This window comes from Paenibacillus lacisoli (assembly GCF_030580655.1).
GTDB classification, from domain to species: Bacteria; Bacillota; Bacilli; order Paenibacillales; family Paenibacillaceae; genus Paenibacillus; species Paenibacillus lacisoli.
Genome location: NZ_JAUQTB010000017.1, coordinates 1 through 57,671, shown reverse-complemented (window position 1 = coordinate 57,671; position 57,671 = coordinate 1). Strand labels below are relative to the sequence as shown.

The 57,671-nt window shown below is 49.9% G+C and carries 50 protein-coding genes, 9 tRNA genes and 1 other RNA gene (1 of these 60 running past the window's edge); 7 read left to right on the top strand and 53 right to left on the bottom strand.

Annotated elements, in window-relative coordinates; all coding sequences use genetic code 11:
* From Q5741_RS19385 to Q5741_RS19365, 5 genes are all read right to left on the bottom strand, one after another.
* On the bottom strand, positions 1-17 hold the 5' portion of the coding sequence (locus tag Q5741_RS19385; RefSeq protein WP_305025761.1) for a hypothetical protein. It extends 673 nt beyond the left edge of the window; 17 of the gene's 690 nt are visible here — the first part of the coding sequence; it begins with the start codon at positions 15-17; its stop codon lies off the left edge, out of view.
* A gap of 206 nt (positions 18-223) precedes the next feature.
* Entirely contained in the window at positions 224-1,231 is a 1,008-nt protein-coding gene (locus tag Q5741_RS19380; protein WP_305025760.1) for an SPFH domain-containing protein, read from the bottom strand.
* Between the two features lie 21 nt (positions 1,232-1,252).
* A complete protein-coding gene (locus tag Q5741_RS19375; protein WP_407074387.1) occupies positions 1,253-2,059 on the bottom strand; it encodes a TPM domain-containing protein in 807 nt (268 codons plus the stop codon).
* Complete coding sequence (locus Q5741_RS19370) at positions 2,056-3,087, bottom strand: TFIIB-type zinc ribbon-containing protein (RefSeq protein ID WP_305025759.1); 1,032 nt, start codon at positions 3,085-3,087, stop codon at positions 2,056-2,058. Before Q5741_RS19370 ends, Q5741_RS19375 begins: the two co-directional genes overlap by 4 nt.
* A 40-nt stretch (positions 3,088-3,127) precedes the next feature.
* Entirely contained in the window at positions 3,128-3,796 is a 669-nt protein-coding gene (locus Q5741_RS19365) for a PspA/IM30 family protein (RefSeq protein ID WP_305025758.1), read from the bottom strand.
* A gap of 243 nt (positions 3,797-4,039) precedes the next feature.
* Here Q5741_RS19365 and Q5741_RS19360 point away from each other — a divergent pair, with 243 nt between their 5' ends.
* Positions 4,040-6,607, top strand: a complete 2,568-nt coding sequence (locus tag Q5741_RS19360; protein ID WP_305025757.1) for an S-layer homology domain-containing protein — start codon at positions 4,040-4,042, stop codon at positions 6,605-6,607.
* Between the two features lie 241 nt (positions 6,608-6,848).
* Complete coding sequence (locus Q5741_RS19355; RefSeq protein WP_305025756.1) at positions 6,849-10,523, top strand: endo-1,4-beta-xylanase; 3,675 nt, start codon at positions 6,849-6,851, stop codon at positions 10,521-10,523.
* 121 nt (positions 10,524-10,644) lie between these two features.
* On the opposite strand, the gene Q5741_RS19350 is transcribed toward Q5741_RS19355, so the two are convergent.
* The 4 genes from Q5741_RS19350 to Q5741_RS19330 all read right to left on the bottom strand — a co-directional run bounded on the left by Q5741_RS19350 (position 10,645) and on the right by Q5741_RS19330 (position 14,148).
* Positions 10,645-11,718, bottom strand: a complete 1,074-nt coding sequence (locus Q5741_RS19350) for an SGNH/GDSL hydrolase family protein (protein ID WP_305025755.1) — start codon at positions 11,716-11,718, stop codon at positions 10,645-10,647.
* 585 nt (positions 11,719-12,303) lie between these two features.
* Complete coding sequence (locus tag Q5741_RS19340) at positions 12,304-12,990, bottom strand: hypothetical protein (protein ID WP_455430325.1); 687 nt, start codon at positions 12,988-12,990, stop codon at positions 12,304-12,306.
* Between the two features lie 102 nt (positions 12,991-13,092).
* Positions 13,093-13,215: a hypothetical protein gene (locus Q5741_RS19335; RefSeq protein WP_305025754.1), complete on the bottom strand. Its 123-nt coding sequence runs from the start codon at positions 13,213-13,215 to the stop codon at positions 13,093-13,095.
* A gap of 18 nt (positions 13,216-13,233) precedes the next feature.
* Positions 13,234-14,148 carry a ParB/RepB/Spo0J family partition protein gene (locus Q5741_RS19330; RefSeq protein WP_305025753.1) on the bottom strand — a complete coding sequence of 305 codons (915 nt, stop codon included), beginning with the start codon at positions 14,146-14,148 and terminating at the stop codon, positions 13,234-13,236.
* Positions 14,149-14,684: 536 nt separating this feature from the next.
* Between Q5741_RS19330 and Q5741_RS19325 the strand changes: the two genes are divergently transcribed.
* Entirely contained in the window at positions 14,685-14,948 is a 264-nt protein-coding gene (locus Q5741_RS19325; RefSeq protein ID WP_305025752.1) for an AbrB/MazE/SpoVT family DNA-binding domain-containing protein, read from the top strand.
* Between the two features lies 1 nt (position 14,949).
* Positions 14,950-15,348 carry a type II toxin-antitoxin system death-on-curing family toxin gene (locus Q5741_RS19320; protein WP_305025751.1) on the top strand — a complete coding sequence of 133 codons (399 nt, stop codon included), beginning with the start codon at positions 14,950-14,952 and terminating at the stop codon, positions 15,346-15,348.
* Positions 15,349-16,128: 780 nt separating this feature from the next.
* On the opposite strand, the gene ssrA is transcribed toward Q5741_RS19320, so the two are convergent.
* From ssrA to rnr, 3 genes are all read right to left on the bottom strand, one after another.
* Positions 16,129-16,492: a transfer-messenger RNA gene (gene ssrA / locus Q5741_RS19315) on the bottom strand.
* A gap of 316 nt (positions 16,493-16,808) precedes the next feature.
* Positions 16,809-17,288 (bottom strand): SsrA-binding protein SmpB, encoded by a 480-nt coding sequence (gene smpB, locus Q5741_RS19310; protein WP_305025750.1) that lies wholly within the window; start codon positions 17,286-17,288, stop codon positions 16,809-16,811.
* 320 nt (positions 17,289-17,608) lie between these two features.
* Positions 17,609-20,209: a ribonuclease R gene (rnr, locus tag Q5741_RS19305; protein ID WP_305025749.1), complete on the bottom strand. Its 2,601-nt coding sequence runs from the start codon at positions 20,207-20,209 to the stop codon at positions 17,609-17,611.
* Between the two features lie 340 nt (positions 20,210-20,549).
* On the opposite strand from rnr, the gene Q5741_RS19300 reads away from it, so the two are divergent.
* Positions 20,550-21,884: a hypothetical protein gene (locus Q5741_RS19300; RefSeq protein ID WP_305025748.1), complete on the top strand. Its 1,335-nt coding sequence runs from the start codon at positions 20,550-20,552 to the stop codon at positions 21,882-21,884.
* A gap of 95 nt (positions 21,885-21,979) precedes the next feature.
* On the opposite strand, the gene secG is transcribed toward Q5741_RS19300, so the two are convergent.
* The 7 genes from secG to Q5741_RS19265 form a co-directional block, all read right to left on the bottom strand.
* The gene (secG, locus tag Q5741_RS19295; protein ID WP_305025747.1) at positions 21,980-22,210 is read right to left on the bottom strand and encodes a preprotein translocase subunit SecG; all 231 of its coding nucleotides are present in this window, start codon (positions 22,208-22,210) and stop codon (positions 21,980-21,982) included.
* Between the two features lie 185 nt (positions 22,211-22,395).
* Positions 22,396-23,682, bottom strand: coding sequence for a phosphopyruvate hydratase (gene eno, locus Q5741_RS19290; RefSeq protein WP_305025746.1), 1,287 nt, complete (start codon positions 23,680-23,682; stop codon positions 22,396-22,398).
* Positions 23,683-23,759: 77 nt separating this feature from the next.
* The gene (gene gpmI / locus Q5741_RS19285) at positions 23,760-25,304 is read right to left on the bottom strand and encodes a 2,3-bisphosphoglycerate-independent phosphoglycerate mutase (RefSeq protein ID WP_305025745.1); all 1,545 of its coding nucleotides are present in this window, start codon (positions 25,302-25,304) and stop codon (positions 23,760-23,762) included.
* 1 nt (position 25,305) lies between these two features.
* Positions 25,306-26,058: a triose-phosphate isomerase gene (gene tpiA / locus Q5741_RS19280; RefSeq protein ID WP_305025744.1), complete on the bottom strand. Its 753-nt coding sequence runs from the start codon at positions 26,056-26,058 to the stop codon at positions 25,306-25,308.
* A gap of 20 nt (positions 26,059-26,078) precedes the next feature.
* Positions 26,079-27,260, bottom strand: coding sequence for a phosphoglycerate kinase (locus tag Q5741_RS19275; protein ID WP_305025743.1), 1,182 nt, complete (start codon positions 27,258-27,260; stop codon positions 26,079-26,081).
* A gap of 130 nt (positions 27,261-27,390) precedes the next feature.
* Complete coding sequence (gene gap / locus Q5741_RS19270) at positions 27,391-28,401, bottom strand: type I glyceraldehyde-3-phosphate dehydrogenase (RefSeq protein ID WP_305025742.1); 1,011 nt, start codon at positions 28,399-28,401, stop codon at positions 27,391-27,393.
* A 91-nt stretch (positions 28,402-28,492) separates the two neighbouring features.
* Positions 28,493-29,527 carry a sugar-binding transcriptional regulator gene (locus Q5741_RS19265; protein WP_305025741.1) on the bottom strand — a complete coding sequence of 345 codons (1,035 nt, stop codon included), beginning with the start codon at positions 29,525-29,527 and terminating at the stop codon, positions 28,493-28,495.
* A gap of 306 nt (positions 29,528-29,833) precedes the next feature.
* On the opposite strand from Q5741_RS19265, the gene Q5741_RS19260 reads away from it, so the two are divergent.
* A tRNA-Arg gene (locus tag Q5741_RS19260) sits at positions 29,834-29,908 on the top strand.
* A 231-nt stretch (positions 29,909-30,139) separates the two neighbouring features.
* Entirely contained in the window at positions 30,140-30,736 is a 597-nt protein-coding gene (clpP, locus tag Q5741_RS19255; RefSeq protein WP_305025739.1) for an ATP-dependent Clp endopeptidase proteolytic subunit ClpP, read from the top strand.
* Between the two features lie 53 nt (positions 30,737-30,789).
* On the opposite strand, the gene Q5741_RS19250 is transcribed toward clpP, so the two are convergent.
* The 34 genes from Q5741_RS19250 to Q5741_RS19085 form a co-directional block, all read right to left on the bottom strand.
* Positions 30,790-31,878: a PdaC/SigV domain-containing protein gene (locus Q5741_RS19250; protein WP_305025738.1), complete on the bottom strand. Its 1,089-nt coding sequence runs from the start codon at positions 31,876-31,878 to the stop codon at positions 30,790-30,792.
* A gap of 268 nt (positions 31,879-32,146) precedes the next feature.
* On the bottom strand, positions 32,147-32,911 hold the full coding sequence (locus Q5741_RS19245) for an SIMPL domain-containing protein (RefSeq protein ID WP_305025737.1): 765 nt from the start codon (positions 32,909-32,911) through the stop codon (positions 32,147-32,149).
* A 156-nt stretch (positions 32,912-33,067) separates the two neighbouring features.
* Positions 33,068-33,337 carry an HPr family phosphocarrier protein gene (locus Q5741_RS19240; RefSeq protein WP_305025736.1) on the bottom strand — a complete coding sequence of 90 codons (270 nt, stop codon included), beginning with the start codon at positions 33,335-33,337 and terminating at the stop codon, positions 33,068-33,070.
* 136 nt (positions 33,338-33,473) lie between these two features.
* Positions 33,474-34,418 (bottom strand): DNA-binding protein WhiA, encoded by a 945-nt coding sequence (gene whiA / locus Q5741_RS19235; RefSeq protein WP_305025735.1) that lies wholly within the window; start codon positions 34,416-34,418, stop codon positions 33,474-33,476.
* A gap of 5 nt (positions 34,419-34,423) precedes the next feature.
* Positions 34,424-35,365, bottom strand: a complete 942-nt coding sequence (locus tag Q5741_RS19230; RefSeq protein ID WP_305025764.1) for a gluconeogenesis factor YvcK family protein — start codon at positions 35,363-35,365, stop codon at positions 34,424-34,426.
* Between the two features lie 60 nt (positions 35,366-35,425).
* Positions 35,426-36,325 carry an RNase adapter RapZ gene (rapZ, locus tag Q5741_RS19225; protein WP_305025734.1) on the bottom strand — a complete coding sequence of 300 codons (900 nt, stop codon included), beginning with the start codon at positions 36,323-36,325 and terminating at the stop codon, positions 35,426-35,428.
* Positions 36,326-36,376: 51 nt separating this feature from the next.
* The gene (locus tag Q5741_RS19220; protein ID WP_305025733.1) at positions 36,377-37,330 is read right to left on the bottom strand and encodes an ROK family glucokinase; all 954 of its coding nucleotides are present in this window, start codon (positions 37,328-37,330) and stop codon (positions 36,377-36,379) included.
* 245 nt (positions 37,331-37,575) lie between these two features.
* On the bottom strand, positions 37,576-38,529 hold the full coding sequence (gene trxB / locus Q5741_RS19215) for a thioredoxin-disulfide reductase (protein ID WP_305025732.1): 954 nt from the start codon (positions 38,527-38,529) through the stop codon (positions 37,576-37,578).
* A gap of 31 nt (positions 38,530-38,560) precedes the next feature.
* Positions 38,561-40,306, bottom strand: coding sequence for a tetratricopeptide repeat protein (locus Q5741_RS19210; protein WP_305025763.1), 1,746 nt, complete (start codon positions 40,304-40,306; stop codon positions 38,561-38,563).
* Between the two features lie 131 nt (positions 40,307-40,437).
* Positions 40,438-41,385 carry a ribose-phosphate diphosphokinase gene (locus Q5741_RS19205; RefSeq protein WP_305025731.1) on the bottom strand — a complete coding sequence of 316 codons (948 nt, stop codon included), beginning with the start codon at positions 41,383-41,385 and terminating at the stop codon, positions 40,438-40,440.
* Positions 41,386-41,535: 150 nt separating this feature from the next.
* Positions 41,536-42,372, bottom strand: coding sequence for a histidinol-phosphatase HisJ (hisJ, locus tag Q5741_RS19200; RefSeq protein WP_305025730.1), 837 nt, complete (start codon positions 42,370-42,372; stop codon positions 41,536-41,538).
* 12 nt (positions 42,373-42,384) lie between these two features.
* The gene (hisIE, locus tag Q5741_RS19195) at positions 42,385-43,071 is read right to left on the bottom strand and encodes a bifunctional phosphoribosyl-AMP cyclohydrolase/phosphoribosyl-ATP diphosphatase HisIE (RefSeq protein WP_305025729.1); all 687 of its coding nucleotides are present in this window, start codon (positions 43,069-43,071) and stop codon (positions 42,385-42,387) included.
* Positions 43,068-43,826, bottom strand: a complete 759-nt coding sequence (hisF, locus tag Q5741_RS19190) for an imidazole glycerol phosphate synthase subunit HisF (RefSeq protein ID WP_305025728.1) — start codon at positions 43,824-43,826, stop codon at positions 43,068-43,070. The genes hisIE and hisF overlap by 4 nt, the downstream gene beginning before the upstream one ends.
* A 59-nt stretch (positions 43,827-43,885) precedes the next feature.
* Positions 43,886-44,617 (bottom strand): 1-(5-phosphoribosyl)-5-[(5-phosphoribosylamino)methylideneamino]imidazole-4-carboxamide isomerase, encoded by a 732-nt coding sequence (hisA, locus tag Q5741_RS19185; RefSeq protein WP_305025727.1) that lies wholly within the window; start codon positions 44,615-44,617, stop codon positions 43,886-43,888.
* Between the two features lie 103 nt (positions 44,618-44,720).
* Positions 44,721-45,344: an imidazole glycerol phosphate synthase subunit HisH gene (gene hisH / locus Q5741_RS19180; RefSeq protein ID WP_305025726.1), complete on the bottom strand. Its 624-nt coding sequence runs from the start codon at positions 45,342-45,344 to the stop codon at positions 44,721-44,723.
* Between the two features lie 3 nt (positions 45,345-45,347).
* The gene (gene hisB / locus Q5741_RS19175) at positions 45,348-45,953 is read right to left on the bottom strand and encodes an imidazoleglycerol-phosphate dehydratase HisB (RefSeq protein ID WP_305025725.1); all 606 of its coding nucleotides are present in this window, start codon (positions 45,951-45,953) and stop codon (positions 45,348-45,350) included.
* Entirely contained in the window at positions 45,950-47,254 is a 1,305-nt protein-coding gene (gene hisD, locus Q5741_RS19170) for a histidinol dehydrogenase (protein WP_305025724.1), read from the bottom strand. The genes hisB and hisD overlap by 4 nt, the downstream gene beginning before the upstream one ends.
* Positions 47,255-47,300: 46 nt before the next feature.
* Positions 47,301-47,939, bottom strand: coding sequence for an ATP phosphoribosyltransferase (hisG, locus tag Q5741_RS19165; RefSeq protein ID WP_305025723.1), 639 nt, complete (start codon positions 47,937-47,939; stop codon positions 47,301-47,303).
* A 3-nt stretch (positions 47,940-47,942) separates the two neighbouring features.
* A complete protein-coding gene (locus Q5741_RS19160; protein WP_305025722.1) occupies positions 47,943-49,121 on the bottom strand; it encodes an ATP phosphoribosyltransferase regulatory subunit in 1,179 nt (392 codons plus the stop codon).
* Positions 49,122-49,409: 288 nt separating this feature from the next.
* A complete protein-coding gene (locus tag Q5741_RS19155; protein WP_305025721.1) occupies positions 49,410-50,591 on the bottom strand; it encodes an acyltransferase in 1,182 nt (393 codons plus the stop codon).
* 145 nt (positions 50,592-50,736) lie between these two features.
* Positions 50,737-51,282 carry an acyltransferase gene (locus Q5741_RS19150; protein WP_305025720.1) on the bottom strand — a complete coding sequence of 182 codons (546 nt, stop codon included), beginning with the start codon at positions 51,280-51,282 and terminating at the stop codon, positions 50,737-50,739.
* A 2-nt stretch (positions 51,283-51,284) separates the two neighbouring features.
* On the bottom strand, positions 51,285-51,935 hold the full coding sequence (ppaX, locus tag Q5741_RS19145) for a pyrophosphatase PpaX (RefSeq protein WP_305025719.1): 651 nt from the start codon (positions 51,933-51,935) through the stop codon (positions 51,285-51,287).
* 7 nt (positions 51,936-51,942) lie between these two features.
* Positions 51,943-52,965 carry a prolipoprotein diacylglyceryl transferase gene (gene lgt, locus Q5741_RS19140; protein ID WP_305025718.1) on the bottom strand — a complete coding sequence of 341 codons (1,023 nt, stop codon included), beginning with the start codon at positions 52,963-52,965 and terminating at the stop codon, positions 51,943-51,945.
* A 117-nt stretch (positions 52,966-53,082) separates the two neighbouring features.
* Positions 53,083-54,021: an HPr(Ser) kinase/phosphatase gene (hprK, locus tag Q5741_RS19135; RefSeq protein WP_305025717.1), complete on the bottom strand. Its 939-nt coding sequence runs from the start codon at positions 54,019-54,021 to the stop codon at positions 53,083-53,085.
* Between the two features lie 211 nt (positions 54,022-54,232).
* Positions 54,233-55,354, bottom strand: coding sequence for an ABC transporter ATP-binding protein (locus Q5741_RS19130; protein WP_305025716.1), 1,122 nt, complete (start codon positions 55,352-55,354; stop codon positions 54,233-54,235).
* A 104-nt stretch (positions 55,355-55,458) separates the two neighbouring features.
* Positions 55,459-56,586, bottom strand: coding sequence for a PucR family transcriptional regulator (locus tag Q5741_RS19125; protein ID WP_305025715.1), 1,128 nt, complete (start codon positions 56,584-56,586; stop codon positions 55,459-55,461).
* Between the two features lie 125 nt (positions 56,587-56,711).
* Positions 56,712-56,784 (bottom strand) — tRNA-Lys (locus tag Q5741_RS19120).
* A 7-nt stretch (positions 56,785-56,791) separates the two neighbouring features.
* Positions 56,792-56,877: transfer RNA gene (locus Q5741_RS19115), tRNA-Tyr, on the bottom strand.
* Between the two features lie 11 nt (positions 56,878-56,888).
* A tRNA-Phe gene (locus Q5741_RS19110) sits at positions 56,889-56,961 on the bottom strand.
* A 66-nt stretch (positions 56,962-57,027) separates the two neighbouring features.
* Positions 57,028-57,104: transfer RNA gene (locus tag Q5741_RS19105), tRNA-Asp, on the bottom strand.
* A gap of 10 nt (positions 57,105-57,114) precedes the next feature.
* Positions 57,115-57,190 (bottom strand) — tRNA-Thr (locus Q5741_RS19100).
* Positions 57,191-57,200: 10 nt separating this feature from the next.
* Positions 57,201-57,273: transfer RNA gene (locus tag Q5741_RS19095), tRNA-Val, on the bottom strand.
* Between the two features lie 10 nt (positions 57,274-57,283).
* Positions 57,284-57,357: transfer RNA gene (locus tag Q5741_RS19090), tRNA-Met, on the bottom strand.
* Positions 57,358-57,384: 27 nt separating this feature from the next.
* A tRNA-Ser gene (locus Q5741_RS19085) sits at positions 57,385-57,476 on the bottom strand.
* Positions 57,477-57,671 lie beyond the last annotated feature (195 nt).

Sequence of the window (57,671 nt, the reverse complement as noted above, 5' to 3'; positions counted from 1 at the left end):
TGCCATAAATGAATCATCACAATACCCCTCCCGTTTGCTCAATGGGCTTATCTAGCGGTTTTATGTTGATTATGCTGGTGACTTCCTGCTTCTAAACATCACCGCAAAAGGATATGATCCTTATGCTAAATAAATTTCACAGTAAATAGACAGTTACATATTCTCATGTAGTCAAATCAAAAAAAGGGCCGCCCCGGGCGGCCTTTTTGATCTCTGCATAATTCTATCCAAGCTTCTGACCGCAGTTTGGACAGAAATTAGCCCCATTCACTTTCGCTCCACAGTTGGGGCAGAAGTTGGGCTTGGTATGATCGCCTGCGGGTGCTCCACTTGCCTGACCAGCATTACCACCCGCGTTTGCATTCTGGCCTTGATTTGACGCTGTACCGCTATTCATATTCTTCAGCATCTCATTCGCCATGTTCATTCCCATCATCATCCCGGCCATGTCTGATGCCGCACCGCCGCCCTGTACCTTGCCGGAAGCGATTCCGTCGGTCATGCTCACCTGCTGATACTTCTGCATATTGCCGATCATTTCATGGGAAGCTGTCTTCGTAATCATATCCTGAATTTCCTGCGGGTAGTTGAAGCTCATCACCTGAAAGCCTGTGATCGTCATCCCGATGTCCATCACCTGCATATCGAGGTCTTCCCGAATCCCTGCAGCAATATCCGAAGCATTGGCCTGCAGATTAAACATATCTTTCCCTTCGCGGCTGATCCACTTCATGAGCAGCTGGTCCAGTACAGAGACGATGCGGATTTTGACATCCTCGACAAGATAGCTTTGCTTGATGCCCGCTACCTTGTCGATCAGCGCAACATAATCACTCACCTTGAACGTGAACGTACCATTGGCACGAATCGGCATCCCGCCTGGAAGCTGGGGTGTCGGGATGAGGATCGGGCTTTGGGTACCCCATCTCACGGTAAACTCTTTGGTGTTCACGAACAGCACCTCAACCCGCATCCCGCTGTTGAAGCCAAATTTGAAGCCTTTGAGCGTCGACAGGAACGGAATAATATCCGAATCGATATTGAATACCCCTTCATCCTCGAAGATACCCTCAATCTTGCCGTTATTCAGAAAAATCGCATCCTGTCCGGAGCGGATAATCAGCTTACTGCCCTTCTTGATCTCCCGATTGCTCCATTTCCAGAAAATCATATCATCCCGGAATTCTTCCCACTCCACTACATTCGAGAACTGATTCTTGAAGAAACCCATTACTCTTCCCCATCCTTTCGGTTAAAATGAACCCCGGCTGCCGCTGTGAGAGTGCCCTCCCTTGGTCGTTCCACCGCCTCCGCCGCCAAAGCCGGAGCCGCCTCCTTGATTCCGTTCAATCTTCCGCTTCGTCACCGTTGTGCGGATATACTGGTCCTGCCGGTCCAATACACCGGATTTCTCGGCATCTTCATACGTCCCCCGATGGATGGTCACCCGTCCGCCGGAGCGGTAAGCCATCGTCCCCACAACACCGCCGCCAATAACGAGAGCTGCAAGTACCTGAAACCATAATTTGAACACAATGTTATCCGGGTTCACGCCCGGCTTATAACCCATATAGCGGTAAGCTGTCATAATATATGTGCTGAATGCCTGCTTGTAATTCCCCTCGGACAAATACGGCGAGATTTTACTGGTTATTTTGTCCAGCCTGCCATCGTCAAGCATCTCTTCCGCCTTATAAAAGCCCGCCAAATAAGTATCCCGGTTGCTGATATCGACAGTCAGAATAACGGCGTTGCCATGTGCCTTATCATACCCGGGGCCATGTTCGTCATAGAAATCCTCGGTGATCTCCTTGGTATCCTTGCTCTCCGGATTGTTGGTCGTATAGACGATGATGTCCGTCTCCCGCTCTGCTCCATACTTACTGGCCATCGCATTCAGTTCGGCGGCATCCGTCTCGCTCAATAAGTGAGCATCATCGTAGATGAGGGTTTTCTCCCCTGCCGCAGCCGCTGCGGTGTTCAACGTCGGTAGAGCCGGCAGCACAAGGGCTAAGACCAGGAAGAGCAGAGCCGTCGGTACGAATTTATTTAATTTCACAGAAAACCGCCCCCCATCATCCAGGCCAGCAGCTTCAACGACAGGAACGAGATGGCAGATACACCTGTAAACCACGCAGCTACCTTTCCTTTGCTGATCGGCGGTCTGCCCACCACCTTACCCGTCTGACCGTTCATCGCGAACGTATATTCTGACTGATTGAAATCATAGTAGACCATCCATACTGGCAGAAGGACGTAATCGGATTGCTTGACCGAGGTGTCGATATGCTTGTTCGTATAGCTGACACTGTTGTACCCGGATACGGTAGATGCAATGTAGGCATCAATGAACGGTCTGGTTTTGTCCTCGGCACGGGGCAGGAGTTCCTCGTCGGTATAGTTATACTTTTCGGCAATGTATCCGGCAAGATAAGGCGTCTTGAATTCCTTGAGCTGGTTATATGGAAAAGGTTCCAGCCGGTCCATCAGCTGGTCGTTCATTTTGGCCGAGGCATCGACCGGCAGCCTGACATAGTCGAGATGAATTCTGCGGTAAATCTCAAAATGCTGTGTCTCCGTATACTGATAGTCTCCCTGTGTGTAGATACGCACCTTGGTGGCATGCCCCTGCACTTCAATACGGTTATGTAGATGGTATAACCAGAACGGCACGTACATACCGGTAATATCCTTGACGCGGTCCGCCTTCATGAATCCGCTGGGGGTCAGCAGGCCTTTGCCGCACCATTTCTTGAAAGCTTTCATCGCTTCTTCCTTGCTGATTGCAAAAGGGATCACCTGCACCGGCGCCAGATCCCCGCTCAGCCGGTCACTAAGCACCACGGCCGAGCCGCAAAAGCTGCAGGTTGTCGCACTCGTCTCCGGTTCAGTCACGATGACCGCTCCGCAGCTGGTACAGTGGTACTCCTTGACCTCCCCGTCCGTGAATACCTGCTTCTTCAGCGGATCCGGAATCTGATCGATATTGTCCTTTCTTCCGCAGCTGGGGCAGGACAGCATCCCTGTCGTACTGTCGAACACCATACCGCTGCCGCAGTTCGGACATTTGTATTCAATAACCGGCATTTGCTCACCTCACTAATATGAAGAAATGTATACAAACGGGTTAGCCTTTACTAGTTGAATCCGGACCTGTTGTATCCCCTGTCTTGGCTGCCTGCTCCTTCTCCAGCCGGTCCATCAGCTCATCCAGATCCTCTTCCTGCCGCTCTCCCCGAAGCTCGGCCAGAGCTTCCGCTTCGTTCAGTGCCAGATCCGCCTTCTCTTTCATGGTATCCAAAGCTGCACCTACTCCGTCCCGAGACGAATCGCGATCAAGCTGCTGCCGGATGCTGCGGGCTTGCTCCATCTTGCCATTCAGCTCCGCACGGCGCGCTTCAAGCTGCTCCAGATCGGAGCTTAGTTTATTTTGCATTTGCTTCATATTAGATGCATTGGTCGAGGCCTGGTCATAAGCACGCTTCAACTCGACCTTCTTTTCCTCCTGCTGTGCCTTGCGATCGAGAAACTTCAGGGACTCCTCTGCCCTGCCGGCTTCCACCGTCTTCTCGGCATAACGCTGCAGGCGGATGATTTCAGCCTGACATTCATCCAGAGCCCGCTTCGTCCGTCTTTCCTCCGCAAGCACTGCCGCTGTCTCTGCTTTGACCTGACCCAGATCGCTGCGCATACTGCGCATATATTCGTCAACTGTCTTCTCTGGATGATCTGAACGATCTAGCAGCTCGTTTACGTTCGCCTTCATAACGTCCTTAAACCTCGCCAAGATTCCCATTCCCATGTTCCTCCTTTGACGTGCGTTCTTTTACATCATCATACACCAAAAACATGCGATGGGTTTCATTACCCGTAAGTCAGTAGAATGACAAAAAGGCCAGGTAACAGTTTATGTTTAGAATCGGTTCAGAGCCTTAGTCTACAATTTCCCTAAGCTGTCTAACACGTACCGCACGGATTTAAGGGGGGACCGGCAGAAATCGGTACGAAATAAATTTGTTCAAGATTTTGGGAGGATATAATGATTATTAAATACCAACGTTTGGTTAGCTTATTGCTTGTGTTTGTGCTTGCAATGCCTTTATTTTCATCTAAAGCACGGGCTGACATGATTAACCCGCCAGTTCCGGGTAATCAAGGAGAGATCACGGCCAGTTACATCGACAATGCCACGCTGCAGCTGAATTGGAATTCTGCCGTAGATGGTGAATTTGACAGCAGCACGCTCGAATATCAGGTATATCAATCAGATAACGACAAAATTGCTGCCTTGGAGGATTCTTACTTAGTAACACCTCTCAACAACTGGCAGCAAGAACTTTATTCCATCAATGTCTCAGACCTGGAAGCCGGACAAACTTATTATTTCAACGTAGTTGTTAAAAACAATCCCGGTCAGGCAGCCATTTATCACATGCTGAAAGTAACTTTCGATCCTTCCCTTGGTTTGTTCAACCAAGCCATCAAATCATTTAGAGGACAACACGATTCCTCTCTGTCAGAAGTGCTTGGTGCGTTGAATGATCTCCAGCTGAATACACCTTATTTTACAGATTTAAGCGAAGATCAGAAACTTTCCATCGCTGAGCTTGTTGCTAGATTTGCACCGAATAACTCTATGTATAAAACAAGAGCTCAGGTGCAGTTCATTACGGATACAGCGTTGCAAGGGATACTGGTTTTTAAAAGCAGCAATAAGCTTCAAGCTCTCCTTCCTTTCTACCAGCAGCTGAGTCGTGTTGGAGAATATTTTGACGAAGACGACGAGGATACCCTTGAAATTGAAGCAGCAGCACAAAAATTTATTAACGGAACTCCAGCGGATCAAGCTCTGATAGCTTATCTAGCCGATTATTTTGAAGCCATGATGGATAACCGGCTCACTGACAAAATTGGCATGATTATTGAAGTTCCTGCGCTGCTCCCTTCCATTAACTCCGCAGCGGATTCTGAAGAAATGGCGCAATCCCTGTTAATGCTAGCTATGTTCCAAATGGAGATTAATGGAGATCCCAACCCGGGAAGTACAGTACTGGATCCTTTTCCGCTCGATTTCAGCAAAATGACCGATATTGCAAATAATACGGAAAAGTTAGAGCAGCTGGCCCAGTGGATGCTGGATAAAAAACCTTCAGCAGGATATATCACTATTCAAAGTATCCAAAACGCATTTGACGGTTTCTTCAATCGTGACAAGGACTCGGCACCTGCGCCAAACCCAACACCTGCACCTTCAACGGGCAGCGGCTCAGGTCCTTCTGCTCCTTCAGGAACTGTGCCGGCACCAACAACCAAGCAGGAGCAGATCTCAGTGGAGGTGAATGGAAAGAACGGCCTAAGTCTTGCACATACATCCATTACACGCACTACCGAGAGCAACGGTGTAGTAAAAGACCTTGTGACCATGCCTGAGAGCATTGCCAAGGAGTCTGTCGAGAAGGCAAAGCAGTCCGGGCTGGATACCGTTCAGATCGTCATTCCTGATACAAACGATAACGTAGCTGAGACAAAGATCGAGCTGCCACAGGCAGCCGTAAAGCAGCTGAATGATAGTACAATGAGACTTGAAATTGCTACAGCAAACGCTGTGATCACGATTCCAACAAAATCAATTGCAGGCTTTGATCAGGATTTATATTTCCGTGTGGTGCCCATAAAGGCGGAATCAGATCGCAAAGCCGTTGAGGATCGCGCCAAAAAGGAAAAAGTAATACAGCAGGTCTCCACGAACAGCAATGTTCAGGTACTTTCACGCCCTGTTGAAATCGAGACCAATATGCAAAATCACGAGGTAACCCTTGCTCTTCCACTGCGCGACAGCCTGCCGACCGATGCAGCAGCCCGTCAGCAGACTCTGGATAATTTAGCTGTATACATTGAACACAGCGACGGTACAAAGGAGCTGATTCCAGGCCAGCTGACCAAGCTGCCTAATGGAAGTGAGGCTCTTGAGTTTACGGTAAATAAATTTAGTACGTTTACCCTTGTAACTGTGGATGGTCTCAAGGAATTCAATAATAAAGCCGCCTCCAAGCCATATATTCAAGGGTTTGGAACCCGCTTCCTCCCGGATTCACCGATTACTCGTGCGCAGATGGCTGCCATGCTGTCTCGCAACCTGGGTGATCAAACCACTGCGGTCGGCAGCCACAATTTTGCAGATGTTGCAGCCGCACACTGGGCTTACGGCGATATTATGAAGACACAGACTGCAGGGATCATGACCGGCGTCAACATCAACCAATTTGTTCCGGAGGGCGCTATCACCCGTTCCCAAATGGCGATGATCGCTTACCGCTGGATGAGGCAGCCTGCAGCACATACATCCGGCAGTAATCCTGTTACTTTCATCGATGTTCCATCTGATTCCTGGGCAGCAGAAGCAATCTCTTATGTAAAGTCTATAGGTTTGATGCAGGGATACAATGATAACACCTTTAGACCAGAAGAAAAGCTTACCCGAGCTGAAGCGGTAAAAGTATTAAACCTTCTTTTCAAGCGTCCCATGAAGGATGCAACAAAGGCTACTTTCTCTGATGTGCCCGCCTCTCACTGGGCCTATGCCGATATTGAGGCAGCTGCCAGATAGATGACTGTACTTCAGTCTGAGAACCCCGATAGTCATGACGACTATCGGGGTTTTTAGATTCTTGAGGATAATCTAAATTTTATATATACAATCCAAGGGTTTTTCTTTAATTTATCGGGGGACTGCGCCTTCACAGGAATGGTACCATCTAGGTTAAGAAAGGAGGAGCCGTCTCATAAAATGTAAACGCTCAAAAAATTGAACGATGGAGTAACCAATCTATTGTAGGGGAGTGCAACAAATGAGCAGAAAGATCCAATCTGTCTTCTACGTCATACTGGCAGCAGCCCTGCTGATCCCTTCAACCTGGCTGGCACCCGCTGCACATGCTCGGGCCATGACAACATCGGGAATTCGCATCTTATCGGATACTATGTCTGATCACACCAGCTCCACTCCAAGCGATACATATACAGACACGAATACTGTACTGGCACAACCGGAGGAAACGGCGACAGACAATCATGAGACCTTTGCTAATGATGATCAAGGTGCCGCATCCGGCGGTGCCGGTCTGTCCGCAGTCACCGGAAAGCCTTTTATACCAGTCTCTTTTGAAGACCAATCCTCGAATGGCTTTACAGGCAGAGCGGGTACGGAGACACTGACGATGACGAAAGAAGCCAATCATACGCAGGGCGGCTTGTATGCACTTAAAGTTGAAGGCAGAACCTCAACCTGGCATGGGCCGACGCTCCATGTTGAGTCCTATATAGAGCAAGGTGCCGAGTATAACTTGTCCGCTTGGGTTAAGCTGATTTCACCCGATAATGCCCAACTGCAGCTGTCCACTCAAGTCGGTAATGACAGCGGAGCCAGTTATGTAACCTTAGCCTCCAAAACGGTTAGCACCAACGACGGCTGGGTTCAGCTCAAGGGATCCTACAGATATAACAATATCAGCAGCGGGTATGTTACCCTCTATGTGGAGAGCAGCAGTGCCACCGCCTCTTTCTACATCGACGATGTTGAACTGGAGCGCACCGTCTCCGAGCCTATTGAGATACAAAAGGATTTACTACCCATAAAGGATATATATAAGAATGATTTCTTAATCGGCAGTGCGATTAGCGGAGAGGATCTGGAAGGTGTCCGTCTGGATCTGCTGAAGATGCACCACAATGTCATAACAACCGGCAATGCCATGAAACCCGATGCCTTACAGGCAACAAAAGACATTTTCACATTCAATGCAGCTGATGCCATGGTCAATAAAGTTTTGGCCGAAGGCATGAAGATGCACGGCCACGTGCTGGTCTGGCATCAGCAGTCACCAGAATGGATGAACACGAAGAAAGATGCGCAAAACAACACCGTTCCATTGGAACGTGCAGAAGCTTTGGAGAATCTGCGTACTCATATCCGCACAGTCATGGAGCACTTCGGCGATCGCGTTATCTCCTGGGATGTCGTCAACGAAGCCATGAACGATAACCCTTCCAATCCTGATGATTGGCAGGCCTCACTGCGTCAGTCTCCATGGTACCAAGCTATAGGCCCGGATTACGTGGAGCAGGCTTTCCTGGCTGCCCGAGAGGTACTGGATGAACACCCAACATGGAATATCATGCTGTACTACAACGACTACAACGAAGACAATCAGCGCAAAGCCCAGGCGATCTACAGCATGGTCCGGGATATGAACAGCAAATATGCAGAGGCTCATCCCGGTAAACGTCTTGTCGACGGCATCGGCATGCAGGCACATTACGGCATTAATACTAATCCGGAGAATGTGAAGCTGTCGCTGGAGAAATTTATATCTCTGGGCGTGGAAGTGAGCATCACCGAGCTGGATGTTCAGGCTGGACGTGACTATCAGCTGCCCGAGAAGCTGGCCAATGCTCAAGGATATTTATATGCGCAGCTGTTCCAGATTTTCAAAGCACATGCAGATCATATCGCACGTGTGACTCTGTGGGGACTGGATGATAATACGAGCTGGAGAGCCTCCTCCAATCCGCTGCTGTTTGATAAAAATTTGCAGGCCAAACCGTCCTACTACGGTGTAATCGATCCGTCCAAGTTCATCGCCGAACACCCGCCCGAGATTTCGAATGCCAATCAATCTACCGCTCATTACGGCACCCCTTCCATTGATGGAACGGTGGATGCCGTATGGAACCAGGCGCCCGAACTGCCGGTGAACCGGTATCAGCTGGCGTGGCAGGGTGCCTCGGGTGTAGCCAGAACACTTTGGGACGACAAAAATCTGTATGTACTGGTCCAGGTGAACGACGCACAGCTCGATCAGAGCAGCGTGAATCCCTGGGAACAGGATTCCGTAGAGGTTTTCCTGGATGAGAATAACGGGAGAACGACCTTCTATCAAGAGGATGATGGTCAGTACCGGGTTAGCTTCGATAATAAAACCTCATTTAGCCCAGATCACATCAAGGAAGGCTTCGGATCTGCGGCTCGTGTATCCGGGACTAATTATTCCGTGGAAATGAAAATCCCTTTCAAAACTGTGAAACCGGCCAGCGGCAGAAAAATCGGCTTCGACATTCAAATTAACGACGCGAAGAACGGAGCCCGCCAAAGCGTGGCTGCCTGGAGCGATACGACCGGCAATGGATACAAAGATCCTTCCGTCTTCGGCGTACTGACACTCTCCGGCCAGCCTGCCGGATCAGATGGCAGTGGGAACAGCGGCGGCGGTACGGGCGGCAGTGCCGGCAATAGCAGTAGTGGAGGAAACGGCAGCGCTGGTGAAATGGCACCTGCTCCCCAAACAGGGATAACCCAAAGCAAAGATGGCGTAGTCATGCTAAAACCTGAAATCAAAATAAATAACGGTCGTGCTGCCGCTGACGTATCCTTAGAAATGCTGCAAAAAGCGCTGCAGCAGGCACCAGCCGCGGCCAATGGCAAGAAGCAGCTGATCATTGACATACCGAAGCAGCCATCAGATGTCCTTTCGTTTGAAGTGTCATTGCCGGTCCAGAGCTTGAAACATCAGGATGCATTTGAACTGCTCCTGGTAACAGATGCAGCCCGCCTTCGGGTGCCGAGCCACACGCTCTCTAAAGTGAATATGGATGCAGGACAGGTCAAGATTCGGGTAGCTACAGAATCTGCTCAAGGTCTTGCCTTGGCTGAACATGATAAAGTCGGCCCCCGCCCTGTTCTTGAGCTGAGTATACTGGCCGGTGATCAGATCATGGAATGGAGCGATCCAGCTGCACCTGTTACGGTGTCCATTCCATATACTCCATCTGCCGAGGAGCTTCGTAACCCGGATTCGCTCGTGGTCTGGTATGTGGATGGCAAAGGTGCCGCCGTACCGATGCTGAACAGCCGTTATGACAAGGCTGCCGGAGCCGTTGTTTTCCAGACCACTCACTTCAGCACTTATGCCGTGGCATATGTGCCGATGACCTTCGGAGATCTGCAGAATGTACCATGGGCACAGCAAGCGATTCACACCATGGCCGCCCGTGATGTTATTCGGGGCGTATCGGAGGACCACTTCTCTCCTGCAGCTGCGATCAAGCGGGCCGACTTTACTGCCCTGCTGGTCAGAGCGCTGGAACTGAAAGGTTCGGGCACAAAAACAGGTGCTTTCAGTGATATTAAGGACACCGACTATTATTATGAAGAGTTGTCCGCAGCCAAGGAATTGGGGATCGTTACAGGTTTTAAAGACAACACCTTCCGGCCGGATAACAGCATATCCCGTCAGGAAATGATGGTGATAACAGCCCGTGCAATAGCATCCTCTCTGAAAAAAGTCGATACCGGCGTTCTGGACAGCTATCCGGATGCAGCGGGCGTTGCCGGTTATGCGAGAGACAGCGCGGCTGCGCTGTTAAAGAGCGGCATCATTAACGGCAAGGACGGCCGGATTGCACCGAACGATCTGCTTACCCGTGCGGAAGCTGCCGTTATTTTGTACCGGATCTGGAAGAACTAATAACTGCTTCTTTACTAAAAAGGCCCGGCGAAAGCCGGGCCCTTTTTAAACTTATTACTACCTTATTATTACCTTGTTAGCACCTTATTACTTCCTTAATTAGCGCCTTATTACTATCTTATTACCACTTCATAAGCTCCTTAATGTGAGCAGTCAGCCTGTCGGCTGCTTTTCGATGCGTGATCTGGGAGGGATGCCAGTCGGCCCCATATCCGTCTTCAGGCAGCTGTACGTCAAACTTTATAACAGCGATATGCGTATCGCCGGTCTGCTGCGTATAGGCATTAACTGCCCGTTCTACATAAGGATAGAGACGGTCGCCCATGATCCCCAGCGTACATAGGATTTGTGCCTCTGGATTATGAGTTCTAACGGTTTTCAGGAATTCCATATACTGTTCTGCGTATTCTGCTTGTCTTACGGCATCGTCTTTAGCATAAGAATCATCATTGGTGCCCAGATTAATAACGATCAGGTCCGGCTTAAATGCAGCGAAATCCCAGCTGACCGTTTGCGGAGACACCTTACCGTCAAATTTCCCTTCAGACTTGCCGACTTTATCGTAATAATCCGGCACCAGATGTGTAGTCAGCTTCTGGTCATTATCCGTATAACCTGAAATAATACCGTAGCCGCTGAACGAGACCATGCTGTAATCTGCCTGCAGCTGCTGCGTCGTCAGATAGGCGTACGCCTTGGTCACATCCTCTGTGCTGGTCGAGAAAGATTGCAGCTCGTTCTCCGTATCTACCCCGTAACCACAGGTGATGGAGTCGCCGATCACTTCGATTTTATGTATACGGTCCGGCGTAGGCTTGATTCCACTCTGGGCATCCACCCGGATTTCCTCAATTCCCACCGTCGACATCGGCGCCTCGGACAGCTTGATGATCTGTACGGTGACATCCTGATCCGCTACGCTCTCGAACACGGTATAGATTTTCACCGCTTCATTCACCAGGTCATCTATCACCCTTTCTCCGTTTACTTCAATGGCGATTCTGGCATGATTATGATCACCAAGCGCAATCTGATCTCCTTTTAGAGTGATTTCTGCTCGCTTGCCGTGGAATGAAAACTCCACCCCGCTTCCGGACAGGGCCAGCCACAGCACATCGTTGTAGTAATGGGTCCGGCCGATAATTTTAACATTTGCCTTTGTGGCTTTGAAGCTTTGTACTGCTTGTATGGACATAGAAAAGTTCCTCCTTGAACATTCACCTAGTAACGCAATATTTCTGCATGACATCTAAATTAAAATGATAGACTCGTTGAGAAACCGTTTTCGATTCTCTTATTATTATAGTTATGATGGATTCTGTCTAGTCAAAGCAGCCAATCGCTTCAAATATAAGGCGATTGGCTGCTTCATTCCTACGAGATCTTCAGCTTTATTAAATCGGGCCTGACTTCTGCAACAGACGTTGTATCATTACTGCCACCTCAGCGCGTGTAACATACGATTTAGGGGCTAGTGTCGAACTTCTTTGAAAGGAGAAAGCAAAAACGGACACCGAATGGTGTCCGTCTTTCATTTCAAGTATGGAGGCGAGGGGAGTCGAACCCCTGTCCGAAGATAACGACACATAAGCTTCTACGGGTGTAGTCACAGTTTTGATGTCACCCTATCAGGCCCCCCGTCACCGGATCCCGATAGGGCCAGCCTGTATAGGTGTTTAAAATAATATATTACAGAGGACTATATCAATTCGCCTAAATACTTCGACTATAAAACCTGTAAGCTGAGCAATATACACGAAAATTCAAACTTGACCGATGCTTAAAGAAACTCATTTAAATATTCAAGTTTTATAGCAACCTCTGCCTTGAGATTATTTAAATGGTTTAACAATTCATCGGCATCCTGTATATTTTTAGCATCAATTTGATTTATGTTGATTAATGCATTTTTTATTTTAACTTGATGGGTCTTTAATTTGCTGCTGCCTACTACCTTATCCACTATATTCTCTTCTGTAACATCTGAAAATCTTAAGTTAATGTTTACTAAAAACGTTTTAATCTGTTCATCGCTTAACGTACGAATTAACATTTCATTTTTTAGATCATTAACTGTTACTAGTCCTAATTCAATTTTTCTTAACATAGTCACTCTAATTAAGTCCATATTAAACCTTTGAACTAAGTCATTTTTAAATTTATCAAGCTTTTCTAACCAAATTATTAAATAGTATAAAGCAAATAAAGTATATACACCATTTGCTAATTTATCTTCTATTTCAGAATGCTGGTAGTATTGAAAAACTTTCACTCTAACTGCAATCTGTTTATTGTCAACACCCATTTTCTTAGCTAATTCATGAAACGAGCATTTGTCCCACATGATCCACATTTCATAGGTATATTTAGCCCATTCATACATGCTCCAATCAACTTTACCACCCTGGACAGAGCCAAGACGTTCAAGTTCCTCTTCCTCCGATTTTGGTTCTCTAACAAGAATCACAGGTATTTTCTGTACCCCTAATTTCCTTGCGGCATACCATCTTCTATGCCCAGATAAAATAACATGTTTTGTCTCCTTTAAATAACATGTTATTCCAGACTCTCATCCCTTTTCTTTAATAATTCTCTGCATATCTTCTGTTCTAGTTGAATAGTCTTGTCTCGGATTTAAAGGGTTGGGTATGACATCTCCAAGTTTAGCCCATACTAAATTAATTTTATCCATAAAAATCCATCCTAAGTATCAATTTTCAACCATATCAAATAGTTGATTTTCTTTAAGTTCTATTTCCTTTAATAATTTATTGAGCTCTTCTTTCAAATTACCTGCTTCGTTTTTGGTTCGGCATTCTATAAGACGAATTTCATCTATTATCATTTTGACATTTAACTTATTCTGAGTTACATCAACTTCATTATCTACTTTCAATAATTCCAGTTCAAATTGGCAATCTTGCAACTTTTTATTAATATCAGTAAGAAACTCAAGAATATCCTTAGAACAAGCTGATGTTACAAAAATATTATCGATAGCTATCTTACTATTGAAACATCTATTCTCATATTTTTTTAACATTTGTTTTCTGATAAGCTCTTCACCCATCGATTGGTAAAGTTCAAAATGATGCTTCTCCACCCTCTTGATCCATTTAAGAATATAATCCAACATAGAAAGAGAGTACATACCGTTTGAGAGCTTATCCTCTATTTCAATTCTGGGATAAAATTTATATACACGTATACGAGATCCCACCAAGCTTTGACTAATACCCAACTTATTCGCTAATTGTGAATATGAAGCCTTACCTGAATTCTTCCAAATATCGTAAGTATATTTGGCCCACTCATAAGGTGTCCAATCTACTTGACCTCCCTGTATTGATCCAAGGCGATCTAATTCTTCTGCATTATTCTCTGGGGCTTGGACAATATAAACAGGCACCTCTTTTTCATTCATTTTTTTAGCCGCATGCCATCTTCGATGGCCGGATAATATTATATAATATTGTCCTTTTCTATAGCACGTTATAGCTTCAGCCCAACCTTTTGATCTTAATATTTCCTGCATCTGCTCGGATTCGATAGAGTGATCTCTTCTTGGATTCATTGGATTAGGAATTACTAGATCTATAGCAACCCAAGCCAGATATGCTTCCATTAATTTTGCCTCCGATAACTTATTATTTTCCACCTCGATATTTTAGCAGGTTACATCGCATCCATATATGTAAAAAATAAAACAATAAATCCTCTAATTTACAAAAAGCGCTTTTTACTTTAATTTTATATTTTGAGTTTGTAGTAAATTATTTCATTTCAATGATTCTTGACGAAGTTAATGAAAAAATAACCGTATCAAGATCATGTTTTCTAAAAAATAGTGACAAGAAAAATTGAAGACAATATTTGTTTTTCTTCTCCTGTCAGCAAGAGCTTAAAAATAATCTTTTAAATTATTTATGTTTCATCCTATCTACTAACGCAAAAAGTTCACCTCTAAAGGTGATGTCTTTGCTGGCATGTATGGAGGCGAGAGAAGTTGAAACTCTGTCCGAAGACAAACGCCACATAAGCTTCTACGGCTTTTTAGTTCTTACCTGAAAGGGAGGTCTGCATCTTTTCCTAGTTTTATTAGTGTTCCAATGAATGTATAATTGTAATAACGGTTGAATAGTATAATAAGGAGAGATATGAATGGGAAAGGTGATTGAAATGGAACGAAAGGTAACAAAATTCGGTAATAGCCTCGGTATTACAATGACCGAAGCGTTGAAGCAAATTGGTCTTGGCCTTGGAGATACAGTGCATATCGATGTGAAAGAATCTGATGGAGAAATTATTATTCGCAAAACCAATAAAATTGTTTTACCTGCTGGGATAAGTTCTGATTTCCTCGATACATTGTCACAAGTCATGGACCAGTATGATGAGACATTAAAGGGTCTAAAGGATCGTTGAGATGGAAATCCGTTATTTAACCGTCCAAGAGGTCGTCGCAATCAATGTCGCTATGATACAAAAATACAGTCCTGGAGAACATATCGGAGTCAAAGATAGCGGTCTATTAGAATCTGCTGTAACTCGTCCGCAATCGTCGGCTTTTGGTGAGGAGGCTTACCCTTCCTTATTCGAAAAGTCGGCTGCTTTATTTCAATCATTAGGGCAGAATCACCCCTTTCATAATGCAAACAAAAGAACCGCCTTTACGGCTCTTGTTATCTTTTTGAAAATTAACGGTTACCATTTCATTATGGATCACAAAAAGGCTGAGGATTTTGTTGTGGATATGGTAAACCATAAATATGAATTTCACGAGCTTAAAGCTCTGATTCAGCATCATAGCAGAAAGGTGCGATAAGAAAACGTCTATCGTCTTAATCTCAAAAAAGACAGACAGCATTTTATAATTTCTGATTATCTTAAGCAAAAACCCCGCTCAGTGAGCGGGGTTTTATGTATAGGCAACGCCACATAGGTTTCTGTGTAGTCACACAGTTCTGTTGTCACCCTAAAGCATTGCAAGCAATGCTGGCATCGTAAGCGATACCCTATCGCCCCGTAACCGGCTTTACGTTGGGTCAGCCTGATTGTCTTCTTCAGCTAGCCACAGGCGGAGACTAGACATCGTATCCCAGTGGTTTAAAAACTTAAGCCCCATAGTTTAAATTACAACCTTATTGACTGTATTATTGTTATAACGGTTGAATAAGATGATATGGCGGAAATTTAATGAACGGGATGGTTCGGATGGAGCGGAAAGTGAGCAAATTCGGCAACAGCCTTTAAAAAATTTAACGCAGTAAATAGCAATGTGATATGTGAAGAGATTGTGACATAATCAAAAAAATAAAAAAGAGTGTGGAATATGAAAAAAATATTATTGGTTTGTATGATGATAATGTTGATGCTAGCATCGGCTTGTGGAAATGTTGAAATGACATATCCATATAGCCTAAACAAAAGGCTATCTTGTTATCAGAGGCAACTATTTTTGAGCTAAAAAATACTAATTAAACCGTCACCTTTTGGTTTATGGTTGGGTAGTCCTCCATTTTACCAGAAGAGTGGTTTCTTTTGACGAAATGAAAAGAGGGTGTCCCTCAGTCATCTATCATGACTTTTGGGACACCCTCCTTACGTATGGAGGCGAGGGGAGTCGAACCCCTGTCCGAAGATAACGACACATAAGCTTCTACGGGTGTAGTCACAGTTTTGATGTCACCCGAGTAGCGCCCCGTAACCGGCTCTACGTTGGGTCAGCCTGATTGTCTTCTTCAGCTAGCCCCAGGCGGAGACTAGACAGCATATCCCACTAAAGTTGAGCCCTCATCCCGGTACATGGGCGATACAGAGCGAGAGCACGCTCACAGGTTATTAAGCTGCGAAAGCGTAGTTGTTTTGTTGTTTGCCATTTAATAGGCTTTAGCGTTGATGAAGTGGACGCGTCCCCACTACCCGCTACTCATGCTCGAACTACCCCCGTCGAATCCATAAACGCCCCCTTAATATAAAAGGGCCTCCCGGATTAGTACGGATCTGAGGAGCATAAGCGCAACAGAACCTATTTCCGCATCCTTCCTCCATGAAAGGATGTTAAGAAGCAATATCTGAACAGCGATCCAACTCAGCAGCTGAATCGTTGTTACATTCATAGTATAGCATATCATGCAGCAGAATGATATATACGCACAGTATATATCGCAGCCAGATCAGGCAGGAATCTCCTTGCCAGCCGCTGTCTTCCTTTGCAGGATAAAAAGCAGCCACTATCCCACTACGTACATCCTTTATACCCGCTGCCCTCTAACCTGAAACGGATTATCTGGCGATCTTCTGCTTCTCGCGCAGTGCACGCTGGATATCACGCTGTGCATCCCGCTTCGCAGCGGATTCACGCTTGTCGTACTGTTTCTTACCCCGGCCGAGACCGAGCAGCAGCTTGGCATAACCATTGCGCACATACACTTTCAGCGGCACAATTGTATAGCCTTCCTGTTTGGCCAGGCCGTACAGCTTGCGGATCTGCTCCTTATGAAGCAGCAGCTTGCGCGTACGCGTCGGGTCTTCCGGATTGCTCCGGTTGCCCTGTTCGAACGGGCTGATGTGCATATTATGGACAAAGACCTCACCATTACGGATCGTGGAGAACGCATCCCCAATATTCGCACGCCCGTTGCGCAGTGATTTGATCTCCGTACCGGTCAGCACCATCCCTGCCTCGTAGGTGTCCTCGATAAAATAATCATGGGAAGCCTTCTTATTCTGGGCGAGAACTTTCCCGTCTGCTTTTTTCCCCATGAACCTCACCCCAATCTCATACGAACTAGAAGTTAATTGTAACAAATCAGCATCGGCAAAAGCAAGGAATCCAACGGTGTCTAAGGGGCAATCGCGCGGAAAAAACAGCTTAAGCCGCTCCTTCCACGTCAATAGCTTACCCGTTCATGGTAAGAATCAAACAACAGGGCCCGCCGCAGCAGACTATACACCACACCCTAAACTGTACTATCATGCCCATTAAAAATGGCGGCCCGCTCCAACAGGGAGCGATACCGCCATGATCTCAAGCTGGCATCCTGGTCTGTTCGTCTATGCGTCAGCCAACTTCTCCAGGCAGCTTATTTCTTCTTCTTGCGCACGAACGCTGCTGTGCCATTGCCTGCGCTGCCTTTGCCCTTGCTCTTCCGCTTGCGGGCCGGACGACCGCCGGTCACATCATTGCCCGGCGTTGCCGCTTCGCCAATGAAGATGCCGCTCGCGGACGTGTTCTTGCGGCGCTTGCCTGGCGCGCCGCCTTTGGAGCTCTCGACCGGCGAGCTGTAGCCGCCCTTGCCGGAGCCAAACCCGAAACCGCCGCCACCGCTGCCCGCGGCGGTTCTTCCAACTGCTGGCGCCTCGCTGCCGCCAGCAGAACCACCCGGCCGGCCGCCACGGCCGCCGCCGTTCTTGCCGCCGCGTGCCTCGCCGCTGCGGCTGCCTTTACCGCGGCCGCCCTGCTCCCGGCCGCCGCCGCCCTTGCCGCGGGCTCCGCCTTCGCGGCTTGCACCCGCGCTGCGCGGACGGCCGCCACCCTCACGGCGCGGCTTCGCATCCAGCAGCTCGAAATCGATCGTGTGGTCATCCATGTTGACCCGGGCCACACGAATCTTGATCTCATCGCCGATGCGGTATACTCTCGACGTCCGCTCCCCGATCAGTGCCATATGGCGCTCATCGAAGTGATAGTAGTCGTCATTCAGAGCGCTTAGACGAATCAGGCCCTCCACCGTGTTCTCCAGTTCGATGAACATCCCGAACCCGGTCACGCTGCTGATGATGCCGTCGAATTCTTCGCCGACCTTGTCCAGCATGAACTCAGCTTTCTTCATCTGCTCAGTATCCCGCTCTGCATCCACCGCTACACGTTCACGCTCGGAGGACTGCTGGGCGATATCCTGCATCCGTGAAGTCAGGTACTCTTGGCGCTCCGGCTTCAGGGCGCCGCCGTTCTCGATAACTTCCCGGATCACACGGTGAATGACGAGGTCCGGGTAACGGCGAATCGGAGAAGTAAAGTGGGAGTAATACTCAGCCGCCAGGCCAAAGTGGCCTGTGGACTCGGAGTCATACTTCGCCTGCTTCATGGAACGCAGCATCATCGTACTGATGACCGTCTGCTCCTTGGTTCCCTGAATCTCTTCCAGCAGAGTCTGCAGTGCACGCGGATGCACTGAATTGCCGCGGCCTTTGATATGATGGCCGAAGTTAGCTGCGAACGCCATAAAGTTCTGCAGCTTCTCCTGATCCGGGTCCTCATGGATCCGGTAGATGAACGGAACCTTCAGCCAGTGGAAATGCTCGGCCACGGTCTCGTTCGCCGCCAGCATGAATTCCTCAATAATCTGCTCAGCAATCGTACGCTGTCTCTTGACAATATCCGTTGGCTTGCCATTCTCATCCACAATGACCTTGGCTTCGTCAAAATCAAAGTCCACCGCTCCCCGGCGCATCCGGTTATTCCGCAGCTTCAGCGCCAGCTCCTTCATCAGCTGGAAGTCATCGACCAGATCCTTGTAGCGCTCCAGCAGCTCCGGCTCTTCGCCTTCAAGGATTTTGCGAACATTATTATATGTCATCCGCTCCTTGGTCTTGATCACACTGGTGAAGATATCGTGCTTCACAACCTTCATCTGCTCATTGAATTCCATCTCACAGGACAGCGTTAAACGATCCACCTGCGGGTTCAGGGAACAAATGCCATTGGACAGGCGGTGCGGCAGCATCGGAATAACCCGGTCGACCAGGTAAACACTGCATCCCCGATTATATGCTTCCTGATCCAGCTTGGAATTCTCCCGCACATAGTAACCAACGTCGGCGATATGAACACCCAGGCGATAATGCCCGTTCGGCAGACGCTCTACGTTAACGGCATCATCAAGGTCTTTGGCATCTTCACCATCGATCGTCACGATATTTTTACCGCGCAGATCCCGGCGGCCCTGCTGTACAATTTCCTCTTCTGTAATGGAATCCGGTGCCTGCTCCGCTTCTTCCATAACATCTTCGGGGAAATGCTCCGGCAGCTGATGTTTACGGATCACGGATAAAATATCAATACCCGGATCATCCTTATGACCAAGAATCTCGATCACTTCACCTTCAGCCGCGGCGCGCCCTTCCGGGTAGCTGACGATGCGTACAACGACCTTCTCCCCGTTCACGGCGCCATTGAAGCCTGTACGCGGGATAAAAATATCGCGGTTGATCCGCTTGTCATCCGGCAGCACGAAACCATAGACCTCATGGCTCTGGAACACCCCTACTACCTGCAGCACCGCCCGCTTGGCAATCCGCACAACCTCACCTTCCAGACGGCCGCCGGAAGGACCTTGAGAGGTCACCTTCACGAGCACCGTATCCCCGTTCATGGCCCCCTTTAGGTCATTGGCATTAATGTAGACGTCGGGATGCTCCCGGTCTTCCGGAATCAGAAAAGCGAATCCCTTCGCATGACTCTGCAGCCGGCCGCGAACCAGATCCATACGCTCTGGAACCCCGTAACGGTTCGTACGCGTCAGGATGATACTGCCTTCCTCCTCCATGCTGTTCAGCAATTTCAGAAATTCCTTGAACTCTGCCGCATCATCGATCCCGAAATGCTGCTCCAGTTCCTGATATGTCATCGGTTTATAAGCAGTTTCCCGCATAAACTCCAATAATTCTTGTTTGGTTGTCATCTTCATTTCACCTCGGGCGACTGAAAATAATCTTCAGCTCTATTATAGATGTGTATACCCACACCGTTTTTATTTTGTAAAAAAAGGATCGAATCCTCCCATTTCCTAGTATACTCATACCCTAGTATACACGAATTTAATCCCGGACATCCTTCGCTTCCTAAATAATCATTTTCCATGAAAATGAATAGTTATACAGGTCTGTTTTTCCAGACTCAGAATTTGTCTTATTTATGCTAACTTCGTTACCTCAGCACCATTTTAATTAAAATGTTCGGAAATTGCTCAAAACAGCAGGAAAAACAGCGGCTTAGCCAGAATTGTTAGACCTGCTATCCTTATGACAGAGAAAGGTGGAAATATGGAAAGTGCTCAATCGTTCACAGACCATCGCAACAAACTTTTGATTAAACTTGCATGGGGCGTTACCCTCTTAGCCGTTCTGGCTAATCTGATGCAAAGCACAGTTACCTCGTACACCCTTATTTTAGCTTCAATTTTTGCAATAGGATGCTCTGTGGTCACCTTCCTGACCTACCAGAGAAAGGGCCGTCCCTGTGTCAGCTACCTGACCGCCGTGGTCTTGACCCTCGTCCTGTTCTTGTCGATCTCCTGCCAGAACCAGCATGCCCTTCTTCTGTATCTGCTCACCTTTGTGAACACCGCTGTTCTCACACTCTCTATGAACTACAAGCCGATTCTGCTCACAGGGGCTCTTAACATGATGGTCACCTACAGCCTGGCATGGCTGCCCAATCTACACGACAACATTCTTGGGGAGATTTCCCCCAACTACTTCGGTCTGATTCATCTCTGTCTCTCCCTGGTGCTCGGTACATCGGCATACGAACATGCAAGAGTTCAGCAGCGGATCTGGAACAAGCAGAAGGAAAATCTAAATCTGCATTTGACCAGCGAAGCACTGGTGGAGAATCTCAAAGTTTCTGTGGAAAACCTGTATCATCTCAGCCGGAATCTTCAGGAGCGTGTCCTCCTGGCAGGCAGGGCTTCCGATCAAATCTTCTCCTCCTTCAACAGCTTGACTTCTGCTATCTCCGAACAGGCGAGCGCAGTGGATATGGACGATGCCATCCGCGGCACAGGACATCACTTCTATGAGTTGATTGACCACTACACCCGCCTGCGGGACTCGTACAAGCTTGCTTCCGAGCTCGGACATGAGAGTCAGCGGAATCTGCATTTAATTGAGGAGCGTGTACAGCAGACACTTTACCTGCTCAGCCGCTCCCGCCAGACATTAATCGGATGGACAAGGAACTCTAACCGATGGGCTGCCGAATTTGGCGGAAAGGAGGGGCCATCTTCCTTGTATGAAAGCGACCTGTACCTGCATCGAGGAAATGACGTACTGCAAACTGCGTTTGACGAGGTGCTCCGCATGAAGGAACAGCTTCAGCAGCTGGCCAGTCACCATGCACAAGCTGAATGCCAGGCTGTCCAGATGGAAAATTCTTTTCACAAGGTTCATGCCCATTACATGCGGGTCTCCGTGGAGCTTAGCAATATCTCGAACGCCGCCGTCTTAAGCACAAGTAATCTGGAAGCGATCAAACAAGACATGGAGTTTAACAACCAGGAAATCAATAAGATCATCCATCATTACCGCGAGATGAGTGAGCTGGTCCAATGCGTCAAGGCCCGTACTTTGTCCTGATGCCCTAGTTGGATAAGACTACCAATCCAAGTTATTAAAAAAGAGCCTCCGTTTCCAGGAAACGAAGGCTCTTTTCATGGGTATACCCAAACGTATTAAGCAAAAACAGCAACAAGAATCGCAGTAATCATAAAGAGTGCAGCTATAACAACCGTAGTACGCTGCAGGACAAGGTCCATACCGCGTGCCTTCGTCTTACCGAAGAGATGTTCCGCTCCACCGGAGATGGCACCGGAGAGACCCGCACTTTTCCCCTTCTGCAGAAGGACAACAACGATCAAAGCGACCGAGAAGATCACGAGCAGTATTTTCAAAAACATATCCAAGAATTCCACCTCCCAAGCGAAATCATCACTTCGTTTATATACACATTCACTGCAGAAAAATCAATCCGCTCGTACATAAACAGTATTTTTATTGTAACACACGCCTATGGCGAACACAATCATTACTGTATGAAGCACAAAAAAAGGCAGGCCATCGAACGGCCTGCCCGGATGCCAGAGGCATCTTATTTTTTGAGGTTGTAGAAGGATTGAAGACCTTTGTATTGAGCCAGTTCACCCAGTTGATCTTCGATACGAAGCAATTGGTTATACTTCGCAATACGGTCTGTACGGGAAGGTGCACCTGTCTTGATCTGACCTGCGTTCGTAGCAACCGCGATGTCAGCAATGGTGCTGTCTTCGGATTCACCGGAACGGTGGGAGATGACTGCAGTGTAGCCTGCACGTTTCGCCATTTCGATCGCGTCGAATGTTTCTGTCAGCGTACCGATTTGGTTCACTTTGATCAAGATGGAGTTACCGATACCTTCATCGATACCTTTGGACAGACGCTCAGTGTTCGTTACGAACAGGTCGTCACCAACCAGCTGGATTTTGTCACCCAGTTTCTCAGTGAGCAGTTTCCAACCTTCCCAGTCGTCTTCGGAGCAGCCGTCTTCGATCGTAACGATTGGGTACTTATCAACCCAAGAAGCCAGCAGATCAACAAACTCAGCGGAAGTGAAGGATTTGCCTTCGCCTGCCAGAGTGTATTTACCATCTTTGTAGAATTCAGTGGAAGCTACGTCCATACCCAGCAGGACATCTTCGCCTGGCTTGTAGCCGGCTTTCTCGATAGCTTCCATGATGGAAGACAAAGCATCCTCATTGGAAGTGAAGTTTGGTGCAAAACCGCCTTCGTCGCCAACAGCTGTGCTCAGGCCTTTGCTGCTCAGTACAGATTTCAGGTTGTGGAAGATTTCCGCACCCATACGCAGACCTTCTTTGAAGGATGGAGCGCCAACTGGCAGGATCATGAACTCTTGTACGTCCACGTTGTTGTCCGCATGCTCGCCGCCGTTTACGATGTTCATCATAGGAACTGGCAGCTGCTTCGCGTTGAATCCGCCAAGATATACGTACAATGGCAGGTCCAGAGCGTCCGCAGCAGCGCGTGCTACTGCCATGGAAACTGCCAGGATCGCATTCGCACCCAGCTTGCCTTTGTTAGGTGTTCCGTCCAGAGCGATCATCAGTTTGTCGATACCAAGCTGGTCCAGCGCGTCCATTCCGATCACTTCTGGAGCGATCGTTTCGTTCACATTCTTCACTGCGTTCAGAACGCCTTTACCCAGGTAACGGGATTTGTCACCATCGCGAAGCTCAACCGCTTCGTGGGCACCTGTGGAGGCACCGGATGGTACAATAGCGCGGCCGATTGCGCCGGACTCCAGATATACTTCAACTTCGATAGTAGGGTTGCCGCGGGAGTCGAGGACTTCGCGAGCGTACACGTCAGAAATAATAGTCATTGTACAAATCTCCTTTAAATGTATGTTTGAGCACGACAGTCTGTTGTACATGCTGTTTAGTTCCAGTTTACAGCGAATCACTTGCGGGATGCAATCATGGACTGACCCGTCATTTCCGCAGGCTGCGGAAGCTGCATCAGGTCAAGCAGTGTTGGAGCCACGTCAGCCAGAATACCGCCATCACGCAGCACCACATTCTCATCTGTGAGGATGAATGGCACCGGATTGGTTGTATGCGCTGTGAATGGACGTCCCTGCTCATCAAATTCCATATCTGCGTTACCGTGGTCGGCGATAATGATGGCTACGCCGCCTTTGGCGACAACGGCATCCACTACGCGTCCGACACATTCATCCGTCACTTCTACCGCCTTGATGGTTGGCTCCAGCATGCCGGAGTGCCCTACCATGTCCGGGTTGGCGAAGTTCAGAATGATCGCATCGTGATTCTCTGCTTCAATTTCTTTGACACAGGCATCAGCCACTTCGTAAGCACTCATCTCAGGCTGCAGATCGTAAGTAGCAACTTTTGGCGAATTGATCAGAATACGAGTTTCACCAGGAAGCTCAACATCACGGCCACCGCTAAAGAAGAACGTTACGTGCGGGTATTTCTCCGTCTCGGCAATACGCAGCTGCTTCTTGTTGTTCTGAACCAGCACTTCACCAAAGGTGTTGTCGAGGTTCTTCGGCTTGTAGGCTACATAACCTTCCACCGTCTCACTGAAGAGCGTCAGACAGACAAAATGCAGGCCTGTCGGGAACTTCGGTCCACGTTCAAAGCCGCGGAAGTCGCTGTTCGTGAATACCTGGGACAGCTGGATCGCACGGTCAGGGCGGAAGTTCAGGAAGACTACAGAGTCTCCGCTCTCCACCAGACCTACTGGCGTACCATCTGCTTTCACAATCACTGTAGGCTCTACGAACTCATCAAATACCGACTTCTCGTAAGACTCGGTCAGAGCCGTAATTGGATCCGTATACTGCGGTCCGTCACCATATACGATAGCGCGGTAAGATTTCTCTACACGCTCCCAGCGCTTGTCACGGTCCATCGCGTAGTAACGGCCTTGAACCGTAGCTACTTTACCGATACCGACTTCGTCGATCTTCGCAAGCAGCTTCTCCATGAAGGCTTTTCCAGTATCCGGAAGCACGTCGCGTCCATCCATGAAGGCATGAATGTAAACTTCGTCCAGGCCTTCGGTTTTAGCCATGTCCAGCATCGCAAACAAGTGGTCGATATGGCTATGTACGCCGCCGTCAGACAGAAGGCCGTACAAGTGAAGCTTCTTGCCCGTGTTCTTCGCGGAACGAACGGCTTCAAGCAGGGTCTCGTTCTGGAAGAACTCCCCGTCACGAATGGATTTCGAAATCCGGGTCAGATCCTGATACACAATCCGGCCTGCGCCGATATTCAAATGGCCTACTTCAGAGTTGCCCATCTGTCCATCCGGCAAGCCTACCGCTTCTCCGCTCGCTGTCAGCGTGGAGTGCGGGTATTTGCTCATATAGCGGTCATAGTTGGGCTTCTTGGCCTGTGCAACCGCATTGCCTTCCACTTCTTCACGAAGCCCGAAACCGTCCATAATAATCAGGGCTACAGGTCTTGGTGCAGTCATCTTACTTCGCCCCCTCAACAAGCGCAATGTAAGAAGCTGGCTGCAGGCTTGCACCGCCAACCAGTGCGCCGTCGATGTCACTTTGACCCATGTATTCAGCAACATTCTCTGGCTTCACACTGCCGCCATACTGAATGCGTACTGCATTACTGACATTCTCGTCATACAGACCTTTTACAACACTGCGGATATAAGAGATCACTTCGTTCGCATCTGCGGATGTAGATGATTTGCCTGTTCCGATCGCCCAGATTGGCTCATAGGCAATGACTACACGGGCAGCCTGATCGGCAGCAAGACCTGCGAATGCCGCTTCGGTCTGAACCTTAACCACATCTTTGGTTTGGTCCGCTTCACGCTCTTCCAGCTTCTCGCCTACGCATACGATCGGCACCAGATTGTGTCTGAAGGAAGCATGAACCTTCTTGTTCACAGTCTCGTCGCTCTCGGCAAAATATTCGCGGCGCTCGGAATGTCCGATGATTACATAATTCACACCGAGGTCTTCCAGCATACGTCCGCTGATTTCGCCGGTAAAAGCGCCGTCTTCAGCAAAGTGCAGATTTTGTGCACCAATTTTGATGCTTGTTCCTTTAACAGCTTCAACCAGAGCAGGCAGGTTCGTAAATGGTGCACAAATGACACTCTCCACGCCTTCTACTTCAGCTTTGCCTTTGATATCTTCGATAAATGCCTTGGCTTCCGGAACCGTCTTAAACATTTTCCAGTTGCCCGCAATAATTGGTGTTCTCATACGGTTCAACTCCTTCGATCTTACTTATCGTTCAGTGCTACAACGCCTGGCAGTTCTTTACCTTCCATGAACTCCAGGGAAGCGCCGCCGCCAGTGGAGATATGATCCATTTTGTCAGCCAGGTGGAACTTCTCAGCTGCTGCCGCGGAGTCACCGCCACCGATAATGGTGTAAGCTTCTGTTGTTGCACAAGCTTCAGCCACTTGGCGTGTACCGTTGGAGAAGGGCTCGATTTCGAATACGCCCATAGGTCCGTTCCATACCACAAGTTTGGAATTTTTGATGACCTCAGCGTAGATTTCACGAGTTTTTGGACCGATATCCACGCCTTCCCAATCCGAAGGAATGCCGTCGATGCCCACGATTTGAGTGTTTGCAGTAGCACTGAAATCATCAGATACTACGATATCAACTGGCAGGTAGAAGTTTTTGCCCAGCTTCTTCGCTTTTTCAATGAAACCGAGTGCCACGTCCAGCTTGGACTCATCCAGCAGGGATTGGCCTACTTCATGACCTTGAGCCTTCAAGAAAGTGTAGGACAGACCGCCGCCGATGATCACGTTGTCTGCCAGGTTCAGCAGGTTATCGATTACATCGATTTTGTCCTTAACCTTGGATCCGCCGATAATGGCTGTGAAAGGACGGTCAGGGTTAGACAGCGCTTTGCCCAAAACAGCCAATTCCTTCTCCATGAGCAGACCGGATACAGCTGGCAGATAATGAGCGATACCTTCTGTGGAAGCATGTGCACGGTGTGCAGCGCCGAAGGCGTCGTTCACGAATACGTCAGCCAGTTCAGCGAAAGCTTTTGCCAGTTCAGGATCGTTTTTCTCTTCGCCTGGGTAGAAGCGAACGTTCTCAAGCAGCAATACGTCGCCGCTTTGCAGCTTTTCTACCTGGGCTTTAACCGCATCACCGATCGCTTCGTCTGCCTTCGCAACAGGTTTGCCCAGCAATTGGGACAGACGCTCTGCAGCAGGTGTCAGACGCAGGGAATCAACGAATTCACCCTTCGGACGGCCCATATGGCTTGCAAGAATGACTTTCGCGCCTTTCTCGATCAGGTAGTTAATCGTTGGCAGCGTTTCACGAATCCGCGTATCATCCGTAATTTTACCGTCTTCGAGCGGCACGTTAAAATCTACACGCACGAATACCTTTTTACCGTTTAATTCGATGTCACGTACACTTTTTTTGTTCATCTCCATGTTCCTCCATACCCAAATAAAGTGATGAAGCTGTGTGGCCGGAAGGGCCGATAGCACGATCATAGATAAAGAGCGGAAACAAATTTGGCTGTTTCCGCTCTATGATACTGCTGTCAGGGTGCTATTACTTCGCGAGTTTAGCGAAGTGCTCCAAAGTACGAACCAATTGAGCAGTGTAGGACATTTCGTTGTCGTACCAAGCTACAGTTTTAACCAGCTGCTTGTCGCCGACAGTCAGAACTTTAGTTTGTGTAGCATCGAACAGGGAACCGAAAGTGATTCCTTTGATGTCGGAAGATACGATTTCGTCTTCAGTGTAGCCATAAGTATCTGGATCGGAAGCTTCTTTCATCGCTGCGTTGATTTCTTCAGCAGTTACTTTCCTGTCCAGAACAGTTACCAGCTCAGTCAGGGAACCTGTAGGAACTGGAACACGCTGTGCAGCGCCATCCAATTTGCCTTGCAGTTCAGGGATAACCAGACCGATCGCTTTAGCAGCACCAGTTGTGTTAGGGATGATATTCTCAGCAGCTGCACGGGCACGACGGAAGTCGCCTTTAGCATGCGGAGCATCCAGTGTGTTCTGGTCGCCAGTGTAAGCGTGGATTGTAGTCATCAAGCCTTCTACGATCCCGAACTTGTCGTTCAGTGTTTTTGCCATAGGAGCCAGGCAGTTTGTTGTGCAAGATGCACCGGAGATTACTGTTTCAGTACCGTCCAGTGTGTCATGGTTTACGTTGTAAACGATGGTTTTCATATCGCCTGTAGCTGGAGCGGAGATAACCACTTTCTTAGCTCCACCTTTCAGGTGCTTCTCGGCAGCTTCCTTCGTTGTGAAGAAGCCTGTGCACTCCAGAACGATGTCTACGCCAAGCTCGCCCCAAGGAAGCTCTTCAGGGTTGCGGTTAGCCAGAACTTTAACTTCTTTGCCGTTAACTTTGAAGAAGCCGTCATGAACTTCTACTTCGCCTTCGAATTTACCTTGAGTTGTATCATATTTGAGCAAATGAGCCAGCATTTTGGCGTCTGTCAAGTCGTTGATTGCTACTACTTCAATACCTTCAACCGCTTGAATACGGCGGAAAGCCAGGCGACCAATACGTCCAAAACCGTTAATACCTACTTTAACACTCATTCGTAATTCCTCCTAAAGGTGTAATCATATTTGTTATTTATTCAAAACAAGTCAATAAGACTTGTCATGACAACCAGATTAGTGCTTGGGTTCAGGCCAGGTTCTTCACAATTTCGTTAGCTGCCGCTTCGTCTGTGACGAGGATGTCTTCATGACCAAAACGCAAAACAGAATGAATGGAAGCCGCTTTGCTCCGGCCGCCGGCAATACCGATGACCACTTCAGTGCGCATAATATCCTCCAGCCGTAAGCCGAGAGTCAGCATTTTGTGAACTACAATACCCTGGTCGTTAAAATAGTATCCGAATGACTCGGCAACCGCGCCATCCCTGGAGATCTGCTTCACCGCTTCAGGATCGAGCCGTCTGCGTCTTGCCATCTCCATGGCGTCCCCGATGCCGTGAACGATAATCCGGCATTCCCGGATAATCCGGACAATCTCCTGTATGGTCTGGTCCTGGACGAGCGATTCATACGCATGCTCGCTCAACAGATCAGGTACATGAAGCAGCCGATACTGGGCGCCTACCTTCCTTGCCATGGTGGATGCAATAGTGTTCGCCTGTGTTTCCAGGCTCTCTCCCAATCCGCCCCGTGCTGGAACGAACCAGCCGCCCTTCATCGGACTGCTTGCTGCCGGGAGGGTTAATTGATCCGCAACCTCCGCAATGGTAGTGCCTCCGGTTACAGCAACGATATCATCATTACTCATGACGCTCAGCAGAGCCTTCGCACCCGCACGACCAAGCTCCCGCTTGGTAAGAGGATTACTGTCGCAATCACCAGGAACAACCACTACTCTGCGCAGACCGTAAGCCTTGCTAATCTGCTCTTCCAGATCGGATAATCCGAACAGCTCGCCGGCAATAGGATCGAGGTGATCCAGCAATTCCCGTCCTGCCTCGCTGATCCTCATACCCACACTCTCAATCTCGATCAGGCCCTGGGCCTTCAACAAGTCCGTCTCCGCTCGGAGTACCCTCTCGGTCATATCGAGCGAAGCAGCCAGTGTTCTGCGCCCGATCACATCGGAAAGCAGGATCTGGTGCAGTATGGTGTACCTTTTTTTCAAAACATCCACGAGATCAGGCAGAAGCTGCTTCTGTATTTCCAATATATTTCGCATGCTTTCCACTCCTGCAGGCTTCTAATTCCTAGTCTCTCTTGTTTAATGTTCATTAATGGTGGCCTCAAAATGTCCCGGGCTAACTTTTTAAGTCCCACAGTTATTTTAACTAATAATGGCTTCTTATGCAAGTGTTCCGACCCTATATTTCTCAATGAACTTTAAGAATATGCATGATCCCTCTAAATAAGGAAAAAGTCAGCTGGCTTATGTACCGATGAGACCCAATTTAACGTTGATTAGAAGGATGCTTGCTTTTTATGTAGGGATGTTCTATAATCATCGTTGTGTCCAATATTTGAATACGCGCCCGTGGTCCAATGGATATGACGTAGGCCTCCGGAGCCTGAGATCGAGGTTCGATTCCTCGCGGGCGCGCCATTAATAACATCTTCTATAATGTTTTAACCAATGAGACCCGTTTGGGCTCTTTTTTTTCACTAAAAGTTTGACTTTCTTTGACTTTTTGTTTGAAATTGTTTATGATGTGGGTAATACGGTAACAGTTTTAATGCAGGGTGTTTTCAACTGTTCTGTGTAAGCTGCACCTGACGGCTGAAGAACGCCTTTAAATTGAAGTACATCGAACTATTTTAAGGGAGGTTTTTTAAAGTGAGCTATATTCCTATGGTCGTCGAACAAAGTAACCGTGGAGAACGCGCTTATGACATCTACTCCAGACTGCTGAAAGACCGCATCATCTTCCTCGGAAGTGACGTGAATGACGTGGTGGCCAATTCCATCATCGCTCAGATGCTCTTCCTGGCAGCAGAAGATCCAGAAAAAGACATTCATTTGTATATTAACAGCCCTGGCGGTTCCATTACAGCCGGTATGGCGATTTTTGATACCATGCAGTTCATCAAACCTGATGTATCTACCATCTGTGTAGGTATGGCAGCATCGATGGGTGCATTCCTGTTGAATGCAGGTGCCAAAGGCAAACGTTTTGCCCTGCCTAACAGTGAGATCATGATTCATCAGCCGCTGGGCGGCGCTCAAGGTCAAGCGACGGACATCGAAATTCGTGCCCGCCGTATCCTCAAAATGCGTGACAAGCTGAACCATATCTTGGCTGAACGTACAGGCCAGCCATTGGAACGCATCGAGAAAGATACGGACCGCGACTACTTCATGACAGCTGAAGAAGCTAAAGCTTATGGTCTCGTAGACCAAGTGCTGGAGAAAACGCCGCCTCAAGGCGTATAATTGCTGAAAGACAAAAAGCCGAATCGCTTAGCGATTCGGCTTTTTATTTTGTTTTACTGCAGCCCAGGGAATGGCTTCGTGCCCTTTGGCAGCACACTGCTGAATTGGAACGGGAACTCAGGGAAACCCGCTGCGTATGGCGTGTATTCGTACAGCTGGAAGAACAGCACGATTCCGTTGTTGTTAACATAGAAATCCGGGTCCGCATCGAGCTTCGTGAACTCTCCGAAGTTTAGATCGGCATACTCCCCTTTTTTGAATTGCAGGGTAATTTCTTTGTTCAGCAGAGCCATTGTGGCTGGTGAAGAACCGATCACATCGGTCAGTTTCATTTGGGAACCGTCTTTAAGGTTAAATGTATAACCCTGACGGTAGGTCATCCCATGAGCTCCGCCAGTAAAACCATAGTCCTCCATCAGCAGGCTCAGCACACCATTCTTATTGTAGGTCACCAGATACATGCTCTCAAAATCATAAGTCATGCCGTCCCGGGGTGCTCCTGCTTCCGCAAGCTGCTTGCGGGCATCGGCGGCCACGTTCTCTGCATGCTTCTTTAATGCATCATTGATTTTTTTCTCCGCCTCCGGAGAGGTCAATCCGCTCACCTGCGGGTAATTAAGCTCGATCGTACCATTCTTGGCATTTTGTTTGATCTGAGCCGGCTTGATTTGAATGTCATTCTGTACGGACGGAGACATCGCCAGCGATTTTTGGGCCGCATTCCAGCTTCCCTGCACCCCCAGGTAATCTCTCAATGCACCGAATGGAACGTAAAGTCTGCCGTTAACATTCTTGCTCTCGTACTCTTTGAGATAAAATTGGTTAATAAACAATCCACCGTAATCCAAGCTCAACTGCTGATTGCCTGCATCCAAATTGTAGGATTTCTCTGCAGCATTATAAGTCAGTCTCCATCCGAGTCCGTCACGCAGTGCAGTAACCGGAATGTAGGTTGTCCCGTTAATCAGCAGCCCCTGACCCTGCAGCTTCTTGCCGTTCCATGATAGGGATACTGGTGTCTGCTTCACACTCTGTTGTACAGCCGCTGCGAAAGCAGGTGTACTTTCTAAAAATCCGAATCCTGTAGTTAAAACGCTGGCTGCGAGGACGGCCGTGCTGATCTTTTTCATTGATGTTCTCATGAATTCAACTCTCCTTTGGGCTGGAAGCATTATATTAAATGATAATTTCGCTTAGTACTCACATGTTCTAATTATACAGACTCTTATCCGGTCATGATTAACAAACCGCTGACAATATTGATACCCTCTTCAGGGATCCTATGACAATTCTTAAACCATTTTCTCTCTGCTGATTGCTTGGTGGATTGCCGGCTTGCTGAGTTTTTTTGCTATATCAAGGGATACAAAAAAGCGCTCCGGCCCTCCGGAACACTTCTCTTCATCCAGCTTATTTCATTTCATATTGAACATTAAGCAAGGTGCTGATGATGACCTGACCGGGCTGAGCCTGTGTCGCACTGCCTGCGGAGCTGGCCGTATCATAACTCATTTTCATGTTAGCCTCACTCATAGTAATAGGCACTGCTGCGCTGCCCATATCCACATTCAGCACAATGCCTAACTGGCGTTTCGCCGCCTTAGCGATTGCGCCCGCTTTCATATCCGCATTCGCCATCGCTTTGGCAATGACCTGCTCTTCGTACTGGTCCGGGTTCTCTACAGAGAATTTTACGTTACCAATACTGTTGGCACCCGCAGCAGAGACGGCATCCAGCAGCTGGCCCACTTTGGTTAGATCCCGGTAATTCACGCTCAGAGAGTGGTAGGCCGTGTAGCTCTTCAGCTTTTGTCCTTCTTTCTCATTGTAAGTGTAGTTGGGCTGTACGTAGAATTGATCCGTCCGAATGTCATCACCAGAAATTTTCCATGTATTTTTCAGTGCGTCATTAATTTTGGCCATCTTCGCCGCTACCGCTTTTTGTGCTGATGCTGCGGTTTCCGCCTGTGCCTGCACGCCGATCGACAGATATGCAATATCCGGCTTCACCTTCAGCTCACCCTTGCCTGAAACGCTGATTACATTACGTTGTACATCCTGCAGCTCTGCAGCGTAAGCCGGTGTTCCGCCCAGCAGTGCAGATACTCCCGTTCCTCCCACAAGCAGTGTTCCTGCGACCAGTATTGTTCCTGCCATTCTGCTCATTCTGTTCATACCCTTGGCCTCCCTAGACTTGATTGTTATCAGTTTGTACTTACTAGACGGGAGGTTATCCAAAAGGTTGCAGAGCGAATGCCTAATGATCTAAATTTTCGGCAAACCAAAAAAAGCCCCCGAAGGGACTTTTCTGTATTGCTGCAGACCAGCTGTTTATTGGTTTTCGAGTTCCTCTTTGCTAACCAGGCTCACTAAAGCGTTTACAGCCTGTTCGGCATCCGCGCCTTCAGCACTGATCTGGATTTCCGTACCGGAACTGATAGCAAGGCTCATAATGCCCATGATGCTTTTCGCATTTACTTTCTTGTCGTCCTTCTCTACAAATACTTCAGAAGAGTACTTATTGGCTTCCTGAACGAACAAGGCTGCAGGTCTGGCATGCAGGCCCGTCTTCAAACGGACAACTACCGGGTGCTTTGTCATGAAATAGATTACCCCCTCTTCAGAAATCTGGACATTCTTTACACATTTTATTTATCACATTATACCATTATACCATGACGGAAACTAGAAGAAAAAAGTAAACATCCCGTCCCGTTCGGTATCAGGCCCCCGATGATCAGGAAATAACCCCATTCTCGGAGCGGATCTTATCAGCCAGCTCATCGATCTTGCGCAGCCGGTGATTCACACCGGACTTGCTGACCGTTCCCTTGAGCAGCTCGCCAACTTCCTTAAGATTCATGTCCGGATGTGCAAGACGTACCTCGGCAACCTCCCGAAGCTTGTCAGGCAGAGTCTCCAGGCCTACTTCCCGCTGAAGCAGCTTAATATTCTCGATCTGTCTTACTGCTGCACCAATCGTTTTGTTCAGGTTCGCCGTTTCACAGTTGACGATCCGGTTCACCGAATTCCGCATATCCCGCATAATCCGCACATCCTCAAACTTGAACAAAGCCTGATGTGCACCGATAATACTGAGCAGCTCGATGATCTTCTCGCCTTCCTTCATATACAGAATAAAACCCTTTTTGCGCTCGATACAGCGTGCATTCAGATTGAACTCGTTAGCGAGCTCAACCAAGGCCTGGCAGTGCTCTTCATACATCGAAGCAATCTCGAGATGATAAGATGAGCCTTCCGGGTTATTCACCGAACCACCAGCCATAAATGCCCCACGCAGATAAGCCCGCTTGCAACAGTTTTTCCTTACAATCTCTTGATTAATCCCGTCATTAAACAAAAAACCTTCCGATACAATGTACAGGTCTTTGAGAATTTCCTGCACCCGGGTTGGAATCCGTACGATATAGACATTGTTTTTTTTCAGACGCATCTTTTTTCGTACGAGCAGCTCGGTATGCACCTGGAAGTGTTTCTTAATCAAGGTGTAGATCCTTCTTGCAATCGCGGCATTCTCTGTGGATATGTCCAAAATAACCTTCTTGTTCGACAGCTGAACCGAACCGAGCATACGGATCAGAGCAGACAGCTCCGCCTTCTCGCAGCAGGGCTCGCTCTCGATCATCGTCAGTTCTTTTTTAGTCTGTGCCGCAAACGACAAGGGACTCACCTCTTTCTTAAAATCCAGTTCTGCACCAGCTGATAAATATGCTGGCTGAGCTTATCAGCATCATGCCGCAGGTAGGTCCGGAACAGCACCAGTGTGTCGGCAATGACCTTATAACCCTGCTCGGTTAGTTCATCCATATCCAGTCTTACCGGCTTCGCGCCCTTCTCCGCATATTTGCGGATAACCTGATTCGGAATTTCACCGTTATTCACGATGACATAATCAAACAGGGAGTGGCCGACGTGCTCGGTAATGGCCTGAAGGTGATCGCCCACAGAATAATGGTCGGTCTCGCCCGGCTGTGTCATAACGTTGCACACGAACATCTTAATAGCATCCGATGCAAGGACGGCCTCTGCCAACTGCGGAACCAGCAGGTTCGGCAAAATGCTTGTATACAAGCTTCCCGGGCCGATCAGAATGGCATCTGCCTGCTGAATAGCCTCAACAGCCTCAGGCAACGGCTCCACGTGAGCCGGTTCAAGGAACACGCGTTTGATGCGCCCGCGAACGGCGGTAATCTTGGACTCGCCGCTTACGATCGTTCCATCGCTCATCTCTGCATGCAGGGTGACTCCTTCACCAGCAGCCGGAAGCACCTGTCCCCGTACGGCGAAGACCCGGCTCAGCTCCCGTACCGCGGTGACGAAATCCCCAGAAATATCCGTCATTGCAGCCAAAATCAAGTTACCCAGACTGTGTCCGGCCAGGCCGGAGCCTGTGCTGAAACGGTACTTCAGCATATCGGACAGCAGCGGCTCGACATCCGCCAGTGCGGTCAGCACGTTGCGGATATCGCCTGGCGGCGGCATCTGCAGTTCATTGCGCAGAATGCCGGAACTGCCTCCATCGTCAGCTACCGTAACAATGGCCGTGATATCCAGCGGTTTCTGCTTCAAGCCCCGCAGCATGACGGACAGCCCCGTGCCTCCGCCCATTACTACAATACGCGGACGTTCTCTTTGTTGCACCGCCACGTTTCATCACTTCACTTTCTCTTAATGCCGGTCGCGGTCCGCATCCCGGTGGCTCACGGTTACCGATTCCGTCTCACTGGCCCCCAGCATTTTGCCCAGATACTCGGCAATCGCTACCGAACGGTGCTTGCCGCCCGTGCAGCCGATCCCGATAATAACCTGGCTCTTCCCTTCATTCCGGTACTGCGGAATCAGAAAATGCAGCATATCCAGCAGCTTGGTCAGGAAGGTCTGGGTCTCCGGCCACTTCATAACATAATCATATACATCACTATCTTGACCGGTGTTTGGACGAAGATGATCCACATAATGCGGATTTGGCAGGAAACGTACGTCAAAGATCAAATCTCCATCAATCGGGATTCCGTACTTGAAGCCGAAGGAGGTAATATTGACAGACAGAAGGCTGCTTTCCAGATGGGAGAAGCGGGAAATGATCCGCTCCTTCAGTACAGCCGGCTTCAGCATGCTTGTATCAATCACCTGGGTCGCTGAATTCTTCAGCTCCTCCAGCATTTTGCGTTCCAGACGGATACCGTCCAGCGGCATGCCCTCCGGTGCAAGCGGATGACGCCGGCGGCTCTCCTTATAGCGCTGGACGAGCACGCTGTCGGTCGCATCCAGGAATAAAATTTCGGAATGAATGGTAAAATGATGTTTGATATAGCTTAATGATTCAGATAAGGCCGTAAAAAATTCGCGTCCGCGCAGGTCAATGACCAGCGCCACCTTTGCAATTTTACCCTTCGACTGCTCAATCAGCTCCGCAAACTTGGGAATGAGCACCGGCGGCAGGTTATCGACACAAAAAAAGCCAAGATCCTCGAGACTTTGCACAGCAAGTGTTTTGCCTGCCCCGGACATCCCCGTAATAATGATGAGCGTTGCGCCCGGCGTCTGCGATATATTGCTTTCAAGCATGGACTTTCCCTCCCCAGTCATAAGTTCGATGCTTGATCTGATACCGAATCCCTAGGACCGAAGCAGCAGACCGGCTGCACCGACAATGCCGGCATCGTTGCCCAGCTCCGCAGGTATAATCTGTACACCCGCCTGCAGCGGTTCAGGTGTAAGCTTTGCAAATACTTGACGCACTTCCTCGAAAAGGATATCTCCAGCCTTGGATACACCGCCGCCGACGATAAAACGCTCCGGATTCAGCACAGCCGCTACCGCAGCCATGGATTTACCCAGATAGTAGGAAGCTCTGTTAACAATTCGAAGCGCCACTTCGTCGCCACTCTTCGCCGCGTCAAATACATCCTTGGCCATAATTTTACCTTCAACTAATGCCAATGAAGTCCGATCTCCGCGTTCTACTGCATCGTTCGCCATCCGGATGATTCCGGTTGCCGATGATACGGTCTCCAGACAGCCCATTTTACCGCATCCGCATTGAATCGCTTCAAGATCCGGTACTACACTTATATGTCCAAGCTCACCGGCCATGCCGGAGAAGCCCTGATAGATTTTACCGTTGATGATGATGCCTCCGCCTACACCGGTTCCCAGTGTATAGCACACACAGTTGTCGATGCCCTTGCCTGCTCCGGACCACGCTTCACCCAGAGCCGCCACATTGGCGTCGTTATCAATTTTGACAGGCTTGCCGAGGCGTTCTTCCAGCAGGGCACGCATCGGGACATTGCGAAAGCCTATGTTAGGGGCGAGGATAATGATACCCTCTTTCACATTCGTAAACCCGGCCAGACCCGCGCCAACGCCAGCCAGCTGATCCCAGCTGTATGAGGACTGCTCGACGATATGACGAACGTACTTCTCAATATTTGCAATGACCGTATCGACACCTTTTTCGACCTCGGTCGCTCCTTCATATTTCTCGAGAAGCTGCCCTTTCTCGTTGCATATCCCGACCTTGATCGTGGTACCACCCAAATCCACACCAACGTAGATGCTTTCAGACATGTTACAAGCCACCTTTTTTTATCGAAAATGTTTGCTCTACGTACCCACTATAATTGAACCATACGTCATGGTCAAGGAAAAGGGACCCGCTTACATCCCCCTATGCCAGAAGCTCTCACTGACTTCTTACGGTGCAGTTATCCGCTATTACAAGCATTGGCCGCCGCCCTATTCCCGACCCTCTTACCAGCAAAAAAGAAGCCCGCAGGCTTCTTCTATGCCTCAATGATCTTCGGTTGCGATCATCACTTATCCAGGGATTCGCTCCAGTCGTGGACCGCGCTGCCCTCAAGGAACTTCTCGCAGTCCATAGCTGCCATACAGCCGGAGCCGGCTGCCGTAATCGCTTGGCGATAACGGGTATCTTGTACATCACCGCAGGCAAATACACCCGGAATATTCGTCTCCGACGTGCCTGGCTTCACCATAATGTAGCCATTGGCATCCGTCGTAATCTGGCCGTTCAGGAAACCGGTGTTCGGCGTATGCCCGATTGCGATAAACACGCCGTCCGCCTCAATTATCTCTTCCTGGCCACTTTCATTATTAAGAACCTTCAAGCCTTTAACGCCGTTCTCGCTCGGCACTACTTCCAGCGGTGTGCGGTTTAGTGCCCATAGCACTTTTTCATTGCTCCGTGCACGGTCCTGCATGATTTTGGATGCGCGCAGCTCCTCGCGACGGTGAACCAGTGTCACACTGGAGCCGAAGCGGGTCAGGAAGCTCGCTTCCTCCATCGCGGAGTCACCGCCACCAACCACCACAATCTTCTTGCCGCGGAAAAAGAATCCGTCACAAGTGGCGCAGGTACTGACCCCGCGGCCCACATTATCCTGTTCACCCGGAATGCCGAGATAACGGGCAGATGCTCCCGTGGAAATAATGACGGTCTCTGCCTCCAATTCACCCATTCCCTCTACTTTCACCTTGAAGGGACGCTTGCTGAAATCCACGCTCTCTACCCAGCCGCTCTTGAATTCGGCTCCGAAGCGTTCTGCCTGCTTTCGCATGTTGTCCATCAGTTCCGGTCCCATAATGCCCTGTGGGAAGCCTGGGAAGTTCTCAACCTCTGTTGTTGTCGTCAGCTGGCCGCCCGGCTCCATCCCTTCAATAATGAGCGGATTCATGTTGGCGCGCGCCAGATAAATCGCTGCGGTCAATCCTGCAGGTCCTGTGCCGATAATAATGGATTTGTGCATAGTATAACCTCCTCGGGAATTGGGGTGGTAATTACAGGTGTTCGTTAAAGGACGGGAGCATCTGCTGTGATCTCTGTTTGATATTGCAGACGGCATCCATCTGCCGTGCATAGCGGCTGACCGTGGATACCGAAATACCGTAGGCGGCAGCCACATCCTGATAAGTTACTCCGATGCCGTGCATTTTGGCTGTCAGATACTCCAGAGCGGCGGCCCAGCCCTCCACATGGTGAATCATCGGCTGATCGTCCTCTGTTGACCGGAGATATTCCAGCCAGATGGATTCAAGATCCTGACGCTGGGCTGGTTCAAGCCGCTTCGCCTTGCCGTTCTGTGCCAGATCAAGCACCGCCTTCGCTTTGGCGTTCATAGCCGCAGCCGGGCTGTCTGAGGGAACAAGCGGCTTGGCCGGCGGCAGCATGCTGCTCTGGGAAGAGGGCAACTGCCACTCTATGCCCAGCTCCTCCAGCACGGCAGCGGCCTGGTTCTTCAGATCCTGCTCCTGCAGCGGATCGGCTATGAAGGACTGCAGGGCTTCCTGCACTTCGTAGTCCGCAATAATGGCGAGAGCCTTAATGACTTGAACCTTCGTGGAGTAGTCACCGTGACGCAGCGCCCAGAAGAACGAGGACCGCACCAGCGGATCATTCTTCAGGCTGTCCGGCATATCGCTGCCGAATTTCTCCCACAGCTTGAACTGTTCCTCGAACGGCAGATGGTAGTGATAGCTAATCATATCTATTCCGCTGCCGTCCTGCTCGAGCTGCTCCATCCGGGACAGATAGAAGCGCGGTATTTCAGAAGCCGGATCCAGCTTCTCGACCATCTTCCACAGCCGCGCTGCTTCATCCAAGCGGCCGGTATTGTTGGCAGCGGCTGCCGTATAATGATACAGCGAAGGGTCAGAAGAATGAGCTTCATTCTTCAGCAGACGGCGGAAATGTCGGTAAGCCTCTTCATGTCGGCCCAGAATACCCATGGTCGTAGCCAGCTTAAAGACATGCTCCTGATGAAACGGAACCATAACGGCGAGTCCTTCCACCAGCTCATGCAGCTGCTCCGTGTTTCCCTCGTTCTGGTAGAAGATGGCGAGGTTGCACAGGGCATGCAGATTGCCCGGATCATCCTCCAGCAGGCGGTTAATCGTTTCCTTCGCCTTATAAAAGAGGCCCATGTAGTAGTAGGCCAGCGCCAGGTTGTTACGAGCTGCATACATCTCGGGACTGCCTTCCGCAATGCTCTCCAGCAGCTTTGCAGCCTGAGCAAACTTGCCTTCTTCCAGCAGCAGTCTGGCCTGGTCATGCTCAACGACACCCTGTCTGGACTTGATGCGGCTCAGCTTGGCCGGACGGTCCAGCTCATAGAAGAGCAGATCCATCATTTCTTCGGCCTCCTCCAGAAACTGCCCGTTCGCATCCTCTTCCAGATACGTGACAAGCGCTTCCTCGGCGGCTTCGAACTGCTCCATGTTGGCATAGTTATTAGCCATGTAAAAATAACATTCCGTCATGGAAGGGTCCACCTTCTCAAGAACGGACGACAAGACGGCGTTGGAGGCTTCATAATCCCCCATCTCTGATAATATACCCGCCATATTACAATGATTCACCGGATTATCCGGTTCATATTCCACAGCTTTGCGAAAATATTTCAATGCCTTGTCATAATGATTGCGATCCAGCGAGCGGACAGCTCTTTCAAAAAAGAAGGATGCATCTAAACGAATGGGAACGACATTGGTACTCGGGTCTGCCGCCCGCGGGTCTTTGCCTTTCATAATAACCAAGGCACCTCCTTTAACATACGATTCATACAGTCCAGTATATCACATTTGTACCCTGCTTCTAAACCCGGCGACTGCTTCCAGTCCTGACATTCTCCTCGCCAAACACAAAAAAAGACACCGCATTAAATGCCGGCGTCTTTGAACAAGGTGGCGATGGAACCGCCCTCGACGATGATCTGGACTGCGCGTGCCAGCATCGCCGATACTGGCAGTACCGTAAACCGGTCTGAATGCTGCTCCGGCAGGGCAATTGAGTCCGTTACGACCACTTCCTGAATGCCCGGATGCTCCAGCTTTTGCAGTGCATTTCCCGAGAACAGGCCATGGGTGGCGCAGACGATCACATCCTCCGCTCCGCGCTCCTTCAGGCTCTCAACCACGTTCACAATGGTCGTCCCTGTATCGATCAGATCCTCAATGATGATTGGTGTCCGTCCTTCTACATCTCCGATCAGATGCGTGATCACCGATTGGTTATGCGCAGGGCGCTTCTTGATCATGATAGCAAATGGAGAATCGAGCCTGCTCGCCAGCTTCTCAGCCATCGAAGCACGGCCTGCATCCGGTGACACGACAACAGGATTGCGGATCTTCTTGTCACGCAAATAACCGCTGATCAGATCAAGGGTTGTCAGATGGTCTACGGGTATGTTGAAGAATCCCTGAATAGCAGGAGCATGCAAATCCATGGTTACCACCCGGCTTGCTCCCACGGTGGTCAGAACGTCGGCTACCATTTTGGCAGAAATCGGCTCCCTCGGCGCTGACTTACGCTCCTGCCGGGCGTAGCCGTAGTAAGGCACAATAATATTAATAGTGCGGGCGGAAGCGCGTTTGGCCGCATCGATCATAATCAGCAGTTCCACGAACAGCTCGTTAATAGGATGTGACAGCGACTGGACGATAAAAACATCGCAGTTGCGGATGCTCTCCTCATAGTGTACATAGATCTCACCGCTCTCAAAGCGTGACAGCTTAATCGGGCCCAGCTGCACCCCCAGCTTCTCAGCGATTTGCGCGGCAAGTTGCGGATTGGATGATCCCGAAAAAATGCGCAGCGTTGATTGCATAACGTCCTCCCCCAGGCTTCTGTATAGTAAGCTGCTGTTGCGCAGCGGCATAAGCTGTTCGGTCAAGCCTTTGCTTTCCTTATTATACAACGTCTTGCCTGAAGTGAACATGTGAACTTGACCGGACAGGCTCAAGCCCCGGGCCCCGCGTTAGAGGGTTGCTCCCGGCTCCAGGGCAGTCGAGCTGCGCTGACGCTGGTCAAACACCGCAAGCTCCCGGTAACCTACATCATAAAGCAGGGCGCGCGCATCGTTCAGATGGTCACCCAGCTTCTGCGGATCATGCGAGTCGGAGCCTAGTGTCACCGGAATACCCAGCTGAAATGCCCGTTCTACCATCCGCCGGCCGGGGAACATTTCTGCACATGGCTTGGACAGCCCCGAGGCATTCAGCTCCATGGCACGCCCGCTTCTGGCTACGGTATCCAGGACATAATTCTCCAGCTGCAGCAGCTCCTCGGCCTCCTCAGGCTCCGGCTTATAGCCAAAACGTTTGATAACATCCAGGTGCCCCATAATATCGTAGAAGCCGGTAGCGGCTGCCTTACGGACTGCATCATAATAGCTCTGGTACACGCTTAATACATGCTTGCCCTTCCACTGGTCCACCTGACGGAAGTCGGTAATGTCCCACTCGCCCAGAAAATGAACCGAACCGATAATATAATCCCACGGATAGGCCTTAACGATTTCTTCGATCTCGCGTTCATAACCTTCGATATAATCGCCCTCAAGACCTACCTTGATATCAATAAGATCCCGGTACTTCTCCTTGAGCTGCAGGCATTCCTCCACATAACGGGGGAGCTCTTCCATCGGCATAGCCATTTCCGGATAATAACGCTCCGGATCGACGTGAAGCAGCGGCATATGATCAGACAGCCCCAGCTGATCCAGACCCAGCTCGATGCCGCGCTGTACATACTGCTCCAGGGTGCCTACAGCATGCCCGCAGCGTTCATGGTGAGTGTGATAATCGATACGCATGATATGAACCTCCTAATCACGACGCGGACGTTCATGACGGCGGTTTAGCTCGGACATGATATCATCCAGCGGCAGCTTGCGCTCCTGCAGCAGAACGAGCAGGTGATAGAGCAGGTCACTGACTTCAAGACGCAGCTCGTCATTATCCTTGTTCTTTGCCGCTATAATGGTCTCGGCCGTCTCCTCGCCGACCTTTTTCAGAATTTTGTCCACACCCTTCTCGAACAGATAGGTCGTGTAGGCTCCTTCCGGTCGGCTGACCTCACGCTCAGCAATGACCGCTTCAAGCTCGGCCAGCACGTCAAAACGGCCTGCCGCTGTCACCGGCGGCTGTGCTGCCTTAGGCAGATCAACCGCACTTGTGAAGCAGGAGACCTCTCCCGTATGGCACGCCGGACCGGCTGGCTCTACAAGCACGACAAGGGCATCCCCATCACAATCATACTTCAGGCTCACAATCTTCTGAACGTTACCGGATGTCGCTCCTTTATGCCACAGCTCCTGACGGGACCTCGACCAGAACCATGTCTCCCCGCTCTCAATTGAACGCTGCAGCGATTCCTGATTCACATAAGCCAGCGTTAATACTTCCAGTGTCTTCGCATCCTGCACGATGGTAGCGACGAGACCCTGCTCATTCCATTTCAATTGTTCAGGCAGCTGTTCCGCTGTCAGTCCCTGCTCCAAATCCTTGCTCATCGGATTTCAACTCCCCTGTTCTTAAGATCCGTTTTCAGCTCCGGAATCCCGATTTCTTTATAGTGAAAAATGGTCGCCGCCAGGCCCGCATCCGCCTTGCCCTGCGTAAATACGTCATAGAAATGTCCTTTCGTCCCGGCACCGCCCGAGGCAATCACCGGAATCGTGACCGCATCCGATACGGCGGAAGTGAGAGGCAGATCGAATCCATCCTTCGTCCCGTCTGCATCCATGCTGGTCAGCAGAATTTCACCTGCGCCCAGGCGCTCCGCTTCCTTCACCCACTCCAGCGCTTTGATACCGGATGGCGTGCGGCCTCCGTGCGTGTACACCTCCCACTCTCCCCAGGCATCGTTAAAACGCGCATCTACCGCAACTACGATACACTGGGAGCCATAGCGAAGCGCGCCTTCGGAGATCAGCTTCGGATTGCGGACCGCCGCGGTGTTAATGCCGATTTTATCGGCACCCGCACGCAGAATGCGCTTCATATCGTCCACATGGGAGATACCGCCGCCCACCGTGAATGGAATCGAAATTTCGCCAGCTGTCCGGCGGACGACCTCCTCCATCGTCGCTCGTCCTTCTACGGATGCCGATATATCCAGGAACACCAGCTCGTCGGCTCCCTCACGGTCATACAAAGCCGCCAGCTCTACGGGATCTCCGGCATCGCGCAGGTTAACAAAGTTGACCCCTTTCACAACACGGCCGTCCTTGACATCCAGACAGGGAATAATGCGTTTGGCCAGCATGTTCATCTCTCCTCTCTGCAGGGAATAGCCCCTGGATCTTCTACATTTTACAATTCGGTTTATACCCGAAAACGGGCTACTGCATCCTCCAGGTCAATGCTGCCTGTATAGAGGGCTTTGCCTACAATGGCACCGCCTACCCCGGAAGCCGCATGCTCGTTCAGACGGAGCAGGTCATCCATGACGCTGACACCGCCCGAGGCAATGACGGAACGTCCGCTGGCCTTCGCCAAGGCCGCAATCGCCTCCACGTTGGGTCCCTGCATCATGCCGTCCCGGGAGATGTCTGTGAAGATAAAGGTCTCCGCACCCTTGGCTGCCAGTTCCTTCGCCAGTTCTTCCGCCTTCACTTCGGAGGTCTCCAGCCAGCCGCGCGTAGCTACATAGCCATCACGGGCATCAAGGCCAATGGCTATTTTGTCACCATAGGAGCCAAGCACACTTTCGGTAAAGTTCCGGTCCTCAATCGCGGCTGTCCCGATAATAACCCGGCTGACGCCCAGTCCGAGCAGGCGCTCAACGTCCTCGCGGGTACGCAGCCCGCCTCCCACCTGTACCGGCACATTCACTGCTGCAGCAATCTCTGCAATGATCGCATCATTCACTGGGTGCCCTGCTTTCGCCCCGTCGAGATCCACCAGGTGGATGTACTGGCCGCCTTGGCCTTCCCAGCCTTTGGCCACCTCTACCGGGTTATCGTTATACACGGTTTCCTGATTATAATCCCCTTGGATCAGCCGTACACATTTGCCGCCGCGAATATCAATTGCCGGATAAATCATGAAAGACATTGAATAAGTACCCCCTCAGCCTAATCAGTTAAGCCCGATTGCTGTTTTATTTGATTAAAAGATGCCTGTTCGCATCTTCTTGATTGAGCTTATTAAGCACAGCTTACCGCTGGCCCGCCGCCAGCTTCAGGAAATTCTCGAGCAGGGCCATGCCCAGCTCGCCGCTCTTCTCGGGATGGAACTGCATCCCGAGTACACGACCGCGTCCTGCGATCGCGGTCACTTGCTGCCCGCCGTACTCGGTGACGGCGAGCAAATCTTCCCTGCTGGCGGGACGCACATGGTACGAGTGCACGAAGTACACGTGCCCCTCGTCCAGACCGGCCAGCAGCGGGTGCTCCGCCTGGAGGAACGCCAGGCGGTTCCAGCCCATGTGCGGCACTTTGTAGCCGCCGCCCGCAAAACGCACCACGTCGCCCGGCAGCAGGCCGAGGCCTTTGTGGTGCCCGTGCTCCTCGCCGCTGTCGAACAGCAGCTGCATCCCGAGGCAGATCCCGAGCAGCGGCTGTCCGGCAGCCGCCGCCTCCTTCACCGTGCGGTCGAGACCACTCTCCCGCAGGTGGGCCATGGCATCGCCGAACGCGCCGACGCCAGGCAGGATCACACCGTCAGCGGCCAGAATCTCCGCCGCATCGCCGGTTACGAGCGCCTCATAACCCAGGCGCTCGACTGCTTTACTGACGCTGTGCAGGTTGCCCATGCCGTAATCGACGATTGCGATGGCCATAGGTTACAGCACTCCTTTCGTTGAAGGCACCCCGGTCACACGCGGATCAATACTGGTCGCTTCGTCCAGCGCGCGTCCCAGAGCCTTGAACACCGCCTCAATCATATGATGCGTATTTTGACCGTAGTGCACGATGACGTGCAGCGTCATTCTTGATTCCAGCGCCAGTTTCCACAGAAACTCGTGCACCAGCTCCGTATTGAAGCTGCCCACCGTCTGGGAGGGATACTGTGCCCGGTATTCAAAATGCGGACGATTGCTTACATCAATCACAACCTGGGCAAGAGCCTCATCCATCGGAACGAATACACTGGCATAACGCTTAATACCTTTTTTGTCACCCAGTGCTTCCAGAATCGTCTGTCCGAGACAGATGCCGATATCCTCCACCGTATGGTGGTCGTCAATGTCGATATCCCCCTGCGCCTTCACATTCAGATCGAACTGACCATGCTTGGTGAAGAGGTCCAGCATATGGTTCAGAAAAGGAACATCCGTCTCGATCACCGATTGTCCTGTTCCATCTACGTTAAAAGCCAGCTGAATATTGGTTTCATTCGTCTTGCGGTCCACACTGGCTGATCTGCTGCGGTTCACTGTTTCGCTCATGATTGATCTCCCTCCAAGGTTCCTTCCTGTTCCAGCCGGACCTGAATGGCCCGCGCATGTCCTTCCAAGCCTTCGTGGCGTGCCAGCTCCATAATCGTAGAGCCATTTTGCAGCAGCGCCTCTTTACTGTAATAGATCAAACTCGATTTCTTGATAAAATCATCCACGTCCACCGGTGAAGAGAAACGTGCAGTACCGTTCGTCGGGATAATATGATTCGGTCCGGCAAAATAATCCCCGACCGGCTCGGAGCTGTACGGCCCGAGGAAGATAGCTCCAGCATTCTCGATCATACCGACCACAGCCATCGGTTCCTGGACCATGATTTCCAGGTGCTCTGGCGCCAGGCGGTTAACCAGCCCGATTCCTTCAGCAACGGAATCTACTACGATAATAGCACCGTAGTTCTGTATCGAGGCTGCCGCAATCTCTTGTCTTGGAAGATTGGCAAGCTGCCGATCTACCTCTGCAGCCGCAGCTTCTGCCAGAGACGCAGAAGAAGTGATCAGGATGGCCGAGGCCATCTCATCGTGCTCGGCCTGTGAGAGCAGATCCGCCGCCACGTAGGCTGCATTGGCAGAGTCGTCGGCCAGAACCACGATTTCGCTCGGACCTGCAATGCTGTCAATGTCGACATCCCCGTAGACTTCCCGTTTGGCCAGAGCTACATAAATATTGCCGGGTCCGCAGATTTTATCAACGGGTGCAATGCTCTCCGTTCCGTAGGCCAATGCAGCTACCGCCTGGGCACCGCCGACACGGTAGATCTCCGTAACCCCTGCTTCCGCAGCGGCAACAAGCGTGTAAGGATTTATCCCTTCCTTGCCGCCGGTAGCCGGTGGTGTTACCATAACGATCTCCGGTACACCTGCCACCTGAGCGGGAATCACGTTCATAAGTACCGAGGAAGGATACGCAGCCTTGCCGCCCGGTACATAGACACCCACACGTTTCAGCGGCCGCACGACCTGGCCGAGCAGACTGCCGTCCGGCTGCAAGTCCATCCATGAATTGCGTTTCTGCTTCTGGTGGAAGACGCGGATATTATCTGCTGCCTGGCGGATCGCGGAAAGGAAAGAAGGCTCTACCTGTCCGTAGGCAGCCTGCAGCTCCTCCTGAGTGACGCGCAGCTGACCCCGGTTAAGACTGACCCGGTCAAAATCCTGAGTCAGCTTGAGCAGCGCCTCATCGCCTTCCGCACGTACTGCCGTGATAATCTTCCGTACAGCTTCATTCTGTTCAGGGGATCCATATTCGACTTCGCGTTTCAGTTCAAATTCACTTGCCGCTACAATTCTCATCCCTAATCCCTCCCAGGGTCCAATACCTATCTTCTATATAAAAAGCTTAGCCTTTTTGTACAGCTGCAATCACCGGCTGCAGTCTGTCACAGAGTGCCTGAATTTGATGATTTTTCATCCGGTAGCTTACCCGGTTCGCAATCAGCCTGCTGGTAATCTCAAAGATTTCGGTCATCTCGATCAGGCCGTTCTCCCTCAGCGTCTGTCCGGTCTCAACCATGTCAACGATACGGTCCGCAAGCCCGATGAGCGGCGCCAGTTCAATCGAGCCGTTCAGCTTAATCACTTCTACCTGCTGTCCCTGCTCCCGGAAGAACTGGGAAGCCACATTCGGATATTTGGTGGCTACACGCTGCTGGATGCCTGGCTCCCAGTTCGGCAGTCCAATGACCGACATGCGGCAGCGGGCAATACCAAGATCCAGCAGCTCATACACGTCACGGTTTTCTTCCATCAGCACGTCTTTGCCGACAATTCCGATATCAGCTGCCCCATACTCCACATACGTGGGCACATCCACCGGCTTCGCCATAATGAATTCAAGTCCCAGTTCCGGCAGCGGGATGACCAGCTTGCGTGTTTCATCTACATCGACCGGGATTGGTACACCAGCCTCACGGAAGAGTGCGGATGCCTTTTTGTAGATCCGTCCCTTGGGCATAGCTACTTTTAGAATATCGGTCATGGCTCAATTGCCCCCTTCCAGAAAGTCCAGAACGCTGCTGTAGCGCCCATCTTCGTTAGACTGTGAACCGCCATCATCTGTCAGCAGCTCAGTCACGGCCATCTGGCCATCCTTACGCAGTGCAATAGCCTCTGCGAACGCCTCCTTGCGCCGTCCCGCTTCGTAACGGATCAGCACTGGAAGCGATGGCTGTGAGCGGCTGCCCGCTACACCGTCCAGAATACGGTTTGTCTTCAATGCAAAGCCAGTTGCCGGTACCGCACGTCCGAACTGCTGCAGCAGATTATCGTAACGCCCGCCGCTGCATACCGGGAAACCGAACTCCTCGGTGTAGCCTTCGAACGTCATTCCAGTGTAATACGTAAAATCACCGATCATCGTCAGATCAATGAGCACATGCTCAGAGACACCGTACGCCTCAAGAACCTCCCAGACACGGCATAAGTGCGTGATAGACTCCACAGCCAACGGATTGCTGCTCAGCTGGGTCGCATGCTCACAAATTTCCTTGCCGCCTCTCAGACGCAAAATAGCCTCCAGTTTCTGATGTGCCTCTTCCTCCGGCTGGATCCGAGCAACAATGTTCCGGTATCCTACAAAGTCCCGTTTCAACAAACGCTCCTTTAATTCCTGCTGTGCCTCAAGCTGGTCTGGAATTACTTCCTCGAACAAGCCGTTCAGGAAGCCGACATGCCCCATAGCCATTTTGAATGAAGTAACGCCTGCCGCCTGCAGGGAGGCAATAGCCAGGGCGACGACCTCCGCATCCGCTTCTGGCGAATCATCTCCCACCAGCTCTACACCCGTCTGAAAAAATTCTGCTTCCCGGCCTGCCTCTTCCTCGATGGCACGGAACACGTTCGCATGGTAAGACAAGCGCAGCGGCAGAGGCTCATCCTTTAATAGAGAGGATACCACCCGGGCAATAGGAGCGGTCATATCCGAACGGAGCACGAGCGTAGTCCCCCGGTTATTCAGCAGCTTGAAGAGCTTCTGATCTGAAGTGGAGCTGGCTACCCCAACCGTATCGTAATATTCCATAGAAGGCGTCATAATCTGACGGTAACCCCAGAGCTCCATGCAGTTCAGGACACTTCGTTCAATCTGGCGCAGCTTGGCTACCGCATGCGGCAGATAATCGCGGACACCCGCGGGTTTCTCAAAACCTTTTGGTTTGGTCATTTACAATCCACCTCTACAATGTATGTGATCATTATTCTATACACCTATATAACAGCCGGTACAGCCTATTCGTATTCAAACCGTAAAAGTCCGTTCATGTCGCGTTTCTTTACTTTGGTAAAGTGCTAACAAACTAAAGCATGCCGATATATTACCACGATTGGCCAACTGCGTCAATGACGCTGAATGACAGGTATTTCTATATGTATACAAAAAGCCGCCCATCGGGCGGCGGTTGGATCGGTTCTATATTGTTATCTGTTGCATCGAGATTGAAATTGCTATCTTTTACATCGACACCGAACGCGACGGCTTGGAGGTCCGCTTTGCCGGGAATGGCGGCATTGTCCCAAACAGGACCCAAATGCCTTTTACCCGGGCCAACAGTGTCACGACCAGCCAGGACACAAAGAGGGCAAGCAGCCATCCGCCTGCAATGACCGCGGCATAATGCAAAGTTGTCCCCCCTGCAGGTACGTAATCCCGATAGAAGAACAAAACCGCCGGATGCAGCAGATAGATGCCGAAGGAGCAGGCGCCCATCCAGGTCAGGAAGCGGGACAGGAAGCTGCCGACATGCCGGTAAAGAATAAATGAGAGCTGGAACAGAACCAGCGAAGACAACAGCCAGTGGAGGTTTCCAATAACCTCGTACCATAACGAGTTAATTCTAAGCTTGTTGACATACGTGTTGTACCATAGTTCCACGTGTAACAGTCCTGCTCCGAGCCAAGCCGCCCACAAAATCAGCCATACGGCCAGTTTAGGACTCTTCATCCCCTTTACACTAACAATAAGCCATTCCTTGAAGCGGCCATAATATACAGCGATCACTCCACCCGTCAAGAAGAACGACATGTACGTAATGGCGAGACTACCTTTTGCCGGAACCTGCCATTCATACTTATTAATAAGGATAAATCCCCACTGCAGCACGAGACCCAGCAGGAAAACAACCCAGCCTGCACCTGCCCTGGATGGAATCCACTGACGAAGCTTTTTGAAGATAGCCAGGAACAGCGGAAAAATGACATACAACTGAATCATAATAATCAGATAATACAGATGAGTATGTGCATTGCCCTGCCACAGCTTGGTCCAGAACCTGGATGCCAGCTCCGGGAACGGCGTATTCAGCTGGTCATTGAAATACAGTTTCATGACATAGTACAAAGCCGAGAAAATAACATAGGGCACAATAATGTATAACAATCTCTTTTTATAAAAGGCTCCGGCCGTCTTCCAGCCGAAAGGTTTATCAATATAGTTATAGAACAGAACAAATCCACTGAGAAAGATAAACACCTGTACAGCAAATTTACTGAATATATTCAGCAGCAGAAAAGGGTGGAACAACGAGCTTCCCTGTGTCTCTACGATTGTCTGCGAGGTGGCATGGATCATAATGACCGCCATGATCGCCATCGCCCGGTACACATCCAGCTCGGGAATCCTTTCTCTTTTAATCAAAACCTAATCTCCCCCAAAAACGCCTTCCTCTTCGGTAAAAGATTCCAGCAATAGTAATGGCTTGTTGCCTTCATCCAACTTAACATACCTGTACCCAATTGTCATCCGCCCAAAGAAAAAGACCCCGGCTGCTTCGCCGAAGTCCTTAGGTATAGCGATCTTCCTTATTTCCGTTCAGCACCGGTTCCTGCTGCATCATGTCCTCTGGCTGGGCTCTGGACAGCTCCCTCAGCGGATTGCCTCCAACAAAACTGCCGGCAGCCACATTACGGTGAACGACCGACCCGGCAGCCACAACAGCCCCGTCTCCGATGGTTACGCCAGGCAGAATGGTGGTATTGGCACCGATAAGGACATTCTCCCCTATAATCACCTCACCCAGCCGGTATTCTTTGATGAGATACTCATGCGCCAGGATTGTAGTGTTGTAGCCAATGACTGAATTTTCGCCCACCGTGATCTTCTCCGGAAAAAAGACGTCCACCATCACCATGAGTCCGAAGGCAGTGTGTTTCCCGACCTTCATCCCTAGCAGACGGCGGTAAATCCAGTTCTTCAACGGCAGGATTGGACAGTAGCGCGCGCATTGGACAAACAAAAAGTTACGTATCCCTTTCCAGGGGCTTACAGTCTTGTATATATGCCAGAGTGCATTGTGCCCATCAATCGGATAGCGCTGCACGTTTCTCACATTTAATCATTCTCCCGGCTGACAAGGTCTAAGATATCCCTCATATCATAAAGCATAAAATCCGGCTCATATCGGCGGAGTGTCTCTTCACCCTTCAGCGACCAGGCAACCCCTGCAGATTGCACTCCTGCCGCCTTGGCTGCCAGAATATCAAAGGAACTGTCCCCAACCATCAGAGTCGTGTCAGGATCAGCCTGCAGCTCTTCTACCGCTTTGAGCACCGGCTCTGCATGCGGCTTGGGATGAACAACGTCATTCACCGTAACGATGCTTCCCATATATTCTGTCAGGCCAAATGTATTCAGCACCCGCATAGAAGAGGGGCGGATTTTGGTTGTGACGACCCCCAGCTTGATTCCGCGCTTATGCAGCTCCTTGACCACTTCCGGCACATGCGGAAATGTCTTAACCATTTCATCATGATGAAGGGCATTATAAGCTCGGTAAGCCTGAACCATTTCCTCTACATTGTGTCCTTCCCCGGCAAATTGCTGCAGCTGCTTCTCCAGGGTATCACCCATATGAGGAATAATCTCCTCGCGGGTTAGCGGCTTCGGCAGCCGGCTGTGCAGAGAATTAATGAATGAACTAATGATCAGCTCGTTCGTATCGATAATGGTTCCATCCAGATCAAATAACACCGTTGTAATCATTTGCAGCTTACTCCTTTTTGTCTTCAACCTCAATTGTCGTATTCGTAGGTTCAGCTGATTCTTCCACAGCTGTGCTCGGGTGTCCAGCTTCAACATCTACCTGCTCAAATGTCTGTTTGCTGGAAACAATCGGATCATTGTAATGCTCCTTGGCACGTCCTGTTGCACGGCGGACGATGATCAGAATAATGGCCACGATGATAATGATCAGGGCAAGCATCTGGGACACTCGCACATTTCCGTAATTCGGATCCAGGAATCCTTGCTCAAAGCCTAACGCTTTCATCGGTGACCATAAACCATTAATAAGTGATGCCAGCCAGGCCGGCCCTTCAAATCCCAGGCTATCTGTACGGAGGGCTTCCACGAAGAAACGTCCGATAGAATACCAGATGAAATAGGAGATGAACAGCTCTCCTGCTCTCAGGAATTTCTGTCTGCGCAGCACCAGCAGAACGAGAATGCCCACCAGACTCCATAACGACTCATACAGGAAGGTCGGATGATGGTAAGTTCCCTGCACATTCATCTGATTCACAATAAAATCCGGTAAATGCAGATTATTGCGGAGGAAAGACTCTTCCGCTGGTCCGCCATAGGCCTCCTGGTTAACAAAGTTGCCCCAGCGGCCAATCATTTGACCGAGCAGCAGTCCGGGTGCACAGATATCCGCAATACGCCAGAAGTTGTAACCTTTATATCTGAAATAAATAACTGCACAGATAATGGCACCAATCAGTGCACCATAGATGGCGATGCCGCCATTCCATATTTTAAATACATCCCAGAAATGATCCTTATAGTCTTCCCATTTAAATGCTACATAATAAATACGCGCTCCTATGATGGCAGACGGCACGCCGAGCAGCAGCATGTCCATAAAGAACTCCTGAGGAATACCAAAGCGCTTGCCCTCACGAATGACGAGAAGCAAGCCCAGAAGCGCGGCCGCTCCCAGAATCAGCCCGTACCAGTGTACTTTCAGCGCCCCGATTGAGAAAGCAATCGGATCCAGCAGCAATGTCCCCATGTAATCTTGCACACTCCCTGTTTTCAATTCAAATTCTGCTATGACTTATGTAGGAGGGACCCGCTTGATCTAATATCACCTAGGCGGGTCACCGGTTGACTCTACAGCTATTGTAGATCAGTCCATATCATCCATATCTTCCGAGATCGTAGCTGTCAGCTTATTCGTGAATTGCAGCGCAGCGTTATATCCCATCTGCTTCAGACGATAGTTCATCGCTGCCACCTCAATAATGACGGCAAGGTTACGACCTGGACGAACCGGAATGGTAACCAGCGGTACATCCGTATCGATGATACGCGTCGTTTCCTCATCCAGACCCAGACGGTCATATTGTTTATCCTGCTGCCATGCTTCCAGCCGGACTACCAGCGTAATCCGCTTGTTATTACGGATAGCGCCTGCACCAAACAAAGTCATCACATTGATGATGCCGACTCCGCGGATTTCCAGCAGATGGCGAATCAACTCTGGAGCAGACCCATGGAGCTGATTATCGGAGGTTTGACGGATCTCCACCGCGTCATCCGCGATGAGCCGATGGCCGCGTTTGACGAGTTCCAGTGCGGTTTCACTTTTACCGATACCGCTGCTTCCTGTGATCAGCATCCCTACCCCGTACACGTCACATAATACGCCATGAATGGTCGCCGTAGGTGCCAACTTACGTTCCAGGAAGCCGGTAATCCGGCTGGACAGGATTGTCGTTGCCATCCCGCTTCGGATAACGGGAATATTCCGTTCTGAACTAATCTCGATCAGTTCTTCGGGAACCTCCAGACCGCGTGTCACCACAATACATGGTGTCTCGTCGGTACAGAGCTTGTCCATACGTTCCTTCCGTTCTTGGGAAGACAGCATACTGAAGAAGGCTAACTCGGTTCTTCCCAGCAGCTGAACACGTTCTTTGGGATGGTATTCAAAATAACCCGCCATCTCCAGGCCAGGTCTATTCAAGTCATCGACCGTAATCGGGCGGCGAAGCCCCTGCTCGCCCGACACGACCTCCAGCTGAAACTGTTGTACTAATTCGGATACCTTTACTTTTTTAGCCATCGTCTTCTTCCTTTCAGCCCGTGCTGTTTCTGTAACACAGCGTTTCCATTGTATTCATCGTATCGGAATTTACAATGTATTGCAATCATCGACTCTACGTCCGGCCTGAGCCGGATTCTCTATGACGGTTCTAGATATGAGAAAAGGGCTATTCCTTCATCGTAGAAGAAATAACCCTTTTTTCCTATCATGGAATTATTGATGTTGAAGATTAGCCCAGCAGCACATTCAGCTCGGACTCTTTATCGAAGATATGAACCTTGTTCATATCAATTGCCATTTGTGTCGTTACGCCATCACGAGTGTTGGAACGGCCGTCTACACGCGCGATAATCGTGTCATTACCTGCGCCACTCAGGTACAAGAGGGCTTCGTGACCCAGGTTCTCTGTTACATCTACATGAGAAGTAAAGATAGAGTTTGGGGAAGCTTCCATAAATACCGGCTCTTCATGGATGTCTTCAGGACGCACGCCCATAATCACTTCTTTGTTGCTGTAGCCTTTGCTTTTCAGCACTTGAGCTTTACCTTGTGGAATAATCAGGTTCAGGTTAGGTGCTTTGAATACCATGTTGCCGCCTTCTTCACTCAGGTTACCCGTAATAAAGTTCATTGTTGGGGAACCGATAAAGCCTGCTACGAACAGGTTGGTCGGACGGTTGTACAGCTCTTCCGGAGAAGCAGCCTGCTGAATGATACCGTCTTTCATAACTACGATACGATCACCCATAGTCATCGCTTCGATCTGGTCATGCGTTACATAGATACAAGTGGTTTCAAGACGCTTAACCAGTTTGGTAATCTCCGCACGCATTTGGCCGCGCAGTTTGGCATCCAGGTTGGAAAGCGGTTCGTCCATCAGGAAGACTTGAGGATCACGGACAATCGCACGGCCCAAGGCTACACGCTGACGCTGACCACCGGACAACGCTTTTGGCTTACGCTCAAGCAAATGCTCAATATCCAGGATTTTCGCAGCTTCACGAACTTTGCGGTCGATTTCTTCTTTCTTCACCTTACGGAGTTTCAGACCAAACGCCATGTTTTGGTATACGCTCATATGCGGATACAGGGCATAGGATTGGAATACCATCGCGATGTCACGGTCTTTAGGAGCTACGTCATTCACCACGCGGTCACCGATGTACAGTTTACCCTCGGAAATTTCCTCCAGACCCGCGATCATACGAAGGGTTGTGGATTTACCGCAACCGGACGGTCCTACCAGAACCAGAAATTCTTTATCTTGAATGTCCAGATTGACGTCGATTACCGTTGCTTTATCGGAACCTGGATACTTTTTAAAAATATGCTCTAAACGTACGCCTGCCATATGATTGTTCCTCCTCAGAAGGGATTATGAAAACGAATACACTTTCTAATATCATATTACCCAACAAGCAGGCAGGACGCCATCCACAAAGTGCACAAAAAAGGTTACACCGTTTTTGTAACTTTGTACAATAGCATCAGAAGTTTCACTAAAACCGCGTCTTCGAAGCGCCTCACATCAAGTCCGGTCTCCTGTTTGATCTTATCTAGACGGTAGATCAGTGTGTTGCGATGCACGTACAGCCTTTTCGCAGTCTCACTGACATTACAGTCCATCTGAAAAAATGTGCTCAACGTTACGCCAACCTCGCTGTCATGAAGGAATGCAGAATGCGTGGAGGCAAGATCCAGGAACTTTTCTCTCTGACGGTCAGGAATACTGTAGATCAGCTTCTCTAGACGCAGCTCCCACGCAAAATGAATCTGTTCAGCTACATGAAACACCCTTCCCAGGAACAATGTCTCTCTCAGTTCTCTAACCAGCTGTATAATATCAGCAGCAGGAATAACAGACGGTACAGCGGCCATATGGAAATTGCCTACCCATTCGGTAGCGATAAGTTCATACAGACCTAGTCCAAAAGCGGTTAATACCTCATGTTCAGATTCCTCTGCATCTGTATCGCGGTCACGCTCATCCGCAGATCCAATTACCATTTCCTCACGTGCAAGAATCAGCCACTCGGATGCCTGCAGAGGGACAAGAATGACCTCTCCGCCAAAGTAACTATCGAGCAGACGTGAGAGCTGATCATAAGGAATCGGTGCATGAACCCCTTCACTCACCAGCACAAACGATAACATAGGCTGACACAGCCGGGGTTTAATCTGTAATTGATCAGGAAGCTCCTTTGCCCCGTACTCCTTTTGATGCTCTTCTATCCATTCTCCCAGCATGACTGCCTGTGCCTCATCGTCATTAATGGTATTCTGGACAGCTGCGGCATCTTCCAACCCTGAGATTAGTAACTCAATAAGCCCCCGCTCCCGATCCGTTAACTCTCCTTCAGCAATGGACAAAACCCGGCCGCGGCTTGCTTCAGCCTGTTCGGCTATATCTAAGGGCAGCGCAAAATAAATTCTCCCCCCATGTACAGAAGAATGCCTGTCTTCCGCATTTGCTTCGAATAACAGATTGTAAGTCTCCGCACCTACCGTCTCCAATTTAACCTTAATCCCCATAGTGTTTTCCAGCTGCAGACAGATCCGTTCAATATTTCGCATAGACAGCATTCCCACCAATCTCCTGTGATAAGACAGTCGAGCCAGCATACCTTGAAAATAAACTCTATCTTCTCTATCATATCAAAAAAAATAAAAAACAAAAAAGCCATCAACCAACGGTTGATGACTTCGGATGAGCCATGAAGGACTCGAACCTTCGACACCCTGATTAAAAGTCAGGTGCTCTACCAACTGAGCTAATGGCTCATATAACTGGTGGAGGATGATGGATTCGAACCACCGAACTCGGACGAGAACAGATTTACAGTCTGCTGCGTTTGGCCACTTCGCTAATCCTCCAAAATAAAAAATGGCTCGGGACGGAATCGAACCGCCGACACGAGGATTTTCAGTCCTCTGCTCTACCGACTGAGCTACCGAGCCACACATCAAAACAAAACAAAAGCGGTCAGGTTGTCACCTTCCCACTTAGGTGGAAAAGAAAATAAATGGCGGAACTGACGGGATTCGAACCCGCGGTCTCCTGCGTGACAGGCAGGCATGTTAGGCCTCTACACCACAGTTCCAGGCCATAAATGGTGCCGGCGAGAGGACTTGAACCCCCAACCTACTGATTACAAGTCAGTTGCTCTACCAATTGAGCTACACCGGCAAGGTGAATATGGAGGCTGAGGGGATCGAACCCCCGACCCTCTGCTTGTAAGGCAGATGCTCTCCCAGCTGAGCTAAGCCTCCAGGGAATATATAGCGGCGAAGGGAATCGAACCCCCGACCTCACGGGTATGAACCGTACGCTCTAGCCAGCTGAGCTACACCGCCATAATAAAAAATATCAATTTGTCCTAATGGCGGAGAGAGAGGGATTCGAACCCTCGCACCACTTACGCAGTCTAACCCCTTAGCAGAGGGTCCCCTTATAGCCACTTGGGTATCTCTCCAAATAAGATTTATCGAAGGACGTCTTCCTTTGAAGCTCCATCCAATAATTAAATTATAGGACAATCAAGGTTTGCACCTTGAAAACTGGATCCGAAACAATCATGCGATCTAGCTGCCTACCGGATGTCTCCGGCAAGCTTGTAGGATAAGCCCTCGACCGATTAGTACTGGTCAGCTCCATGCATTGCTGCACT

Coding starts and splice junctions, on each gene's coding strand:
- Q5741_RS19380 (WP_305025760.1), bottom strand. CDS start 1,231: ATGGGTTTCTTCAAGAATCAGTTCTCGAATGTAGTGGAGTGGGAAGAA.
- Q5741_RS19370 (WP_305025759.1), bottom strand. CDS start 3,087: ATGCCGGTTATTGAATACAAATGTCCGAACTGCGGCAGCGGTATGGTG.
- Q5741_RS19365 (WP_305025758.1), bottom strand. CDS start 3,796: ATGGGAATCTTGGCGAGGTTTAAGGACGTTATGAAGGCGAACGTAAAC.
- Q5741_RS19360 (WP_305025757.1), top strand. CDS start 4,040: ATGATTATTAAATACCAACGTTTGGTTAGCTTATTGCTTGTGTTTGTG.
- Q5741_RS19355 (WP_305025756.1), top strand. CDS start 6,849: ATGAGCAGAAAGATCCAATCTGTCTTCTACGTCATACTGGCAGCAGCC.
- Q5741_RS19350 (WP_305025755.1), bottom strand. CDS start 11,718: ATGTCCATACAAGCAGTACAAAGCTTCAAAGCCACAAAGGCAAATGTT.
- Q5741_RS19335 (WP_305025754.1), bottom strand. CDS start 13,215: ATGGATAAAATTAATTTAGTATGGGCTAAACTTGGAGATGTCATACCC.
- Q5741_RS19330 (WP_305025753.1), bottom strand. CDS start 14,148: ATGGAAGCATATCTGGCTTGGGTTGCTATAGATCTAGTAATTCCTAAT.
- Q5741_RS19325 (WP_305025752.1), top strand. CDS start 14,685: ATGGGAAAGGTGATTGAAATGGAACGAAAGGTAACAAAATTCGGTAAT.
- Q5741_RS19320 (WP_305025751.1), top strand. CDS start 14,950: ATGGAAATCCGTTATTTAACCGTCCAAGAGGTCGTCGCAATCAATGTC.
- smpB (WP_305025750.1), bottom strand. CDS start 17,288: ATGGGGAAAAAAGCAGACGGGAAAGTTCTCGCCCAGAATAAGAAGGCT.
- rnr (WP_305025749.1), bottom strand. CDS start 20,209: ATGACAACCAAACAAGAATTATTGGAGTTTATGCGGGAAACTGCTTAT.
- Q5741_RS19300 (WP_305025748.1), top strand. CDS start 20,550: ATGACAGAGAAAGGTGGAAATATGGAAAGTGCTCAATCGTTCACAGAC.
- eno (WP_305025746.1), bottom strand. CDS start 23,682: ATGACTATTATTTCTGACGTGTACGCTCGCGAAGTCCTCGACTCCCGC.
- gpmI (WP_305025745.1), bottom strand. CDS start 25,304: ATGACTGCACCAAGACCTGTAGCCCTGATTATTATGGACGGTTTCGGG.
- tpiA (WP_305025744.1), bottom strand. CDS start 26,058: ATGAGAACACCAATTATTGCGGGCAACTGGAAAATGTTTAAGACGGTT.
- Q5741_RS19275 (WP_305025743.1), bottom strand. CDS start 27,260: ATGAACAAAAAAAGTGTACGTGACATCGAATTAAACGGTAAAAAGGTA.
- gap (WP_305025742.1), bottom strand. CDS start 28,401: ATGAGTGTTAAAGTAGGTATTAACGGTTTTGGACGTATTGGTCGCCTG.
- Q5741_RS19265 (WP_305025741.1), bottom strand. CDS start 29,527: ATGCGAAATATATTGGAAATACAGAAGCAGCTTCTGCCTGATCTCGTG.
- Q5741_RS19250 (WP_305025738.1), bottom strand. CDS start 31,878: ATGAGAACATCAATGAAAAAGATCAGCACGGCCGTCCTCGCAGCCAGC.
- Q5741_RS19245 (WP_305025737.1), bottom strand. CDS start 32,911: ATGAACAGAATGAGCAGAATGGCAGGAACAATACTGGTCGCAGGAACA.
- Q5741_RS19240 (WP_305025736.1), bottom strand. CDS start 33,337: ATGACAAAGCACCCGGTAGTTGTCCGTTTGAAGACGGGCCTGCATGCC.
- Q5741_RS19230 (WP_305025764.1), bottom strand. CDS start 35,365: ATGGGCGGAGGCACGGGGCTGTCCGTCATGCTGCGGGGCTTGAAGCAG.
- rapZ (WP_305025734.1), bottom strand. CDS start 36,325: ATGCTTGAAAGCAATATATCGCAGACGCCGGGCGCAACGCTCATCATT.
- Q5741_RS19220 (WP_305025733.1), bottom strand. CDS start 37,330: ATGTCTGAAAGCATCTACGTTGGTGTGGATTTGGGTGGTACCACGATC.
- trxB (WP_305025732.1), bottom strand. CDS start 38,529: ATGCACAAATCCATTATTATCGGCACAGGACCTGCAGGATTGACCGCA.
- Q5741_RS19210 (WP_305025763.1), bottom strand. CDS start 40,306: ATGAAAGGCAAAGACCCGCGGGCGGCAGACCCGAGTACCAATGTCGTT.
- Q5741_RS19205 (WP_305025731.1), bottom strand. CDS start 41,385: ATGCAATCAACGCTGCGCATTTTTTCGGGATCATCCAATCCGCAACTT.
- hisJ (WP_305025730.1), bottom strand. CDS start 42,372: ATGCGTATCGATTATCACACTCACCATGAACGCTGCGGGCATGCTGTA.
- hisIE (WP_305025729.1), bottom strand. CDS start 43,071: ATGAGCAAGGATTTGGAGCAGGGACTGACAGCGGAACAGCTGCCTGAA.
- hisF (WP_305025728.1), bottom strand. CDS start 43,826: ATGCTGGCCAAACGCATTATTCCCTGTCTGGATGTCAAGGACGGCCGT.
- hisA (WP_305025727.1), bottom strand. CDS start 44,617: ATGTCTTTCATGATTTATCCGGCAATTGATATTCGCGGCGGCAAATGT.
- hisH (WP_305025726.1), bottom strand. CDS start 45,344: ATGGCCATCGCAATCGTCGATTACGGCATGGGCAACCTGCACAGCGTC.
- hisB (WP_305025725.1), bottom strand. CDS start 45,953: ATGAGCGAAACAGTGAACCGCAGCAGATCAGCCAGTGTGGACCGCAAG.
- hisD (WP_305025724.1), bottom strand. CDS start 47,254: ATGAGAATTGTAGCGGCAAGTGAATTTGAACTGAAACGCGAAGTCGAA.
- hisG (WP_305025723.1), bottom strand. CDS start 47,939: ATGACCGATATTCTAAAAGTAGCTATGCCCAAGGGACGGATCTACAAA.
- Q5741_RS19160 (WP_305025722.1), bottom strand. CDS start 49,121: ATGACCAAACCAAAAGGTTTTGAGAAACCCGCGGGTGTCCGCGATTAT.
- ppaX (WP_305025719.1), bottom strand. CDS start 51,935: ATGATTACAACGGTGTTATTTGATCTGGATGGAACCATTATCGATACG.
- lgt (WP_305025718.1), bottom strand. CDS start 52,965: ATGGGGACATTGCTGCTGGATCCGATTGCTTTCTCAATCGGGGCGCTG.
- hprK (WP_305025717.1), bottom strand. CDS start 54,021: ATGGCTAAAAAAGTAAAGGTATCCGAATTAGTACAACAGTTTCAGCTG.
- Q5741_RS19130 (WP_305025716.1), bottom strand. CDS start 55,354: ATGGCAGGCGTACGTTTAGAGCATATTTTTAAAAAGTATCCAGGTTCC.
- Q5741_RS19125 (WP_305025715.1), bottom strand. CDS start 56,586: ATGCTGTCTATGCGAAATATTGAACGGATCTGTCTGCAGCTGGAAAAC.